At 63.7% G+C, this 48,392-nt stretch carries 45 protein-coding genes and 5 pseudogenes (1 of these 50 cut by a window edge); 15 read left to right on the top strand and 35 right to left on the bottom strand.

Going from position 1 to position 48,392, the window contains the following annotated elements:
* The first annotated feature begins 76 nt into the window (after nt 1-76).
* The gene (locus NJ75_RS14055) at nt 77-1,453 is read left to right on the top strand and encodes an IS1182 family transposase (protein WP_039335504.1); all 1,377 of its coding nucleotides are present in this window, start codon (nt 77-79) and stop codon (nt 1,451-1,453) included.
* A 190-nt stretch (nt 1,454-1,643) separates the two neighbouring features.
* On the opposite strand, the gene NJ75_RS23810 is transcribed toward NJ75_RS14055, so the two are convergent.
* Together NJ75_RS23810 and NJ75_RS14045 are read right to left on the bottom strand one after the other, a co-directional pair.
* Entirely contained in the window at nt 1,644-2,414 is a 771-nt protein-coding gene (locus tag NJ75_RS23810; protein WP_082013393.1) for a lytic transglycosylase domain-containing protein, read from the bottom strand.
* Between the two features lie 108 nt (nt 2,415-2,522).
* The gene (locus NJ75_RS14045) at nt 2,523-3,455 is read right to left on the bottom strand and encodes a nucleotidyltransferase and HEPN domain-containing protein (protein ID WP_039335502.1); all 933 of its coding nucleotides are present in this window, start codon (nt 3,453-3,455) and stop codon (nt 2,523-2,525) included.
* 361 nt (nt 3,456-3,816) lie between these two features.
* Between NJ75_RS14045 and NJ75_RS24390 the strand changes: the two genes are divergently transcribed.
* From NJ75_RS24390 to NJ75_RS14035, 3 genes are all read left to right on the top strand, one after another.
* Complete coding sequence (locus NJ75_RS24390; RefSeq protein ID WP_169745724.1) at nt 3,817-3,954, top strand: benenodin family lasso peptide; 138 nt, start codon at nt 3,817-3,819, stop codon at nt 3,952-3,954.
* Between the two features lie 55 nt (nt 3,955-4,009).
* The gene (locus tag NJ75_RS14040) at nt 4,010-4,648 is read left to right on the top strand and encodes a lasso peptide biosynthesis B2 protein (protein WP_169745723.1); all 639 of its coding nucleotides are present in this window, start codon (nt 4,010-4,012) and stop codon (nt 4,646-4,648) included.
* Nucleotides 4,649-4,809: 161 nt separating this feature from the next.
* Nucleotides 4,810-6,384, top strand: coding sequence for an asparagine synthase-related protein (locus tag NJ75_RS14035; RefSeq protein WP_156135806.1), 1,575 nt, complete (start codon nt 4,810-4,812; stop codon nt 6,382-6,384).
* A 31-nt stretch (nt 6,385-6,415) separates the two neighbouring features.
* On the opposite strand, the gene NJ75_RS14030 is transcribed toward NJ75_RS14035, so the two are convergent.
* The 8 genes from NJ75_RS14030 to NJ75_RS13995 form a co-directional block, all read right to left on the bottom strand.
* Complete coding sequence (locus NJ75_RS14030; RefSeq protein WP_169745722.1) at nt 6,416-8,521, bottom strand: Atxe2 family lasso peptide isopeptidase; 2,106 nt, start codon at nt 8,519-8,521, stop codon at nt 6,416-6,418.
* A gap of 38 nt (nt 8,522-8,559) precedes the next feature.
* A complete protein-coding gene (locus NJ75_RS14025) occupies nt 8,560-11,106 on the bottom strand; it encodes a TonB-dependent receptor (RefSeq protein WP_052242498.1) in 2,547 nt (848 codons plus the stop codon).
* Between the two features lie 107 nt (nt 11,107-11,213).
* A complete protein-coding gene (locus NJ75_RS14020) occupies nt 11,214-12,254 on the bottom strand; it encodes a FecR family protein (protein ID WP_156135805.1) in 1,041 nt (346 codons plus the stop codon).
* Entirely contained in the window at nt 12,226-12,756 is a 531-nt protein-coding gene (locus NJ75_RS14015) for an RNA polymerase sigma factor (RefSeq protein WP_039335492.1), read from the bottom strand. The genes NJ75_RS14020 and NJ75_RS14015 overlap by 29 nt, the downstream gene beginning before the upstream one ends.
* Before the next feature lie 234 nt (nt 12,757-12,990).
* On the bottom strand, nt 12,991-13,602 hold the full coding sequence (locus NJ75_RS14010; RefSeq protein ID WP_039335490.1) for a GntR family transcriptional regulator: 612 nt from the start codon (nt 13,600-13,602) through the stop codon (nt 12,991-12,993).
* Nucleotides 13,599-14,465, bottom strand: a complete 867-nt coding sequence (locus NJ75_RS14005; RefSeq protein ID WP_039335488.1) for a phytanoyl-CoA dioxygenase family protein — start codon at nt 14,463-14,465, stop codon at nt 13,599-13,601. Before NJ75_RS14005 ends, NJ75_RS14010 begins: the two co-directional genes overlap by 4 nt.
* Nucleotides 14,462-15,079, bottom strand: a complete 618-nt coding sequence (locus NJ75_RS14000) for an acyl-homoserine-lactone synthase (protein ID WP_039335486.1) — start codon at nt 15,077-15,079, stop codon at nt 14,462-14,464. The genes NJ75_RS14005 and NJ75_RS14000 overlap by 4 nt, the downstream gene beginning before the upstream one ends.
* 108 nt (nt 15,080-15,187) lie before the next feature.
* Complete coding sequence (locus NJ75_RS13995; RefSeq protein WP_039335484.1) at nt 15,188-15,946, bottom strand: LuxR family transcriptional regulator; 759 nt, start codon at nt 15,944-15,946, stop codon at nt 15,188-15,190.
* A 397-nt stretch (nt 15,947-16,343) separates the two neighbouring features.
* Here NJ75_RS13995 and NJ75_RS23805 point away from each other — a divergent pair.
* Nucleotides 16,344-17,152, top strand: a pseudogene (locus NJ75_RS23805) (IS3 family transposase); the annotation flags it as partial.
* Between the two features lie 209 nt (nt 17,153-17,361).
* On the opposite strand, the pseudogene NJ75_RS13980 reads toward NJ75_RS23805, so the two are convergent.
* Nucleotides 17,362-18,657 (bottom strand): annotated as a pseudogene (locus NJ75_RS13980) (IS110 family RNA-guided transposase).
* A gap of 153 nt (nt 18,658-18,810) precedes the next feature.
* Here NJ75_RS13980 and NJ75_RS13975 point away from each other — a divergent pair.
* Nucleotides 18,811-19,170: pseudogene (locus tag NJ75_RS13975) on the top strand (integrase core domain-containing protein); the annotation flags it as partial.
* Here NJ75_RS13975 and NJ75_RS25430 read toward each other — a convergent pair.
* The 4 genes from NJ75_RS25430 to tnpA all read right to left on the bottom strand — a co-directional run bounded on the left by NJ75_RS25430 (nt 19,157) and on the right by tnpA (nt 21,108).
* A complete protein-coding gene (locus tag NJ75_RS25430; RefSeq protein WP_082813155.1) occupies nt 19,157-19,396 on the bottom strand; it encodes a winged helix-turn-helix transcriptional regulator in 240 nt (79 codons plus the stop codon). The pseudogene NJ75_RS13975 and the gene NJ75_RS25430 overlap by 14 nt on opposite strands.
* 122 nt (nt 19,397-19,518) lie before the next feature.
* Nucleotides 19,519-20,238 (bottom strand): methyltransferase family protein, encoded by a 720-nt coding sequence (locus NJ75_RS13970; RefSeq protein ID WP_082013388.1) that lies wholly within the window; start codon nt 20,236-20,238, stop codon nt 19,519-19,521.
* A complete protein-coding gene (locus NJ75_RS13965; protein WP_039335480.1) occupies nt 20,235-20,498 on the bottom strand; it encodes a DUF2933 domain-containing protein in 264 nt (87 codons plus the stop codon). The genes NJ75_RS13970 and NJ75_RS13965 overlap by 4 nt, the downstream gene beginning before the upstream one ends.
* 190 nt (nt 20,499-20,688) lie before the next feature.
* The gene (tnpA, locus tag NJ75_RS13960) at nt 20,689-21,108 is read right to left on the bottom strand and encodes an IS200/IS605 family transposase (RefSeq protein ID WP_039335478.1); all 420 of its coding nucleotides are present in this window, start codon (nt 21,106-21,108) and stop codon (nt 20,689-20,691) included.
* 237 nt (nt 21,109-21,345) lie between these two features.
* On the opposite strand from tnpA, the gene NJ75_RS13955 reads away from it, so the two are divergent.
* From NJ75_RS13955 to NJ75_RS13940, 4 genes and pseudogenes are all read left to right on the top strand, one after another.
* A complete protein-coding gene (locus NJ75_RS13955) occupies nt 21,346-22,806 on the top strand; it encodes an MBL fold metallo-hydrolase RNA specificity domain-containing protein (RefSeq protein ID WP_052242496.1) in 1,461 nt (486 codons plus the stop codon).
* Nucleotides 22,807-22,907: 101 nt separating this feature from the next.
* A pseudogene (locus NJ75_RS13950) lies at nt 22,908-24,336 on the top strand (thymidine phosphorylase family protein).
* Complete coding sequence (locus NJ75_RS13945) at nt 24,333-25,217, top strand: ribose-phosphate pyrophosphokinase (protein ID WP_039335476.1); 885 nt, start codon at nt 24,333-24,335, stop codon at nt 25,215-25,217. Before NJ75_RS13950 ends, NJ75_RS13945 begins: the two are co-directional and overlap by 4 nt.
* A gap of 224 nt (nt 25,218-25,441) precedes the next feature.
* The gene (locus NJ75_RS13940) at nt 25,442-26,062 is read left to right on the top strand and encodes a response regulator transcription factor (protein ID WP_039335475.1); all 621 of its coding nucleotides are present in this window, start codon (nt 25,442-25,444) and stop codon (nt 26,060-26,062) included.
* 180 nt (nt 26,063-26,242) lie between these two features.
* Here the strand turns inward: NJ75_RS13940 and NJ75_RS13935 are convergent, their stop codons facing one another.
* The 10 genes from NJ75_RS13935 to atpD form a co-directional block, all read right to left on the bottom strand.
* Nucleotides 26,243-28,009, bottom strand: coding sequence for an oleate hydratase (locus tag NJ75_RS13935; RefSeq protein ID WP_039335473.1), 1,767 nt, complete (start codon nt 28,007-28,009; stop codon nt 26,243-26,245).
* A 79-nt stretch (nt 28,010-28,088) separates the two neighbouring features.
* The gene (locus NJ75_RS13930; protein WP_039335471.1) at nt 28,089-28,937 is read right to left on the bottom strand and encodes a F0F1 ATP synthase subunit gamma; all 849 of its coding nucleotides are present in this window, start codon (nt 28,935-28,937) and stop codon (nt 28,089-28,091) included.
* Nucleotides 28,934-30,466, bottom strand: a complete 1,533-nt coding sequence (locus NJ75_RS13925; protein WP_370631691.1) for a F0F1 ATP synthase subunit alpha — start codon at nt 30,464-30,466, stop codon at nt 28,934-28,936. Before NJ75_RS13925 ends, NJ75_RS13930 begins: the two co-directional genes overlap by 4 nt.
* The gene (locus tag NJ75_RS13920; RefSeq protein ID WP_039335467.1) at nt 30,438-31,187 is read right to left on the bottom strand and encodes a F0F1 ATP synthase subunit B family protein; all 750 of its coding nucleotides are present in this window, start codon (nt 31,185-31,187) and stop codon (nt 30,438-30,440) included. Before NJ75_RS13920 ends, NJ75_RS13925 begins: the two co-directional genes overlap by 29 nt.
* A 1-nt stretch (nt 31,188) precedes the next feature.
* Nucleotides 31,189-31,431: a F0F1 ATP synthase subunit C gene (locus tag NJ75_RS13915; RefSeq protein ID WP_017501321.1), complete on the bottom strand. Its 243-nt coding sequence runs from the start codon at nt 31,429-31,431 to the stop codon at nt 31,189-31,191.
* A complete protein-coding gene (locus tag NJ75_RS13910; RefSeq protein ID WP_039335466.1) occupies nt 31,428-32,129 on the bottom strand; it encodes a F0F1 ATP synthase subunit A in 702 nt (233 codons plus the stop codon). Before NJ75_RS13910 ends, NJ75_RS13915 begins: the two co-directional genes overlap by 4 nt.
* Complete coding sequence (locus NJ75_RS13905; RefSeq protein WP_039335465.1) at nt 32,126-32,392, bottom strand: ATP synthase subunit I; 267 nt, start codon at nt 32,390-32,392, stop codon at nt 32,126-32,128. The genes NJ75_RS13910 and NJ75_RS13905 overlap by 4 nt, the downstream gene beginning before the upstream one ends.
* A complete protein-coding gene (locus tag NJ75_RS13900; protein WP_039335464.1) occupies nt 32,389-32,664 on the bottom strand; it encodes an AtpZ/AtpI family protein in 276 nt (91 codons plus the stop codon). The genes NJ75_RS13905 and NJ75_RS13900 overlap by 4 nt, the downstream gene beginning before the upstream one ends.
* On the bottom strand, nt 32,661-33,071 hold the full coding sequence (locus NJ75_RS13895) for a F0F1 ATP synthase subunit epsilon (protein ID WP_039335462.1): 411 nt from the start codon (nt 33,069-33,071) through the stop codon (nt 32,661-32,663). Before NJ75_RS13895 ends, NJ75_RS13900 begins: the two co-directional genes overlap by 4 nt.
* Nucleotides 33,068-34,480, bottom strand: a complete 1,413-nt coding sequence (atpD, locus tag NJ75_RS13890; RefSeq protein WP_039335461.1) for a F0F1 ATP synthase subunit beta — start codon at nt 34,478-34,480, stop codon at nt 33,068-33,070. The genes NJ75_RS13895 and atpD overlap by 4 nt, the downstream gene beginning before the upstream one ends.
* Before the next feature lie 275 nt (nt 34,481-34,755).
* Here atpD and NJ75_RS13885 point away from each other — a divergent pair, with 275 nt between their 5' ends.
* A complete protein-coding gene (locus NJ75_RS13885; RefSeq protein ID WP_039335459.1) occupies nt 34,756-35,175 on the top strand; it encodes a hypothetical protein in 420 nt (139 codons plus the stop codon).
* Nucleotides 35,176-35,202: 27 nt separating this feature from the next.
* Here the strand turns inward: NJ75_RS13885 and fabI are convergent.
* The 10 genes and pseudogenes from fabI to copC form a co-directional block, all read right to left on the bottom strand.
* A pseudogene (gene fabI / locus NJ75_RS24385) lies at nt 35,203-35,976 on the bottom strand (enoyl-ACP reductase FabI).
* Nucleotides 35,973-37,163, bottom strand: a complete 1,191-nt coding sequence (locus NJ75_RS13875; protein WP_039335457.1) for an acetate/propionate family kinase — start codon at nt 37,161-37,163, stop codon at nt 35,973-35,975. Before NJ75_RS13875 ends, fabI begins: the two are co-directional and overlap by 4 nt.
* Nucleotides 37,156-38,583, bottom strand: a complete 1,428-nt coding sequence (locus NJ75_RS13870; RefSeq protein WP_039335455.1) for a bifunctional enoyl-CoA hydratase/phosphate acetyltransferase — start codon at nt 38,581-38,583, stop codon at nt 37,156-37,158. The genes NJ75_RS13875 and NJ75_RS13870 overlap by 8 nt, the downstream gene beginning before the upstream one ends.
* A 3-nt stretch (nt 38,584-38,586) precedes the next feature.
* Nucleotides 38,587-40,308, bottom strand: a complete 1,722-nt coding sequence (locus NJ75_RS13865; RefSeq protein ID WP_039335453.1) for a PHA/PHB synthase family protein — start codon at nt 40,306-40,308, stop codon at nt 38,587-38,589.
* A 188-nt stretch (nt 40,309-40,496) separates the two neighbouring features.
* Complete coding sequence (locus tag NJ75_RS13860) at nt 40,497-40,718, bottom strand: hypothetical protein (protein WP_017501310.1); 222 nt, start codon at nt 40,716-40,718, stop codon at nt 40,497-40,499.
* The gene (gene cueR / locus NJ75_RS13855; protein ID WP_039335451.1) at nt 40,712-41,110 is read right to left on the bottom strand and encodes a Cu(I)-responsive transcriptional regulator; all 399 of its coding nucleotides are present in this window, start codon (nt 41,108-41,110) and stop codon (nt 40,712-40,714) included. The genes NJ75_RS13860 and cueR overlap by 7 nt, the downstream gene beginning before the upstream one ends.
* Complete coding sequence (locus NJ75_RS13850; protein WP_039335449.1) at nt 41,107-43,464, bottom strand: heavy metal translocating P-type ATPase; 2,358 nt, start codon at nt 43,462-43,464, stop codon at nt 41,107-41,109. Before NJ75_RS13850 ends, cueR begins: the two co-directional genes overlap by 4 nt.
* A 107-nt stretch (nt 43,465-43,571) precedes the next feature.
* Nucleotides 43,572-44,246 (bottom strand): class I SAM-dependent methyltransferase, encoded by a 675-nt coding sequence (locus NJ75_RS13845; RefSeq protein ID WP_017501308.1) that lies wholly within the window; start codon nt 44,244-44,246, stop codon nt 43,572-43,574.
* Nucleotides 44,247-44,282: 36 nt separating this feature from the next.
* A complete protein-coding gene (gene copD / locus NJ75_RS13840) occupies nt 44,283-45,227 on the bottom strand; it encodes a copper homeostasis membrane protein CopD (protein ID WP_039335445.1) in 945 nt (314 codons plus the stop codon).
* 4 nt (nt 45,228-45,231) lie between these two features.
* Nucleotides 45,232-45,609, bottom strand: a complete 378-nt coding sequence (copC, locus tag NJ75_RS13835) for a copper homeostasis periplasmic binding protein CopC (RefSeq protein ID WP_039335443.1) — start codon at nt 45,607-45,609, stop codon at nt 45,232-45,234.
* 132 nt (nt 45,610-45,741) lie between these two features.
* Here copC and NJ75_RS13830 point away from each other — a divergent pair, with 132 nt between their 5' ends.
* The 4 genes from NJ75_RS13830 to NJ75_RS13815 all read left to right on the top strand — a co-directional run.
* Complete coding sequence (locus NJ75_RS13830) at nt 45,742-46,014, top strand: hypothetical protein (RefSeq protein ID WP_039335441.1); 273 nt, start codon at nt 45,742-45,744, stop codon at nt 46,012-46,014.
* Nucleotides 46,014-46,451 carry a periplasmic heavy metal sensor gene (locus tag NJ75_RS13825; protein WP_039335535.1) on the top strand — a complete coding sequence of 146 codons (438 nt, stop codon included), beginning with the start codon at nt 46,014-46,016 and terminating at the stop codon, nt 46,449-46,451. The genes NJ75_RS13830 and NJ75_RS13825 overlap by 1 nt, the downstream gene beginning before the upstream one ends.
* Nucleotides 46,448-47,014 carry an RNA polymerase sigma factor gene (locus NJ75_RS13820; RefSeq protein WP_039335440.1) on the top strand — a complete coding sequence of 189 codons (567 nt, stop codon included), beginning with the start codon at nt 46,448-46,450 and terminating at the stop codon, nt 47,012-47,014. The genes NJ75_RS13825 and NJ75_RS13820 overlap by 4 nt, the downstream gene beginning before the upstream one ends.
* Before the next feature lie 67 nt (nt 47,015-47,081).
* Nucleotides 47,082-48,392, top strand: partial view of a copper resistance system multicopper oxidase gene (locus NJ75_RS13815; RefSeq protein ID WP_039335437.1) — the 5' portion only. It continues 618 nt past the right edge of the window; only the first 1,311 of its 1,929 coding nucleotides appear in the window; its start codon is at nt 47,082-47,084; the stop codon falls past the right edge of the window.

Raw genomic sequence — 48,392 nt, 5'->3', positions numbered from 1 at the left:
GATAGTGTTGAAAAACTCAGCCTTGCAGTAATCGCGCAGTCCTGATTCACTGGCCCTGTCATGGGGAGACAGGCTGATGATGGGTGCTCGGACTGTGATGCAGGAGGCGCTGTTTTACAGCTTCAGCCTGGAGGACCATGTGCCGCAAAGCCATCTGCTGAGGGCGGTTGACCACTTTGTGGACCTGAGCGGCATTCGGGAGAAACTGCGGCCATTCTATAGCGAGACGGGCCGCCCTTCGATCGATCCTGAACTCATGATCCGGATGCTGCTCATCGGCTATTGCCTGGGCATCCGGTCAGAGAGGCGCCTGTGCGAGGAAGTGCATCTTAACCTGGCCTATCGCTGGTTCTGCCGCCTTGGCCTTGACGGGGCTGTGCCGGATCATTCGACCTTCTCCAAGAACCGGCACGGCCGGTTCCGTGACAGCGATCTGTTGCGGGAAGTGTTCGAGATGACCGTCACGCGCTGCATTGAGGAGGGATTGGTCGGTGGCGAGGGCTTTGCCGTCGACGCCAGCCTGATCAAGGCCGATGCGAACCGGCAGCGAGGCGTACCCGGCGAGGACGGCTTGCCCCCGAACATCGTCAATCATGCTGCCCGCGAGTATCTTGAGGTACTCGATGAAGCAGCGTTTGGCGCGGCATCGCCGGCTACTCCCAAATATCTGTCGCCCGCTGATCCTGCGGCGCGCTGGACAAGCGCCCATGGCGGGCAAGCCTTCTTCGCTTACAGCACCAACTATCTCATTGACTTGGAGAACGCCGTGATTGTCGATGTTGAAGCTACCACGGCCATCCGCCCTGCCGAGGTGACGGCGCAGCGAACGATGATCGACCGAACACAGGAACGTTTTGGCATCTGGCCCCAGCGTCTGGCCGCCGATACCGGTTATGGCGATGCCGCCAATATCGCCTGGCTTGTCCATGAGCGCGGCATCGAACCCCACATCCCTATTTTCGATCACGCGAGGCGCCGGACCGGAAGTTTCCAACGCGACGAATTCCGCTACGATCACCAACATGATCTCTACGTATGTCCCGGCAGCAAAGAGCTGCTCCCGCGCCGCAGGAACTTTGCGGCGCTGCGGGGCGATGTCGATCAAGACGGATTTATCCGCTACCGCGCCAGCAAACATGACTGCGAAGCCTGCGCTCTCAAGCCGCAATGCTGCCCCGGACAGCCCAACCGCATAGTGCCCCGGTCAATCCACGAGGGTGCACGGGATCTGGCAAGAGATCTGGCCAAAACCGACGCGTATCTTACATCCCGCCGCGAGCGGAAAAAAGTTGAGATGCTGTTTGCCCACCTCAAGCGCATTCTCAAGCTCGACCGCTTGCGCCTGCGAGGGCCGAACGGGGCAAAGGACGAGTTCCTCCTTGCCGCCACCGCTCAAAACCTCCGCAAGCTGGCAAAGCTGATCCCGATGCCCGCCGCACCGGCGCTCGCATAACCGGGGCAGGCCTTCCAGACCGTTGCCAAGTTGACACTACCCTCGATCCCAGCGGTGGGTTTTTCAACACTATCGGTCGGGAGCTTCCGTTGGTGCCGCCTCGCTTAAACGGCCGCTAACCCGGTTTCGCGGTCCGTAAGCTGCCCTTCCGGATCGTCCGCAATCATCGCCCTACACTGCGAAAGCTCTGCTATTTGAAGGTTGCCAGGACAGCCGCGCTCCCAGTCGATGGACCGCTCGCCCTCAGGGTTTGTCGCTGTAAGATTTCGCCGTGAAGGGCGTGCCTGGCGATCCTCTCCCAATTGTTAAGAACGGATCGAACATATGTCTCCGTCTCGCTGATGTTTGGAATGCGGCCTTCACTGAGCGCCCGACGCTCTGGACCTGCATTGTACGCTGCCAGCGCAAGGTCAATTCTGCGGAACCGAACCAGCTGGTTGCGCAGATAGCGGGCTCCGCCGCGCAGATTGCTCATCGGCTCAAATGGCCTTGCAACCCCCATCGCATCGGCTGTTCCGGGCATGATTTGGGTCAGCCCTTTGGCGCCTGCCCTGCTGATGGCCAGTGTTCTGTAACCGGACTCCTGGGCTACCACCGCCTCTAACAAGCTTGGCGAAATGCGGAATTCGCAGGCCGCTTTCGCTATAGCGGCAAAATGCATCTGCCGGCGTCGTTCGACCTTGGCAGAGAGCCAAGGAGCCGGAACATACGGCGCGGAAGGACAGGAGGAAGAGGCAGGTTGATACTGCGCTGGTGTCGTCCGCGGATCGGCTGTGGTGCGAAGAAAGAAGCGCAGTGACCCGTCTACAGGACTGCTGGAACTCGAGGCCGACCTTGATTTGCGCAGGTCGTCAACATTAGCAGATGTTGTTGGCGCAAAAACCATCAGCTCGACAGATTGCGCATGCGCAGACGGGGCAAATCCGAGAGCCGCCAGACCAAGTGCCAGATACCGCAACATTCACGCCTCCACAGGCGTGCCGGCTCGGCAGGGATTGCGCGAGGAACATCTGACGCGATCCGGCCAATCAAGTCAAACCCTGTCGCGACCAATCATCGAAATCACGGCTCAGGCCGTCTGCCTCGGGACCTGTGCCTCGAGTTCGGCTATGCGCTCCGAACAGATCGCATAGACCACGCGACCGAGTTCTTCGACCTGCTCTGCGAGCCAAGCCAATTCCTCGCCAGAAATACGGTAATGCTTGGAATAGCGCGCCTTCACATAGGCTTCCTTGAGCTTCTCGAACATTCCGCGCTGCTTGCGGTTGTCTGCCGGCCACACATGGACAAGCCGCCGATCGAGCCGCTCGGCCTGAGTGCGCAAGAAACCCAGATTGTGCACGTGCGGTGTGTAGAACGTCACCGTGAGCAAAACACAGTGGTACAGGCTCTCCGTGGTCTGATGCAAATCGAACGCAGCTTGCTTTTCATATCCCTTATCCAGCAGAAATTTCGCGCTTTCGAAACGCCTCAAGGAATTTGGAAACCACTCTTCAAAATACTCCCGTGCCATCGTCACCGCCTGCTGCGGTGTCTTGGGCTTGGGCTGATGCAGTTCCTCCTCGTCCGCCTGGTAGAGCGCGATGCCGTCCCTGGCGACGTCGATGAAGAAGTAGCGCCCGTGCGCCAGCCCATCGTTGACCTCGCCCAGGGTGTGGACGATGAAGTTGACCGGCGTTTTGAGCGTGCCCGTCACTCCGTACTCTCGCATCAGGCGCTCATCGAGCCGTGACCAGTACTTTACCCGGTCGGTCAGCCGCGCATCGTTGACGATGATCAGCAGGTCGTAGTCGGACTTGTAACCCTTGGCGGTGTGCGGCTCGTCTACCCACCCACCGCGCGCATAGGAGCCGTAAAGTACGACCTTGAGGATCCGGCCCTGTTTCTTCCATCCGCGGCGCGCGAGAGCAAAGCTGTCTTCAAACTCCTCGAAAACAAGCTGCACGACGCGCTCAAGCTCACGTCGCTTGTGTGCTGGAAGATGATCGAGAGCGGTCCGCATCGTGCCGCAAGCCTAGCAGCAATTGGCCCGCAATGCACCAATATGAATTCTGTTTAACACATTGTATTCTATCAATTTATCAAGAAGTGTGCTTCTTCTCCGGGCAGTTGCAGGGCTAGATGCAATTGAATTGCGTTGCGCTGCTGCTCCTGAGTGACCGGGTCGCCGCTGCGCATGTCCAGGCCGAAAGGCTAAAGGCTGCGGTGTGGGTCCCCAACGATCCGTTTCATGTCCCGGTCATTTCATATCCCTGCCCCAAGCTGCTCAAAATAAAGCCATTATAAAATGGCTGGCAGTGCCGGTCGGGATCATCCTTGGCCTGCGACAATGGAGTCGCGTTTAGCCAAGAAGGATGAAGATCATGACCCAAGACACGCCCCGCGAGGACACCCTGATCGATCTGGGTGAAGCCTCGACCACAACCAAGGGCCAGGCAATCGTCGAACTCGACGTCAGCGGTGGCAACCTCCGGTTCCTCCCGGGCATCGCTGCCGAGTGACCGGCTCGGGCGCATGTCCCAGTTTCAGGGCATGCGCCCTTCGGCGCAGGTTCCCATGACCACTCCCCTCCCCACATTGAGCTTCTGCGTCATCGAAGAGACCGCGCTGTTTCTCGATCTGGCTGGCGACCGCTACTTCCGGTTGCCGGAAGCTGCCAATGCCGCTTTTACCGCCAGTCTGTTCAATGGCGTTGCACTTGCCCCCGCATTGCAGTCTGCCGGACTTGACCAGTTCGTTTCACTCGCTCCACTTCGCCCACAAGGGAGTGGCATCGTCACCCGACAGGCAGCCGATCTGCGGGGATGCGGCTTCTCGCCTTCCCTGATGGCTCGCGCGCTCTGGGAGCAGCGTGCTATCGAGCGAAGGCTGGCCAAACGTGGCTTGCACATGGTTCTGTCAGAGTTGCGTTCAGTGCTGTGCTCGCGGCACGTGAGCAGACCTTTCGGTGCGGAACACACCGCACTGGTGAAGGCCTTCGAGGACGCTGGGCTTGTTCGAAGCGCAGTCAACCGATGCTTGCCCCGCTCGATCGCGCTTGCCCGCCTGATGGCGAGATCGGGCTGCGCTTGTCAGGTCATCATTGGCGTCAAGCTCCGGCCCTTTGCCGCCCATTGCTGGGTACAGGCCGGTCACTTCGTACTTAACGAAAGCGTGGAAGAGTCGGCGCGCTACACGCCGATCCTGATCCTGTGAAACCGATCCGCTTTCTGCTGACCTGGCCGGAAGCGAGTGCGGGCAACATCGAGCGCATCGCATTGTCGACCGGTTCCACGTTCCGTGTTTCAGGACTCGATGGTCCTCGCCTGTGGGCCGAGCACGAGGAGCACGTTCTGGACGCTGGCGAACGCGGCGTCGTGATCGGCTATCTGTTCGAGAGGACGACCGGCCGACGCGTCACCCGCCTGCCCCGAGAAATCCTGCAGTGTCCTGACGCATCAAGCTTCGCGACATGGCTTACGCGAGAATATTGGGGCGCATACGCAGCCCTTCTTATCGACGGGCCGCATTTGTGCGTTTACCCGGACCCGTCAGGACTGCTGCCGGTTTTCCGGTCGAAGACTGCGGAGGGCCAGGCCTGTACGAGCGACGCGACGCTGCTGCATATGCATTCCCTCACCAAAGCCCGCGTTTCCTGGTCTGACCTCTCCTCGCATCTCCAACGGCCGGATTGGCGCGGTCAGCGAACCTGTCTTACCGGCATCGAAGAAGTGCCCGCCGGGCACATGACGTCGTGGACCAAGGACGGCGCAACGTCGGTGGCCGTGTGGCATGCCACCCAATTCATGCCGGACAAAAAGACACGACCTTTTGACGAACTGGCCTTTGAATTGCGCGCGACCGCGCAAAGCGTCATGCGGGCGTGGGGAAGCGTATCTAGCCGCCTGCTGGTATCAGCCTCGGGCGGAGTTGATTCCTCGCTGATCGCCGCCGCGCTTGCGACGACCGGTAAGGACTTCGCCTGCCTGACGATTGCAACGGGCGATCCCAGCGGTGACGAGCGCGTGCCTGTGCGGATGCTTGCCAATGCGTTGGGCGTCGAAACCATCGAGGCCCGCTACGATCCCCGCATGGTCGATCTCACCGTTCCGGTTTCGCTTGGGTTTGCGCGCCCCTCGGGCAAGGCGTTCATGCAGGAAGTCCGGCGCCAAGCAATCGAAGCCGCTGGCCAGTTTGGGGCAAGCGCGGTTTTCGATGGCAATGGCGGCGACAATCTGTTCTGCTATCTGCATTCTCCGGCGCCGATCCTCGACCGTTGGCGCAGCGAAGGCCTGTCGCGCGGCACGGCGGCCACTTATCTCGACATATGTCGGATCGCGCAAACGACATTGCCAGCCATGGCACGGGCTTTGGCCTTGCGGGCGCGGCGCGGAGCTCGACCTGCAGCCTGGACGGCTGATCGGCGATTGCTGGCAAGCGATGTGCCCGCCTGTGACGCGCCGGCTGCAATTCAAGACATGGCACTGGCGGTTCCGTTCAAGCATCCGGGCAAAGTTGAGCATCTGGCGTTGATGCTGCGGACGCAGAACTTCATCCATTCCGCCGGCGGTCCTGCCGACCTGTTGCAGTTCTCACCCTTGATGAGCCAACCCCTCGTCGAGCTGTGCCTGTCGATCCCAACATGGATCTGGTGCCAGGGCGGAATCAATCGGGCACTGGCCCGTGCAGCGTTCTCACAAGAACTGCCCGCTGCCATCGTACGCCGTGTATCCAAGGCCGGTCCCGACAGCGTCATGCGCGTGATCTTCGCCCAGAATCGGGCGCTGATCCGGGACATGCTTCTCGGTGGCCTGTTGAGGGCCAACGGACTAATCGATGCAGTCGCAATTGAGCAGGCCATTGCCAGCGACCCACATGGAGAAGACCCGATAATCTACCGGCTGCTGGACTTTGTCGAAGCCGAAGCCTGGGCGCGCTCTTGGCAGCCTTGATCTCCAGCGTGGCTCACAATTCCCCATCTGATCATTTGCAGAGAAGAGCAGCGGGCGCAGGCGCGCCTGGCATGGCCTTCCAGCGCTCGTACTGATCGCGCTTGTCGGGTGAGCAATCCATCTCTTGCATCAACCAGAAGCGAAACCAGTCGACCGAGCGCTCGTAGATCGCAAGCCGATGCGCTGGCTGCCATTTGAAATGCGGCTCATTCTCCAACACGATCATCTCGATGGCCTTGCCCTGCTTGCGCAAGGCAGCAAAGACATCGAGAGCCGCCTCGTATTCGCTGTCGCCAGTCTGGATCAGAATCGGTGCCTCAATCCTGTCAGCGTTGAGCACCAACGACATCGGCTTCCAGAACTCTTGGCCGCCCCCCTCGAAAAAGCGATAGCCCATTTCACGCCCGAACCTCTCGAAATACGGCCCTGCCGCCAGAGGATAGGACACCATATCCTCGCAGCACGCGCCGAGGCTCGCGACCTTGAACAGCTTCGAATTGATCAGCGCCCATTGGGTGGTCGACGTCCCATCGCTGAACCCGCTGATCCCCATCCGGTCGGCATCGACAGCGCCTGTGGCGATGGCCCGTGCAATGGCCATCTCGAGCGAGGACTGCACACTTCGGCGATCGAGCCAGTCGGTACGATTGCGCGCGCGCAGTTCGCTCTCGTCCTTTGCTTCCATGACCCAGGCCGGAAAATCGGGCCGGGCAAAGCTCAGCACCGCAAATCCCTTCGCGGCGAGCACCTGGACAGGGACTTCATCACCGGTGCCGCCGCGAAGGAATCCGTCGCTGCCGTACTGGACGACAACGAGGGGGTGCTTCTGCCCTCGCCCGTGATCCGGCGGGAGCACGAGGTCGGCGAAACTTTCCACACCATAGGCATTGCGAAACCGCAACCGCTGGACCGTGCCAAGTCTGAACCGCGACCAGTCGGAGTTCGGATCGTGGAGAAGGCGCTCACGACCCGTCGCAGGATCAATCGCGACGAGGCGGCGCGGTCGCGCGGCACTCTCGCGCGCGCAGACAAGCTCCGGTCCAGGCATCGTGCAGCCGATCAACGCATCCTCGGTCACGAAAACACGCTTTGGGCGAGGCCAGGACACGTGCCAACGCAGCAAGCCCGTCTGGCCCTGCCCCCATCCGGTTTTCTGCAGCACATAAAGGTCACCACTATTGGCTGACCACCACAGGTGCCGCCCGCCGTCGCAGAGCGCCGTGTCACAAAGCCGGGTTGCACCGCCTGGCAGTCGCAGGACAAGGCGTGTCGGCGCGATCAATCGACCGGGTGCCTTGCTTTCTATCCAGGCTGCGCCGCCATCCGCTCTCCTCGTAAAACCCCGCGCGCCGACCGGGATTTCGTCGCCAAGACTGTCGCGCCGGTTCGCGAAGGCACTGATTTCGGCATCAGTGGCAGGGCGCACAAGACCAGCATCGTCTACCGCGGTATACGACGTGATCATCGGCCCCGTGGGCATGGGACGATCCGCAAACTGCGGCGAGAAGCGATCGTCGAACACAAAGCCCGTCCGCGCCTCGGCTGCAATCTGCGCGTTCATTTCACGCAAGGACGGCCGCGTTTGCGCAATGAGTGCCTTCCCGTCCGTGCTCCAGCGGAAATCCTCGACATCGTCGGGCAGTGCCGTTGCTTGCCTCGCCGGAGCGTTCCCGGCTGCCTCCACGGTCCAGACATGAGTCTGTTCCGACACGCGCTTGAGAAAGGCAATACGCTGGCCATCCGGAGACCAGCGCGGGGTGATGACCTGAGCGTACCCTGCGCCGACAACGGGGAAATTGCGCAAGGCGAATGTCGCGCGGATGAAAGCGCCGCCGCGGTCGATCTCTCGCGGCGGCGCTCCCTCCCTGGCCAGGCTCGCGACCATGAGCTTCTGGCAGAAGGCATTGGCTTGCGGATTGGCCCGGCGCACAACAAAGGCGATCTGCTTCCCGTCGGGCGATACGCCAAATGGGCTGGCAGATTCGTTGGGATCCGAACGCCCGATATCGGCTAGAGCCGCCAAATGGCCGGACGTGAGTTCGCTGCCCTTGTCCTTGCCTGGCCTCAAGGCTTCCGCTTCAAGCGACAGGCAAGGGTCGACTGCTGCAGACCTTTCGGGGACGGAAGGCCCGGGCATGACAGCCTGAACCAATATGAACACCGCACCGGCCAGCATCACCATCGCCTCGACAAGCCGAGGGCCACAAATCGGCCAATCGGAGAGAAGTTGGTCGAGTCATAGGGTGTGTCGGTCGGCCCCGTCGTTCGAATGATCTGCGGCTTCTTGTTGGCGATGTTGTTGACGACAAGCGACAGGGCCAGACCCGGTTCGCCACCGGCACCGGCAATCGCGGTATAACGGATCGCAAGATCGACTGTCGCTTGTGATGCAATGCGCACAGGCGTCGCGAAGCGGCGATCGGCAAGCGCACCGGTGTAATTGACATAGGCCGAAGCCAGAACCTCACGCGACTGGTAAGCGACGCTGCCGCGAACGCGGAACTTCGGCGGATTGAACAGGGTCCCCGCAAGATCGGCCTCGGGCAACGCCGCGTTGACCTGTTGGCCGCTGTCGAGCCACGAGCCGGAAAGATTCGCCGTGAGCGAACGACCCGATCCCAGGTCCTTGCGCCAGCTGAGAGACGCATCGACCCCTTTGATGTTCTGGATGGCGACATTGAGATTGCGATTGTCGACCAGCGCGACGACTGCGGCGGGATCATAGGGGCGGCCTGTAAAGTTCTGCAGACCGAGCTGTGCCCCTTCTATGAGCTGGCTCAGTCGACCTGCATCAAGGTCGCGATCAATCAGTGAAGCGTAAGCAGGATCGGTAAAGGCAGCTGCGATCGAACCGGCAATGGGCTGGACGACCCTGTCGCGATAACGGATGTCGAAATAGCTCGCTTCGAAGGTCAGGTTTGGCACAGCAGCAGGGCTGATCACAAATCCGGCCGTCCACGAACGCGCCCGCTCGGGCTTCAGGACAGGATTGCCGCCGCTGGTATAGAGAACCGCCTGAGCGCCTGTGCCGGCGCCGAAGGCTGCTGCAGGCAGAAGGTAGGCCTGGTACCCGACAAATTGTTGGTACAGCGTCGGCGCCTTGAACGACCGCGCCCACGAGGCCTTCAAGGTGACGTCGTGCACTGGAGCGTAGATCAGGCCCAGTCGTGGCGTCGCAACCTGTGCCATGCCCGGGTAGTCTTCGTAACGCATTGCGGCTGACAGGCTGAGCCGGTTGATCCCGGCGATGCCGTTTTCTGAGGCAACAAAGGGCAGGAACACTTCCCCGAATCCATAGACGCTGTGGCGCGACACATCGAAGGCCTGTGCCAGCGTCCCTCCGACAACCCGCGTGAAGCTCATGCCATTATCGCGATAGCCGCCGCCGATGGCGAGGCGAGCGGGACCACCGGCCAGTGCGAAGAGTGGGCCGGTAGCATTGACTTCTGCCGAAGTGGCATCGTTGCAGTAGCAACCCTGGGTTACCGTGGGCGTGCTACTCGAGGGGGTGGAGGTCGTATGGTAGCGAGTGCGGTCGCGCCCGAAGGCTCCCAGGAGCTTGATGCTCCAGTCACCTCCTGCTTCCAGTCGCAGCTCTGGCGCGATGGAAAACGTGGTGACCCGCGGCGCGAACAGATAGCGCGCAGATGTGGTACCGCCGATCGTACGCGATCTCCGCCTGGAATAGAGCACATCCATGCTGAAGGTGAGGCGCTCACCCAAATCCTGGTAAAGCGTCATCAGCGCGGCGTGCCGCCTTTGCTCCGGGTACAACGACGCCCGGGCGTCGAGCGAGGATGCGTAATTGCGCTGCTCGGCAGAAATGGCGGAATTGTGCGCATAGTCGTAAGCCAGCATGGCGCCGCCGGAGGACCACTGCGTGCCGCCCACGACATCGGCTTGCTGGCGAAAATAGCCGCCATCGGTTGCGGCGCCGATCTGCGCGGACGTTGCAAGGCCGCTATAGTTCCGCCGCAGGATCACATTGACGACACCGGCGACGGCATCCGAACCGTAGAGGGCCGAGGCACCGTCGGGCACAACTTCGATGCGCTCGAGCGCCGAAACCGGTATGGCGGAGATATCGACGCCACCAAAAGCCGAATCGTAGGGCAGTCTGTGGCTGTTGAGCAGCGTCAGTGTTGCGTCTGGACCGAGGCCGCGCAGATTCGCGCTGGCTGCCGAGTTGACGTTGGTGTTGATGAGGCCTGCACCTGTTCCGACCCCCGGGTTCTGGCCACCTGCAAAGTTCTGCGGAATCGCCCGCAAAGCCTCGCCGGTATCGGTCTGCCCGGCAGCGACGATGGTCTCTCGCGATAACCTGATCACCGGCGCTGCCACTTCGGCACCACGGATCAAGGACCCCGTGACGACAATCGACGCATCGGCATCAGCGGGGGATGCGGCCTTGTCGGGCATGGTAATGACGATCGTACGGTTCGAGAAACTTGCCTGTAGTCCAGTTCCCGACAGAAGCCTGGCCACGGCCTGTTCCACCGTCATCCTTGCGCGTAACGGTTCGACCCGACGACTGCTGACAGCCTCGGCCGGAGCATAAACCTGCCACCCCGCCTTGGCGGCAACAGCCATGAGTGCTGCACCGAGATCGGTCTCGGAGATCTCGAAATCATAGCGCGCTTCTTGCGCCTGAGCGGGCGTTGCGATCAGCACGGCGCATGCGCCGCCAAGCAAACTGGCAAGCAGTCGGGGTGAGCAGATCATCGATAGTTCCCTCATTCTCGTTGACCCGGTTGCGCGAGAGCAGCCGGGCGATGAGGGCAATGACGTCGGGATCTGCAGGGACCCTAGTTGCAGTTGCAAATATTTCTTCAGGGTCGATCGATGTAGAATCCCTCGGGACGTTCCGTGACTGTCAGGGCGAATACGCGCCCCAGGTTTAGGGCGACCGCGGATGGATCAACGATCCGGAAGCGACCGGAAATGCGAAGTCTACCAAGCGCAGGATCCGAAAGAATGATGGGCTTGGCGGCGTAGCGGTTTACGGTGTGCAAGAGGTCAGCCAAAGGGACACTGCGATACTGCACCCACCCTTGTGGCCAATCTCGCTCATCTGCAGCAAAGCGCGGCTGCAGCGGCTCGGCCCGGCCTCTCGCAAGACGCATGGACAGGCCTGTGGGAAGCCCACGCCCGCCGACGACATAGCCTGCGCTTTGCAGGACGGGCCGCGTCATGGCCTCTCCTGCATAGAGCTGCACATATGGCGCCTTGCCACCGCTCCAGCTCACATCGAAGATGCCGTTTCGGGAGATTATCTCGCTGTCGTCCACACGCACCACCCATTCAGTCCCACCGCCGGGAAGACGCAACTGGGCACGTCCCTTGACCACGGTGACAACTGGCTCGCCGTCTTGCTCTTCGAAGTGCACTTCAGTCGCAGAATCCAATGCAAGGCTTGCGCCTTGCTCGAGTTGCACGGTGCGCATCGTGCCATGCCTGGTAGCGAATGTGGTGGCACGCCCATCTGACGCAGTCTGTTGCAGCTTGAGCAGTGGTCCCCTGACAACACCTGTGGCAAGGGCGACAGCGACACTTGTCGCAAGAGCGCCCCCAATCCATGAACGGGTATCCAGACGGAGAAGCGGCGGCCGACGATGCCGCGGCGCGGCCGACCTCTTGAGCACCTCAGCTCCATCAAAGGTGGCAGCCACCTGCTCAAACGCCACGCGGTTCAGCTCGCTTGCGTCGCGCCATTTCACGAAATCCGGACGGTGTCGATCTGGATCAGGCCCCCTCAATATGACAAACCAGTGCGCGGCCTCGTCGGTGGCGACCGCGTTGCCTTCGCTGTCGGCTCCCCCCTCACCACTCATCGCTGAAGGCTCACCTGTGCACTGCGAGACGTTTGGCAAGATGTGCAAGCGCCTTTGACATGTGATATTCGACCCCCGCAGGGGTGAGGCCTGTGGCCAGAGCTATCTCCTGATAGGTCAGTTCATCCACCCGATGCATCAGGAATATGTCGCGCGTCCTCGTCGGCAGTGCCGCCAGTGCCGTCTCGTAGCGTAACTGCAACTGGGCAGCTTCAAGGAGCGCTGCCTGATCGGCAAGATCGGGCGAATGCTGCGCTTCGTCGAACTGGACTTGCGGCCCTCGCCGCTTTCGAACACGCAACGTGTCAATCAAGAGGTTCTGGGCAATCCGCCAGAGATAGCCTGCGGGGTTCTCCAGGCGCTCACCCTGACTTTTGCCCAAGGCCCTGACAAAGACATCCTGGACCAGGTCTGCGGATGCGTCTGGCCCTGCCTTCCAATCGAAGTAGCGCTTCAACCTGGCCTGCTCTTCGCGGTACGCCTGGTCGAGCGTGCTGTCGCGTGGCGACGTCAGCGCAGGCGAAAATCTGGTAGGAGACACATTGGCACCGAAGCCGGCATGATCCTGGCAGCCCGGCAAGGTCGTTGCCGACTGCGTTCGGAGTCAGGTCTGTGCCGGCCTCACGTGGCGATGACCGACCACCGGTCCATCAGGACAGGCGTGCTTGATGCCTGGCGGAATTGTAGTCCGGGCAGCTATGCCAGCTGTTCGTGCTGCCTAAACAGAAGATGGCGCGATTGCAGGGACTTGGCAATAGTCGATGACCAATCGGCGTCAGCTTCTGGTCGGATGAGCTTGCTGTAACATTGCAACGAGGCGTGGCGCCGCAGAAATCCGGCGCTGATGATAACGCCGCATCGCAACCGCAGTTTGCCGACTGGGTGAGTTTATCAACATGGCCTCGAGATCTGCGACTTCCTGTTCAGCGTCGCGCAAGACCTCGGCCTCGATCCGCCGGAAAGGATGAAGGCGATCATTGAGCGACTCTATTGCGTCCGCCAGGGCCTCGTTGCGCGCGGCTGCGGCGATGCCGCTAAACAAAGCACGCGAGCGCAGGGCGAGGTCGGGTTCGCCGGTCCCGATATCAGTGATCCCAGCTTGGCCCGTGCGCTTCACTGCGAGGCCCACCAGCGAAAGGTTGAGCTCCAGGAGGTCACGAAGGTCGAACGTGCAGAGCCGCGGCACATGGAAGCCGAAACCTGGCCTCAGGTCCACCATGCGCTCGCCAACAAGGCGATTGAGACTGTCGCGAACCGGGGTCATGCTGACGCCTACCAGATCGGCGATCCGCGCGCTCTCCAGGCGAGAGCCTGGCGGCCAGGCTCCATCCAGCAACTTTTGCTTGATGGCCGTGTATGTCGGTTCGAGGACATGCGCCGGGCTCATCGCTGTGCCCCCTGCCCCCGCGCAAATTCCGAGAGCATTGCAGCCTGGTCGGGTCGTAGTGCATCGACCGCACCGAGCTTGCCTCGCCTGCCGCGATTGAGCAGCACGGACGGGCATTGTCCTTCGTAGTTTCCAAGATTGGGGCGGTGCTGAGCATAGCCGACAAGCGCCGCAAGTTCAGGCGAGAATGACCTTGCGACCTCTGGCGGATAGGCCAACCACATATTCTCGTATGGTTTGAGCCAGCCCAGACTGTACCCGACAACGATCGCGCGGCGGACGCCCGAGGAGCGGTTTGGACCTGCGCCATGAAGCGTCGAGCCCAGAAAGCATATGGCAGAGCCAGGTTCGCACTCCGTGATGACGGGGTCTGGAAGCTCCGAGAAGTCAGTTGGCGGATTACGATGCGTGCCGGGGTATATCCGAGTGGCACCGTTTTCAGGCGTGAAGGGATCCAGAGGCCAGACCACGTTCAGGAGATATTCGTGCGCCCCCTTCACCCCGGCCCACATGTCGTGGTCGCAGTGAGGGAATTGCTCGAGTTCGCCCGGGTGGATTGCGATGGCCTGTGCCACGTTGAGCTGGATTCTGTCACAGGCGGCCCCCAGCACCGCCTGCGCCAGGGCGAGCACAGTGGGCTCCATGACGATTTCCGAAGCCCGCGTCGATCGGCGCAGCAGGCTGCCGAAGCGCTTGGTCCGATAGCCATAGAAATGACCTTGGCCGAATGGGGTCGTTCTGAACGGGACCTCCAAGTCTCTAGCCAGATCGGACAAGATTCTCGGCGAAAGAAGCTGCGGGATGACGCAGTAGCCTTGCGCCATCAGCTCATCGAGCCATGGCTCGATTGTGATGGGCGTCATGCCGCTCCTCCCCTCGCGGCGGGCATTTCGATAATCGGCTCGGCAAAGCAACCTGCCTGCTTGAGCCCTTCAAGGGTATTCCCGTCGATACTGATGTGCAGACCGACGAGCATTTGCCCATCATGTGTTACAGCATCGCCAAGCGCCCGGCATTGCCACCCGAATGTCCGGATTTGCCGATACCAGGCAAGGCCGGCGACACCGGTATAATCCGTGACACCGTTTCTCAGCGCGTACTGGACCAGCGCGGTCACGAGCTCGTTGCGCGCTACCTTGCGCTGTGCAGCCGTCAGCCGCGGATCAAGGCAGAAGCGGGTTATTTCCCGGGTCGCAGGTCCGGACGGAACTGGCCCGGGGCATAGCACCGGAAACATGTCGCGCAGGATGTGGGGGGTATCGGTGCGCAGCAGCCTGGTCGATGCCCGATGCTCACCGTTCTCATCGAGCAGGATCAGGTAATCGGCATGCTGGTTGTCGAATTGATCAACCTCGTACTTGCCGGCAAGGACTGGCAGATCCCAGCGCAGGAGGTCGATAAATACCCGCTTGCGGGCGGCAAACATGGTGCGAAAGGCGTGGGCTTCATTCGCTGCGGCGTCAGTGAGGTTGAGCATGGGGCCATCTCCAGGTTGGGATGGCGCATCCAAACAGCGAGCGGACGTTCGCGGTATTCCCAGATCTGGGAATGGCGGAACTTAAAAAAGCTCTTCCCGGCGATCCTCTTAATCGAGGAGGTTGTTCCACCAACGCAGGAGGTCCGGAAAGCTGATCAGACCGTCATAGAGGGCGCAGAGGATGAGCGTCTGGCCACAGTGGACGTTGTAACGTTCTCGGGCATCCTTGAGGTGCTTGCGAACGGTAAACTCGGTGACGCCCATGATGATTGCAGCCTCTGCTGCCGTCTTCCCTCTGGCGGACCACAAGACGCATTCGCGCTGCCTGTCCGAAAGTGCTGGCCTGCAATCGTAGTGGCCCAGCCCTGCCAGTCCACGTGCGGCCGCTATCGCGATGCCTCCAAGCAGCTCAGCCACTTCCAACCGCTCACGGGGGAGTTCAGTTCTTGGGCCGACCACGAAGGAGCATGAGCCGCTGCCTTCGCCGGGTATGTGGCGAGGCACCGTGTATCCGTCTGCGACGCCGACGTGGCGACCAACAGACAGCATGCGATGATCGCCACTCGTCATGGGGATCAGCCTCGCAACGTTGCGCCATTCGAAGCCCAGCAGTGCCCTATCGCAGGCACGGCGCACCGGGTCCTGTCCCGCGAGGTCAAAGCAAACATACACCTCGGCCCATTCTGCCGGATAGTTGTGCATCAAGACCGACTTTCGCTCCTCAAAACGAACCCGCGGCTCATAGGCTACTGCGAAATGATCGAACCCGAGTTCTCGCGTGATGTGCGCGAGGCAGTCCGACAAGGAAGCTGAAGTCTTCGCATCGATCAGGTAGGGTGCAAATTCGCGAACGAGCGACAAAGGCATGCCTGACAATCGGCACCCCTGACGTAACCCAACCCGTCAAGGATGAACCGCCCTGCAACGCCCAGACCCTGGTTCCATGCCAACGCCTGCGGCTGTTTAACCAACGCGCTAGGCCGATTAGTGCCGAGCGTGCGTCCAATATATCGCGCATACCAACCGTGATCAACCGAAATAGTTTAAAGGACCTTTAGTTCACGTTGGGTTTGAGATGTCAGCAAGCTTCTCCACTTAAAAAAGTATTACTGCAAAACTGCACGAACTTGTGTCAGTGGATTATATTTTGAAGTACCAAATTCGAAGAATCTCGAGGCATCGTCCCCCACTCAGAGGATCTGACCTGCCACGGGTAATTACCTCTAGTTGCGATTAGAGTCCGGCCTGCGGAAGGACGGACGAGATGAAGCGCAAGAGGTTTACAGAAGAGCAGATCATCGGGGTGCTGAAGGAAGCGGAGGCGGGAGTGAAGACCGCCGACCTTGCTCGACGGCACGGTATCTCCGAGGCAACGATCTACAACTGGAAGGCCAAGTATGGCGGCATGGAAGTGTCGGAGGCGAAGCGGCTGCGTTCGCTCGAGGACGAGAACGCCAAGCTCAAGCGCCTGCTGGCGGATATGATGCTGGACAACGCCGCGCTGAAGGATCTTCTATCAAAAAATTGGTAACGCCCGCTGCCAGGCGCAGAGCAGTCGCTCATCTCGCGGATCATCACGGGATGAGCGAGCGGCGGGCGTGCCGTGTCATTGAAGCTGATCGCAAAAGCGTTCGCTACCAGTCCCGGCGGCCGCCGGAGGCGGAGTTGCGCGCCCGTTTGCGCGAGCTTGCCAACGAGCGGCGCCGGTTCGGCTATCGCCGGCTGCACATCCTGCTGCGGCGGGAAGGAGAGCCTTCGGGCATCAACCGCGTCTACCGGCTCTATCGGGAGGAAGGCTTGGGCGTGCGCAAGCGTCGAGCCCGGCGCGGGGCGGTCGGCACACGGGCTCCGATCCTTGTGGAGGCCCGGCCCAATGCCCGCTGGAGCCTAGACTTCGTCCATGATCAGTTCGCCTGCGGCAGGCGGTTCCGCGTGCTCAACATCGTCGATGACGTAACCAGGGAATGCCTTGCTGCCATCCCCGACACGTCGATCTCCGGGCGCCGAGTAGCGCGCGAACTGACCGACATCATCGCCTGGCGTGGCAAGCCGGGCATGATCGTCAGCGACAACGTCCTAGGTCGGGAAGCAGCGGCGAAAAACGGCCAGCAGGTCTCGTTGCGCCGATGGTGATCGGCGCTGGTTGCGTTCTGATCCAGATGGCTTCCATCGTCAAGGAATGCGCTCTCGGCCATAGCAAACACAGGATCCAGCGGCCGCTCGGGTCGTGGTCCTCACCGTCCTTAAAATGAGATGCGGATGCCAGATGGAAGGCCCGAACATTATCTACAGGGTCGCCGTAGCGCCCTCACGGCACGACAGAGAGGGGTCCTTCCATCTGGTGTCCGCCCGTTCGTCGAACGGACGGTACTCGGCTCCCGTCTTGATGACAGCGTGCGCGACGCGCGCCATCTTGGCGGTGAGTGCGGTCATGGCCTTGCGGCGGCGATCAGGGTCGTTTCCATGGCTGGCAACATAGCGACCAAGCTTGTCGCGGAAGCTGTTGTCACGCTGACGGATGGCGACTTGAGTTGCCATCCAGAAGGTGCGGCGTAGCCGGGCGTTGCCGTACTTCGAGAGCTTGGTTCGCCCACGGAAAGTGCCCGACTGGCAGGTCGCGAGGTCAAGCCCACAGAACTTGAGGAACTGGCGGTGGTGCGCAAACCGGCGAAGGTCGCCAGCCTCGGCAAGGATGGTCAGCGCGTTGATCGGTCCGATCCCGGGGATCATGCGCAGGAGCTGATAATCGCGGTTCTCGCTGAGCAAGGCGTGAGCGGTGCGCTCAATCTCATCGCGCTGCCGGATGAGGCTACGTGCTTGTGCGATGACCATGCGGAACATGGCGATCGCTACGGAATCCTTGTCGACCGGCAGTGCCACCGAGGCGCAGGCGGTCTCATAAATATCGTTGATTAAGCGGGCCTTGGAGACCTTGCGACCGACGAGAGACCAAGCCTCGCGCGTGAAGTCTTCTTGGCCGAGCGCTGTCATGCTGGCCGGAGTTGGGAAGCGTTCGAGCAGGGCAGAAACCAGTCAGACCGGCTGTTGCCGGCGAAGCGCTCGATCTCAGGAAAATACAGCGGCAGATAGTGTGTCAGGATCCGATGCCAGGTCTGGGTCTTGGCTTTGGAAATGGCTTCATGGGTCTTCGACATCTCCTGCAGGTCGTTGATCCCGGCGGCCAGCGGATCGACGTAACGCTGGGTGGCACCGATCCGCAGCATATGCAGGATCACCTGCGCATCCTTGGAATCGTTCTTGTCCCAACCATTGTGCAACGCCTCGCGGGTGCGAGCCAAGGCAACCGACGAAATCAGTCGCAGCTCGAAACCTGCCGAGAGCAGCCGATGCGCCAACGTGCGATGGTAGTTGCCGGTCGCCTCGAAGCCGACGACGATCGGGCGCCCTATGCTGCTGAGCTCGTCGGCGAGGCGATCGTAGTCAGCCTTGGTGGCCATGATCGTCATGCGCCGGCGGCGGCCGCCTTCGGGGCGTTCAATCAATACCTCCTGCCGGTGCTTCGACATATCGATGGCTACCAGCACGGCGTCGGCGGGGGTAGAACTGCGCTTGGTCATGGTCGGTCCGTCTCCAAAGGGTTGAGTCGACAACTTCACTTTAGAGACCTGCTGGCCGGTCATGGCCGCCTTGATGAAGCCGGCGGGCGCTACGCGCTCTTGTCTTCATCAAGGCATCGCGGCCCTCAAAGGAGCCGCTTCCCAATGTGCTACGGCACCGAGTTCACCGCCAATGCGATCCTGGCCTGGTGCAAGGACCACGAGATCGAGTGGCACTACATCGCGCCGGGCAAGCCAATGCAGAACGGTTACGTGGAATCCTTCAACGGGCGGATGCGGGACGAGCTGCTCAACGAGACGCTGTTCCACGGCCTCGATCATGCCCGTGCCGTGATCCGGGAGTGGGCGGAGGATTACAATACCTGCCGCCCCCACTCCTCGATCGGATACCAGACCCCAGCCGGCTACGCAGAAACGATCTTTGCAATGGGGTCAGGCATGCCTGACCCCATTGCAAACAAGGCGCCGAAAGGCATAACCGCAACCGCCGCGGCTCTAATCAGGGCTGGATGAAAATCCCGTGGCAGGCCAATACGGCTTCCAGTTCCCTTAGACGCGTCGTAAGCACATTGGCACTAACCTTGGGGATCTCCCGGCGAAGCGACGTGAAGCGTAATTCCCTACTACTGAGCGCGACAAGGATTTGCAGCACCCAACGGCCTGTAAGAGTTTGAAATATGACATCGGCTGTCGCAGGGCTTATTGCTTTATCGGGCGCGCGTTCTGACTCGATACACATCAAATTACTCTCACATTGTTCGGGCAAGTCCCGCAGGAATTCGTCAGCGCCTTCGCACGAGGCTGAGTAGCGACAGAACCTACCGCCCTAGAAACAGCAAGATTTCTCGATTTTCCGTGGCGTTAGCGCTTTGGAGCGTCGAGCTCGCTGACGCCTCGGACTGGTTTGTCGGCCGCGCTTACCTGCAGACTGGCTGGTCCCGCCGGAGCCCGCTTGCACCGCGGAATGAACGCGGGGACGCGGCGCATATAATCGCGGTAGCTTTCACCAAATTCCGCAAGCGCAGTCTTTTCTTCGGTCCACGCCAGCCTGAAATACATCACCACGAGCACCGGGAACATGGCGAGCGTCAGCAGAGTCGGCCATTGCAGCAGGAAGCCAAGCATGACGAGGATGAACCCGACATATTGCGGGTGGCGTACCTTGGCATAGATTCCTGTGGTCGCCAGCTTGTGAGCGCGTTGGGCAGCGTGAAGTGGCGCCCAGCCGGCCGAGATCAGCCAGAAGCCCGCGCCGATCAACACAAAGCTGGCAATGTGGAACGGCCCGAAATGCGGGTTGACGCGCCAACCGAACATCATCTCGAGCAGGTGGCCGGCGTCGTGGCTCCACCAGTCGATGCCAGGGAAATGCGATTGCAGCCATCCTGAGAGCACGAAGATCGTCAGCGGGAAACCATACATCTCGGCAAAGAGGGCGATGATGAACGCGCTGAACGCTCCGAAACTGCGCCAGTCGCGCTTGGTCGCCGGCTTGAAGAAGCTGAATGCGAACAGGATGAACACGGCCGCGTTGACCAGAGCGAGGCCCCACAGGCCATAGCCGTAATCGGTATGCGTCATCGCGACTCCCCCTCGGCACGCTCATTGGAATTGGCCGGCAGGCCGGTCGGGAGCTGATTGGGCTCGTGGCCATGTTGATGGCCGCCATGACCATGGTGCATGAACAGGTGCATGAGCGGACAGGCGAGAAGGATCAGATAGGGCAGCACGCCGAAAAAGTGCGCGGTGTGCTCGGTGATTAGGAAGAAGCCCGCTACCAGCAGGAACCCGATCAGGACGATCGTCCCGCGTTTGCGCATTCGATGGTCTTGATCGTCCATATGCCACTCTCTTCTAGCCGATGCGCCGCCAGGTTAGGCCTAAGTCCCGGGAGCAAGGTATAAGTAGAGACCGAAGTTCGGAAGAGGCGGCCAGCGGTGGGCGTCGAGATGCGTCGATTGGACCCGTCCACCGTTATCAGCGCGGCACCGGCACTGAGGCTGAATCACTGACCGGCTGACGCCGGTAGGATCAAGCGGTGGGGCTGAAGCCGTCCTTGTGGGTATGTTGGTCCAGGTAACGCATGATGATGTCATCGGTGATGTTGCCGGATGTGGTCGAGAAGTAGCCGCGCTGCCAGAAGCGTTGGCCCCAATATCGTTTGCGGATGTGCTCGAATTCCTGTTGGATCTTGCGGGATGAGCGCCCCTTGGCCCGGCGCACGAAGTCGCTGACCGAGACGTGCGGCGGGATTTCGACGAACATGTGTACGTGGTCCTTCGACAGCGCGCCGTTGATGATCTTCACGCCCATCTCGGCACAGACCTGACGGATGATCTCGCGCACCCGTAGCCGAACATCGCCGATCAGCACCTTGTACCGATATTTCGGCGCCCAAACGAGATGGTAGCGATGATGGAATGTGGTGTGACAACCGGACCGATACGGCATAGCCTGTAACCTCGGGAAAAGCGGAAGCTTCACGCCTTCGGCGGCTTCCGCTTTTCCCGAGGTTACAGGCTAGCACGCGAGTCTGTGGCTGAAGCCAGTATCCGACTGAAGTCGGAGGGGTTCCTCCTTGCTAGAGGACTCTAAACAGGCTTGCTGCGGCTTTTGCGTATAGGCTCGAGGTACGAGCCCACCAATGCTGCGCTCACGAATATAAACGTGAGAGGCAGGCAAGGATTCATGCACAAGAGGAAACAGAAGCATCGCCCCCGCAGCCATTTCGGCACGGCTATCCTCGAACAAGAAGCGCGTATCGATCTCGCGGAGCGCTCAGCAGACGGCCTCGGCATCGCCTTTCTCGGCGCATCGGGGACCGTAACGGGCTCTCGGTACCTAGTGGATGATGGCGAGACGCAGGTGGTCATCGATTCCGGCCTGTTCCAGGGTCCGAAGGATCTGCGCCGCCTCAATTGGGCGCCGATTCCGCCCGAGGTTGCCGATGTCGACCTGGTGCTGCTCACCCATGCGCATCTCGATCATTCCGGCGCGCTGCCCCGGATGGCACGATTCGGGTGGGGAGGAACCGTTCTCAGTACACGGGCCACCGAAGCTCTGTGCGAGCTTCTACTGCCGGACAGCGGTCATCTTCAGGAGAAGGACGCGGAGTTCGCCAACCGTCACGGTTTTTCGAAGCACCAACCGGCACTGCCGCTCTACACTCAGGCCGACGCGCGCTTGGCGCTGCAACTGTTCCGAACGATCGAGTTCGGGGCATGGCACGTGATCGCGGATGGCATCAAGGCACGCTATCATCGCGCCGGACATATCCTCGGGGCCGCGTCGATCGAGATCAACTGGAAAGGTCGCACGATCCTCTTCTCCGGCGACATCGGGCGTTACGGCGACGCGGTCATGAAGGATCCCGAGCCGCCCGCGCGCGCCGACTATGTCCTCGTGGAGTCCACCTATGGCGATCGCCGCCACGAGCAGATCGACCCGACAAGAGCGCTGGGGGACCATATCGAGCGGTGCGTCAGGCGCGGCGGCACGGTCGTGATCCCGGCTTTCGCCGTGGGACGCGCGCAGTCGCTCCTCTATCACCTTTCACGTCTGCGTGCCGACGGCCGTCTGCGGGACATCCCTATCTATCTCGACAGCCCCATGGCGATCAACGCGAGCGGGCTGATGTGCGACTTCATGGGGGAGCACCGGCTGAGTCGCGCGGAGTGCGAGGCGGCCTGCGGAGTCGCGCACTATGTGCGCGAAGTCGAGGAGTCCAAGGAGCTGACCGCGAATCCCGCCCCCAAGGTCATCATCTCGGCAAGCGGCATGGCGACTGGTGGCCGTGTCCTGCATCATCTCAAGCGCTTCGCACCGGACGGAAAGAATCTCGTCCTCTTTTCGGGCTTCCAGGCGGCGGGGACGCGCGGCGCGGCGATGATCAGCGGTGCCCGGACGATCAAGATCCACGGCGAGTATATTCCGGTCGAGGCCGAGGTCGCAAACCTTACCATGCTGTCTGCGCACGCCGACAGCGATGAGCTCATGCGATGGCTCGGCTCGCTGCACGAGGCGCCAAAACATGTGTTCGTCACCCACGGAGAGCCCACCGGCGCACATGTGCTGGCGAAGCGCATCTCGGAAGAACTGAGCTGGTCCTCCAGCGTCCCGGCGCTGGGAAGCTGGGGCATGCTGGCGTGAGCGCCCCCGCAATCGAAGAAACCGATGCGGAGCCCATCGCGACGACGCTACGGGCGCGACGCCTCGGCCTTACCGCAGCCGGCAACGATCCGATTGCAGTCATGCGTCACGACTGCCCGGTCTGTCGATCCGAAGGGCTCGCGTCCCGCGCTCAAATCAGACTCCGCGCCGGCGGCCATGAAGTGGTGGTCTCCCTGCTGCACAGTTCGGCCGATATTCCGGCACCCGGCGAGATTGGCCTGTCCGAGGCGGCTCCGGCTCGGCGTCAGTGACGGCGACCTGGTGGAGATCGCGCATTCCCAGCCGCTTGCCTCGCTCAGTGACGTGCGGCGTCGTATCTACGGGAACCGACTCGGCCAAGCGGCCTTCTCGGCGATCATCACTGACATTGCCGAGCGCCGGTACAGCGATGTCCATCTCTCGGCCTTCGTGACGGCCTGTTCGGCGGTCCCGCTTGATCAGGATGAAACCGTCGGGCTCACGAGGGCCATGGTCGATGTCGGAGAGCGGCTGAGCTGGGCCGGTGCCGTCATCGTCGACAAGCACAGCGTCGGCGGATTGCCGGGCAATCGCACGACGCCGATCATCGTATCGATCATGGCCGCTGAAGGCCTGATCATGCCCAAGACGTCCTCACGCGCGATCACCTCGCCGGCCGGCACTGCCGACACGATGGAAGTGCTGGCGCCCGTCGACCTCGACGTGCCCGCGATCCGCCGGGTGGTCGAGCGCGAGGGTGGATGTATCGCCTGGGGCGGCGCCGTAAAGCTCAGCCCGGCCGACGATGTGATCATCGGGGTCGAACGGGTGCTCGACATCGACGCGGTCGGACAGATGGTGGCCTCGGTACTTTCCAAGAAAATTGCCGCCGGCGCGACCCATCTCGTGATCGACATCCCGGTCGGCCCGACCGCCAAGGTGCGCAGCGCCGAGGCAGCCGAAACGCTCTCGACGGCGCTGACCTCGGTCGCCGAGGCCTTTGGCCTGCGCACCCGCGTGATGTGCGGCCCGGGCGTCGAGCCGATTGGCCGTGGCATCGGCCCGGCGCTCGAAGCCCAGGAGATACTGGCCGTGCTCCAGGGCGAACCCGGCGCAGAGGATCTCGCGCACCGGGCATGCGAACTCGCCGGAGGCCTCCTCGAGCTGGCGGGAGCGACACCGACCGGCGGAGGATTCGCGCGCGCGCTGGAAAGCCTCGAAAGCGGCCGGGCCTGGGCGAAATTTCAACGCATCTGCGAAGCCCAGGGCGGCATGCGAGAACCGCCGGTTGCCAAGTTTCAGCAGGATATGATCGCACCTTATAGCGGCAGGATCGTCAGCATCGACAATCGCAAGCTCGCAATCGTCGCCAAGCTCGCCGGCGCGCCCACAGCCAAAGCCGCCGGGGTCGCGCTGCACAGCCGCCTGCACCAGACGGTGGAGGCAGGCGCCCCACTATGCACCATCCATGCCGAGAGTCCCGGTGAGCTTGACTATGCCGCGGCATTCGCGGTGAGTGACGGGGCGATCTTCGGGATTACCGCTGAATGAACCGGCCGATCGTCTTCGCGCTTCCCGGCAGCGAGGCGCTGCTGCAGGCCCTGTGCACTGCCCTCGACGCGGAGCCGGGAGCACTGGAACATCGCCAGTTTCCTGACGGGGAGACTTATCTCAGGATCGAAAGCGATGTCGCCGATCGGCACGTTGTCCTTCTGTCGAGCCTCGATCGTCCGGACGCGAAGCTGCTACCGCTTCTGTTCGCCGCTGACACGCTTCGCGAGCTTGGTGCCCTCAAGCTTGGTCTCGTCGCCCCTTATCTCGCCTATATGCGCCAGGACGTGCGCTTCCATCCCGGCGAGGCGGTCACGTCGCGAACCTTTGCCGCCCTCCTGTCTCGCCATCTCGACTGGATGGTGACGGTCGATCCGCATCTCCACCGCTACCATGCGCTGGCAGAGATCTATCGAATTCCGACCCAGGTCGTTCATGCGGCCCCGCTCCTGGCAGCATGGATCAAACGGAACGTCGCCCGGCCGCTGATCATCGGCCCCGACATGGAAAGCGAGCAATGGGTCGCGCAGGTCGCGGCCGACGCCGATGCGCCGTTCCTCGTCTGCGAGAAAGTGCGGTCCGGCGACCGTGAGGTGACGATTTCGATCCCCAACGCCTCGGCATTTCTCGATCGCCAGGCAGTGCTGGTCGACGATATCGCCTCGTCAGGGCGAACGCTCGCGGTCGCGGCACGCCAGCTCGCCAGCATGGGTTTCGCACCACCCGATTGTGTGGTGGTTCATCCCCTCTTCGCGGGCGACGCGGCGCAGGTTCTGGGCGGGTATGTGGGGCGCATCGTCAGCACGAACACAATCGTTCACACCTCCAACGACATCGACATGATGCCGGTGATCGCGGAGGCTGTCCGCAACGCCCCGTAAGCAGGACTGCGGGGCACGCAGGCGCCCCTCCCTAAAATAGCTTCTGAACCTGCCGACAGCATGTCGTCCACGCTTTGGCTCGCCAGATGCCGGCGTGATCGCCGAGTTCGTGAGGCACAAAATCCCCCTTGACCTTGGACTATGGTCCAACCCGCACAAGGCGCGCGCGAAGCGGCGGCGTGACCGACGCTGCAGCATGGTAGGTTTGAATTGCCAGGGGGACCATGGCAGAAAAGCGCGTCGTTCATATCGTCGATGACGAGGAGACAATCAGGAAAGCGGTGGCGTTCACGTTACGAACAGCGGGTTTCATCATTGAGACTTATGCATCGGGACCGGAATTTCTGAAGATTGCGGGTGAAGCCGAGATCGGCTGTGTCATTCTCGACATGCATATGCCGGATATGGACGGTCTCGAGGTTCAGGCAGTTCTGACACAGAGAAACATCGACATGCCGATCGTCGTGCTGACCGGAAATGGCGACGTCGCGCTGGCGGTCCAGGCGATGAAGGCAGGCGCCGTCGATTTTCTCGCCAAGCCGATCGAAAGGGCCGTACTGCTCACTGCAGTCGACCGAGCATTCGCGCGCATCGACCGGGCAGAGAGCCGTGCCCTCGAAGAAGCTGAAGCGAGGATGCAGATAGATCTTCTGACGCCGCGTGAACGGGACGTCCTAGAAGGTCTCGCTCAGGGGCACCCAAACAAGACCATCGCCTACGACCTCGGCATCTCTTCCCGAACGGTCGAAGTCCATCGTGCGAGCCTTATGGCCAAACTCGGCGCCCATACGCTTTCCGAGACCTTGAGGATCGCCTTTTCGGCGGGAATGGGAAAGCGGTCGTAAGCCTGCAGACACAACTCTGTCACTGCGCATCTTTTGGCTTCGCCGACCCGGAGCAGAGCGAGGCGTTGGCGGAATAATACATCGGCATCCATCGAACCCGTGACGAAGGCATGGCGACGCAGGCTCCGGCGGCTCGGGCGCGGGCTCGCCCCATCCAAACGGCCAGATGGCCTTCGATCACTATTCCGAAATAACGTGAAACTCTTCCAGCAACTGGGCGATCTCTGTGCCTTCGAGCTTCTTCATCAGCAGCTTGCGCAGGAAGGACGGGCCGGGAATGTCGATCCCCTTGCCATCCCTGAGCGGCCCGATCGCAGCCAGGAGCGTGCGAATATCATAGGTTGAGCTAAACACTTCAGGCACGCCGCGTTCGACCTGCATGAGCGTGTAGACGGCCTCCATCGGCGTGCGCACCGAATATTCCGTCGTGAAGATACAATCATGCTGCTTCGACTCGGCAAACTGGCCGATGAAGGCGAAATTGACCGCGCCCTGAGGCACCACCTCCGGCCGGTCGCCGGCCTGGCGCGGCATGAAGAAGGCGGTGATGTAGGGCATCATCACCGGCACGGTCTTTGCTCCCGTCGCCGCGAGCCCGGGGATATCCGCGACCGGCACGCCGAGGTGATAGAGCCATTCCTGCGTGATTTCCTCGCCCGTGCAGTCCTGCATCGGCTTCTTCACATAGTCACCCGGCCGGTCGACGAACAAGGCATAGAACCAGGCGACGATCTGGTCCTTCGGCTGCTTCTTGAAGTGGGGTTGCCGGCTGACCGTCCAGCTCAGTAGCCAGCTCGAGTCCTTGACCGTGACGATGCCGCCGGTCACCACCCGGCCGCTGAACGGATCGCGCCTGGCGATCTTGCGAATGTACGCCGGGATGCGCGCGTCTAGCGTGGTGATGGTTGCCGATGCCCATTTGGTTTCCGGGATATTGGATCCGAACACATCGGGACGACCAAAGGCGGAATCCTTGGCCGCGATCCGGCGCCACAGATCCCAAGCCGGCGCGGGCCCCTCGTTGAGCCTGGCCGGAGTATGGTGATCGCCATTGTCGGAATTCTCGGTCAGCGATCCGATGGTGATGAAGACGAGATCATCGGCGCCAAGATCGACGCCGCCTTCGACGCCATTTTCGATCCAGGCAATCCGGGTCGCCTGCTTGCGGCCGGGTTGGATGTCGAAATCGACGTCGGTGACCTCGACGCCGTAGCGAAACCTGACGCCGCGATCCTGCAGCCATTTGACCAGCGGCAGGACCATCGATTCATATTGATTGTAGCGGTTGAACTTGAGTGAGGAGAAATCCGCCAGACTGCCGATATGGTGGATGAAGCGATGGAGATAGAGCTTCATCTCGAGCGCGGAATGCCATTCCTCGAAGGCGAACATGGTGCGCCAGTAGAGCCAGAAGTTGCTCCTGAGGAAATCATCGCCGAAGACTTCGTTGATCCGCTTGTTCTCCATCTCCTCCCGCGTCGCGAGGAAGACGGAGATCAGATCTTTTTGCGCGCGATCGCCGAGTGTCAGCAAAGCCTTGTCAGGCACATCCAGGCCCTGGTTCTGCGTGACGCGCTGCAGCGAAAAATTCGGATCGTCCTTGTTGAGCCGGTAGAATTCGTCGAGCACACTCGCATCCTCGATCTCCAGCGACGGGATCGAGCGATAGAGATCCCAGAGGCATTCGAAATGCTCCTCCATCTCGCGCCCTCCGCGGATGACGAACCCTTTTTCGGGGACGTCGAGGCCGTCGAGCGCGCCGCCGGGAACATGCAGCTCCTCAAGGATGGTAATATGCTCGCCGGCGACGCCGCCGTCGCGGATCAGGAACGCCGCGCCCGCTAGTCCCGCAAGACCCGAGCCGACGAACCAGGCCGTCTTCCTGTCAGCGCCCTCAGGTTTGCGGGGGCGCACGAAAGCTTCATAGTTTCCGCTACTATAGTGCATGACGAACTCCCTCTTCGATCCCGACGACAATGGCGGTTCTGCGGTTTCTTGCTGAACAGCAGAAATGCCTGCCCTGCATTCATTCTCGCCGATGTCGCCCGCCGCTCAGTTCGACGACTTCACTGGTGATCTGATCCTGACGCGTGAGCCGCTCCTCGAGGCGCAGGGCCTCGCCCTTGCGATCGATGTGGCTGCGGGCGGTCGCCATGGTGCGCAGCCGTGCCTCATTCTCGGCGACGAACGTCTCGACCGCCGCCGCGCAGATCTGGGCGAAGACATATTCCACTGTCAGGTTGCCGATGAGGTCCGCCGCCTTGATATTGACGAGCGGCGGCAAATCCGCCGTGGACGCCGGGAAAGTGTCGAGGTCGAGCGGCAGGAGGCTCGCACGCACGATCGAGATGCCCTTGCCGCTGCTCCAGACCGGATAAGCCATGGTAATGGGCACCGCGCCGGCCTCCTCCAGAAAGTCGTAAACCGCGTCGATGATGCTCGTCGCCAGCGCGGGAAGCGCGTCGGCCTTGCTCGGCATGCTCGCGCTCCATGCGATGCGCAGACCGCGCTCGGCCGCAAGGGCCGCCGTGCGTGCCCCAATCAGAAGAATATGCCTGTCCTGCATGTCGGCCGCGGCGCCGTCGAGCAGCTGCTCCGGAAAGGCCCCGGCAAAGCCTTGCTCCGCACCGAACAGGATAAGGCCGCCTCTCGCACCACCGACCGCCCGCGCCGGAAAACGCGCCAGTGGCTCGTCAAGGCGGCGCGCCTGGCCAATGGCGGTGCGGGCGGTCTCCGCATAGCGTCGCACCGCGGGCAGCAGCGCGCGCGCCTGCTGCGCCCGCTGCGCGGCGATGCCCTGCATGGCGTTGACCACCGCACCGAGCTGGCGGACGGTCTCGATCCGGTGGCCGATCTCGGCGAGACGATCGCTCATGGCATACCGCCCATCCGCGGGCTTTCGAGCAGCGCTTTCACCGCCGCGACCAGAGCGGCCCGCTGCGCAGTGTCGATCTGTCCGGTCCGCTCGATCTGCGCGCAAAGCTCGGGGACGTGATCGTCGATCCAGGCGGGCAGCCGTGTGCGGAGCGACGGTATCTCCGCTACTGCCATGTCGTCGAGCAACCCTTCGCTGAGCGCAAGGGCCAGCGCCACCTGGTCGACGGCCCGCAGGGGGCTGAGCAATGGCTGCACGAGCAGGGCGCGCAAGCGTTTGCCACGTTCGATCTGGGCCCGGACGCGCGGCTCAGGCTGCTCGCCGAAGCGGGTGAACATCTCGAGTTCCAGGAACTGCGCATAGTCGAGGCGCATGGTTCCGCTCGCGTCGCGCAGGACACGCAGCTGCGTCTTGCCGCCGACCCGGCTCACGCTCGTGCCGACGTCGATGGCGGGCTTGTGCCCTTGCGCGAACAGCTTCGCGTCGAGAATGATCTGACCATCGGTCATCGAGATCAGATTGGTTGGGATATAGGCGCTGACATTCCCGGCATCGGTCTCCGCGATCGGCAGGGCGGTGAGCGAACCGCCCCCTCGTTTGGCCGAGAGACGCGCCGCGCGTTCGAGCAGGCGGGAATGGAGGAAGAAGACGTCGCCGGGATAGGCCTCGCGCCCGGGCGGCTGCCCGGTCAGCAGAGCGATCTCGCGATGGGTCGCGGCATGCTTGGTGAGATCGTCGAGCACCACCAGCGCGTGGCCGCCCGCGTCCCGAAAATATTCGGCCATCGTGAAGCCCGCGAAGGGCGCGATCCATTGAAGCCCAGGCGCCGCGGCGGGGCTCGCCACGACAAAGACGGTGCGGTCCGGTGCGCCATGCCGCCGCACCTGATCGATCACGCGTGCGACCGCCGAGCTTTTCTGACCGATTGCGACATAGACGCAGATCATGTCGCTCGTGCGCTGGTTGATGATCGTGTCGACCGTGAGCGTCGTCTTGCCGGTGGCGCGGTCTCCGAGAATGAGTTCCCGCTGCCCCCGGCCGATGGCGAACATCGCATCGATCGCGAGCGTGCCGGTTTGGACCGGCTGGACGACGAGGTCGCGCTCGATGATCGATGGCGCCGGCCGTTCGACAGGGTCGAAACGCCTGGCCCTTATCGGTGGGCCGCCATCGAGCGGACGGCCGAGCGGATCGACGACGCGGCCAAGCAATGCCTCGCCAACCGGCACGCGCACCACCTCGCCCGAGCCGGTTACGGTGTCTCCTGCCTCCACCTGGGCGGCATCGTCGAGCAGCACGCAGCCGATCCGGTCCCGGTCGAGCGTGTGGACGAATCCGGTCTGGCCCCGGGCGAAATAGAGCAATTCGTCGAGGCGCGCGTCCGGAAGGCCCGAGACCATAGCAACGCCGTCGCCGATCGATTCCACCCGGCCAATTGCATCGACACGCGGCCCGAGATTGGCGCGCGCGATACAGCTCTGGGCCTGCGTCAGCCAGTCTTCAGGCGATCCGGGCATGATCGTCCTCATTGAGGCTCTCCACCATGGCGTCGAGATCGGCGCGCCAGCTGTTGCGCACGACGGCGTGGGGCGTGCGAAGCTCCGCGCCGGCGATGAGATCTGGATCGACCGCGAAGATCGGGGTCGCGGTATCCGGCAGGATTTCGCCAAGCGCGCGCGCTACCTGCGTCTGCAGATCGGCCGTCAACGGCGCGGGCGTCGCGACGGTGACGGTCCCGGCGACCGCCAGGCTGCGGCGATCCGCCTCGGAAAGGTCCCCGAGCCGCGCGTTGAGCGCGTCGACCATGGCCTGCACCGTCTGCTCGGGCGGGAGACGAGCGAGCAATGTGCCCGCCATCGAGGCGGCGAGGCTCGCTGCCTTTTCCCGCCACTGTGCCGCCACCCGCCCGCGTTCGGCATCGATCGCCGCATGGCCTTGCTCGACCACGGCGTCCGCCTCGAGCCTGGCCTGCGCGAGGAGGCGCTGGCGCTCTGCTTCGGCCTCGGTCCGGATCTCGGCGTGCCGCGCAGCCGCATCCGCGACGAAGCCGTCATTCTGCGTCTTGAGCGCCTGCGCTTCGGCCTGTGCCCGGTCCTTTGCCTCCTGCGCTTCGTCGAGCAGCGCCTGGGCCGATGCCTGGCGGGCAGCGATGGCATCCATCACCGGACGGAACAGGAAGCGTCCGAGCAGCCACACGAGGATGAGGACATTGACCGCCTGCAGCGCGAGCGTCCACCAGTCGATCCGCATGTCAGGCGAACGGGTTGGCGAAGAGCAGCAGCAGCGCGATCACGAGGCAGTAGATCGCCATCGTCTCGATCATCGCGAGGCCCACGAACAGCGTGCGCGAGACGGTGTTGGCGGCTTCGGGCTGGCGCGCGATCGCGTCCATCGCGGCGGCGACGGCCCTGCCCTGCCCGAGCGCCGGGGCGATTGCGCCGATCGAGATCGCGAAAGCGGCGCCGAGGATGCTGGCGAGATGGATCCAGTTCATGCGGGGGACTCCTGTTTGGATGCCGGGCGGGCGCCGTTCTCGCTGATAGCGCTCCCGATAAAGACCATGGCGAGCGCGCCGAAAATGTAGGCCTGGACCGCGCCGGTGAGCATTTCGAGCGCCATCAGCGGGATCGGGACGAGCAGCCCGGCGATGCTCAGCACGACGCCGATCATGAAGACGCCGCTCATGACGTTGCCGAACAGGCGCACCATCAGCGAGAAGCTGCGGGTGAAGAGCTCGACGATATTGAGCGGGGCGAGCAGGATCGAGGGGCGCGCGAAGGTCGCGAGATAGGCCCTGGGCCCGAGCGCGCGGACGCCGAACCAGAGCGTTGCGCCGAAGACGATCAGCGCCAGCGCCGCGTCGGTTTCGAGGGTCGCGGTCGGCGGCTCGACGCCGGGGATCAGCGACGACCAGTTGGCGACCAGCAGGAACAGGAACAGCGTGCCGATCAGCGGCAGATAACGCCGCGGTTCCGCCTCCATCGTCTCGCGGATCTGGCCGGCGACGGTCTCGACGACCAGCTCGATCGCAGCCTGCGCACGCGATGGGCGGAGAGTAAGGCGGCGGGTCAGCAGCCAGCTTCCGATGGTGAGCACGACCATGATGCCCCAGGTCGTGACCACGGGCTGGCTGATCGGTACCGGGCCGACGGTGAAAAGTACATGGCCTTCGAGCGGCGAGGCGAATTTCATCGGGCACCTCCGAACCGGTGGAGCATGATCTGGCGACCGCCCATGAAGCCGGCTGTTGCGGCAAGAAGCGCCGGCCACCCTTGGCGGCTGGCGATGACGAGGACCAGAATAGTGACGGCGAGACGCCCGAGCCTCAGCAGGATCGCGCGCGATGCCGAGCCGCCATGTGTGACGAGGTCGGCTTCTCTCGCGATGGCCGCGAAATGGGCGAGGCCGACCGCAAATCCGAGGGCCAGGAACAGGATGGGGGAGAGCTGGCTCATTGCCGGTGCATCCAGCGCCAGCCCGACCAGCAGCCGAGGGCGAGCCCGACGAGCAGGAGCGGCGCGGTCCAGAAGATGCCGCTATCCAGCCGGTGGTCGAGCCAGCGGCCGATCGCGAGACCGACCAGCGCGGGCAGGACGATCTGCCAACCGAGCACGCCGATCTGGCCGAGATTGCGGGCGACGGAAGGAAGCCGCTGCGCAAGCCGCCGCCGTTCCGCGCGGGTCCGGATGGCTTCGACGATCGGCTGCTCGGGCTTGTCCGCGTTCACAGACCAAGCTCCCGGCCACCACCCTGCAGGGCCTCGACCATATGGCGGATCGCCTGCATCCTGAGCTTCGCCGACGCGGTCCGTTCGGATCGTTCGCCCTCGTCGCGCTCGCGGTAGCGCGCGAGCACGTCATGCTCGAGCGTTCCAAGGTCATCGCCGACATGGCCTTCGCGCGTCGCGACCGCGACCTCCGTGCCGTGGCTCACGGTCAGAATGCCGTTGCGCACCGCGCAATAGCCGGGAGCGCCATCGGAGCCCCGCCAGGAGACGATCGAGACGCCAAGCGCGGTCAAGAAATCGGCATGGCCCGACAGGATGCCGAAACTGCCGCTGGCGTCCTCGGCGCGAACCGACGCGACATCGGCGTCGACGAGGATCGCGGTCGGATCGGTGATGCGCAGCTTCATGCGCCCTGCCCCACGCGAGAGCGTGCCTCTTCAATATCGCCCACCATGTAGAAGGCGCTTTCGGGCCAGTCGTCGGTCTCGCCCGACAGGATGGCCGCGACGCCCTTCAGGGTATCAGCCAGCGCCACCGAGCGGCCGGCTTGCCCGGTGAAGGCCCGCGTCACCATGAAGGGCTGGGTCAGGAAGCGCTGAAGTCGCCGCGCCCTGCCGACGATCAGCCGGTCTTCGCGGCCCAGCTCCTCGATGCCGAGCAGCGAGATGATGTCCTGCAGCTCGCGATAATGCGCGATCGTCTCTCGGACCTGCTGGGCGAGCGCGTAATGATGATCACCCACGACCTGCGGATCGAGCAGGATCGACGAGGACCCCAGGGGATCGACCGCGGGATAGATGCCTTCGGCCGCCATGGCGCGCGAGAGCAGAATGGAACTGTCAAGATGGGCGGAGATGGCGGTGACCGCAGGGTCGGTGAAATCGTCGGCGGGCACATAGACCGCCTCGATCGCGGTCACCGCAGCCCCATGCACAGAGGCGATGCGCTCCTGCAGCGCGGCCACCTCGCTGGCCAGCGTCGGCTGATAGCCGACGCGCGAGGGCATGCGTCCAAGCAGGCCCGACACCTCGCTGCCGGCCTGGACGAAGCGGAACACATTATCCATGAGCAGCAGGACGTTGCGCTTCTGCTCGTCGCGGAAATGTTCGGCGATGGTGAGCGCGGTCAGCCCGACCCGCCAGCGCGCGCCCGGCGGCTCGTTCATCTGCCCGAAAACGAGCACGGTCTTGTCGATCACACCCGAGCCGCGCATGTCGGTGAGCAGCTCATGGCCCTCGCGCGATCGCTCGCCGATGCCCGCGAACACTGAGACACCCTCGTAGCGGGCGACCATCGCGTTGATGAGTTCCATCACCAGCACGGTCTTGCCCACCCCCGCGCCCCCGAACATGGCGGCCTTGCCGCCCTGGGCAAGCGGTGCGAGCAGATCGATGACCTTGATGCCGGTCTCGAACATCGCCGTCGCCGCGCTCTGCTCGTCGAGCGGTGGGGGTGCGCGATGGATCGGCCTCAATGGCACATCCGGTCCGAGCGGCGCGCCGCCGTCCCCCACCTGCCCGGTCGGCGTAAGGAGCCGCCCAAGAACCTTGTCTCCGACCGGAACCGCGATGGGTGCGCCCAAGGCCACCACGCCGACATTGCGCGCCAGACCGGAGGTCGGCTGAAGCGCGACGGCGCGGACGGTCCGATCATCAATATGGCTCTGCACTTCCGCGACCAGCGGGCCTGACGCCGCATCGATGCGCAGTGCTTCATTGACTGCGGGCAGCGGCCCTTCGTCGAACTCGACATCGAGGACGGGACCGCGGAGCGCCGCAATCCGGCCGAGCCTGGCTATGGATGGTATCACGCCCATGCCGGTTGCCGGGTCAGACCATAATCATGCCCGACCGTGCCGCGATCATGACGGGACGGGTAGAAGTCGCTGCCCGCGGGCACGACATGGACGACAAGCCAAAAGTGCATTGGCTGAGCGTCGCAGGCAAGCCGCAGATTCGGCATACGTAGAGTTACCGATTCTCTCTGATTCAGCCTCGCCGAATATCGGCGGCGCGACGCGATGAGCCTCAGGCCAGGGCTGCATGCCCGATACGCTGGAGCTTAGACGCGAAGAGAAAGGTTCATCGTCCCATGCCCTATCCGGTCGATCAACTTGCCGCGCTCGCCAAAGCGAATGTCGGCCTGATGCTGAAGCTCGCCGAAGTCGCCCGGAAAGTTGGCGAAGAGTCGCTCGAGGTCGGCAACCGCGCCGCCGGCCGCTTCGCCGAAGAGGCGCGTGCCTCGATTGCGGGCGCGACGGACAAGACGTCGGACGCCGGCGCGGTCAGCCCGGCCGGACCGCGGGCACTGTTCGAGGACATGGCCACGGTCCGCGAGCATATGATTGCCGGCACAAGATCGGCGTTCGAGGAATGGCAGCAGGCCTGGCAGGCCGTCGCGAGCGCTCCGACGGCTCCCGGGGCGCTGGATGCCTTTGCTGCCATTGTCGGACCATGGTTCGGGCAGAAAAGCCCGGGCGACGGCGAGAAGCAGGCCACCAGCGACAAATAGGATAGCCCCCGATCGCGGCGAGCCGCCCTAGCCGAGCAGGTGCTGACCGCCATCGACCGGAATGATCGTGCCGGTGATATGGCGGCCGGCATCGCTCACCAGGAAGGCGGCGAGCCCTCCGACATCCTCGATGGTCACGAGCTGGTGCTGCGGGACCGTCGCCGCGGCCCGTTCGAGCAGCTCGTCGAAGCGGTCGATGCCGCTGGCAGCGCGGGTCGCGATCGGGCCTGGCGAGATCGCATGGGCGCGAATGCCCTTGGGGCCAAGCTCAGCCGCGACATAGCGGGTCGCGCTTTCGAGGGCCGCTTTGACCGGCCCCATCAGGTTGTAGTGCTCGACCACCCGCTCCGACCCGTAGAAGGTGACGCACAGCAGGCAGCCGCCATCCGACATCAGCGGCTCGGCGAGACGCGCCATGCGCAGGAAGCTGTGGCACGAGACGTCCATCGCCAGCGCGAGGCCTTCGGCCGAGCTGTCGACGACGCGGCCGTGCAAATCCTCGTTCGGCGCGAAAGCGATCGAATGAAGCAGGAAATCGAGGCCGCCTTATTCGGACTTCACCCGCTCGAACAGGGCCTCCAGTTCGCCCGGCACCCGGACATCGCACGCGGCGAGCCATTCGACTCCCAGGGTCTCCGCGACGGGCGCCACGAGCGGCTCGGCCTTTCCGTTGAGATAGGTCGCCGCCAGTCTCGCGCCACAGTCGTGGAAGGCCTGGGCGCAGCCCGCCGCGATGCTCTGCGCGTTGGCGATGCCGATCACCAGGCCGCGCTTGCCAGTAAGATCGACGAGAGGTTTCATGGTTTCGGCTCCTCACGCAGAAGATCGGCGGTGTGGATGGCGATCATCCACTCCTCGTCGGTCGGGATGATGCGCACCGTGACACGGCTGAACGGCGCGCTGATGACCGACGCTCCGCGGAGATTCGCGTCCGTGTCGAGCGCCACGCCGAGCCAGCGGAGCCGATCGGCGACGCGGGCGCGGATTTCAGGCGCATTCTCGCCGATCCCGGCGGTAAACACGAAGCTATCGAGCCCCCCGAGCGAGGATGCGAGGGCGCCAGCCTGGCGCGCGATCTGCCAGACGAAGAGGTCGATCGCTTCCCCAGCGGCGGGCGTTTCGCTGCCGAGAAGCGCGCGCATGTCGCTCGATGTGCCGGACACGCCCAAAAGGCCGGACTCACTGTAGAGGAGACGCTCGACTTCGCGCGCCGTCATGCCCCTCTGCTGGAGAAGATAGAGCACCGCGCCCGGGTCGAGCGCTCCGCACCGCGTGCCCATCACCAATCCGTCGAGTGCGGTGAACCCCATCGTCGTGTCGATGCTGCGCCCCCCGTCCATCGCACAGAGGCTGGCCCCGTTGCCGAGATGCGCGGCGATCGTGCGGCCACCGCCTGTATCGGGATCGATCAAACGCAGCTGCCGCGCGATATATTCGTAGGAGATGCCGTGAAAGCCGTAGCGCCGCATGCCCTCTTCGCCGAGCGCGCGCGGCAGCGCGAGGCGCGTCGCAACCGGGGGCTGGCCATGATGGAAGCCGGTGTCGAAGCAGGCGACTTGCAGCAGAGCGGGGCGCAGCCTGGAGACGGCGCGGACCGCGGCGAGATTATGGGGCTGATGCAATGGCGCCAGTGGGCAAAGCGCCTCGAGTGCGGCGAGGAGTGGCGCGTCGACCCGCGCCGGCGCTGAATGGTCAGCGCCCCCATGAACGATCCGATGTCCTACCGCGATCAGATCCTCGCCGACCGAAGCTTCGATCTCCCGCAGCAAATCCTTGAGCAGCGTCTCATGCGTGATCGTGACGTCTTTCGTCCAGCGCCGGTCGGCAAGGACATCCCCCTTCGCATCGCGCGCGATCAGGTGCGGCTCAAGGCCGATATTCTCGATCTTGCCGCTCGCCAGCAAAGAGGGCTCATCAGTGCCCGGCTCGGCGTAGAGCGCGAACTTAAGGCTCGACGAACCGGCGTTGAGGCACAGGATTTCAGCCATCGCGGCGCTGTCCCGCAACGCCGGGAGCCGCCTTGGTCGCAGCCCGCGCCAGCAGCACCGCGAGCGCGCAGGAGGCGAGGCGCGTGCGCACGCTGTCTGCCCGGCTGGTGAGGATGATCGGAACGCGCCCGCCGAGCACCACGCCTGCGGCATCGGCGCCGCCCAGGAAGGTCAGCTGCTTTGCGAGCATGTTGCCGGCCTCCAGATCGGGCACCAGCAGGATGTCCGCCTGGCCGGCGACCGGCGAGACGATACTTTTCTCGCGCACGGCCGCCTCGCTGATCGCATTATCGAGGGCGAGCGGGCCATCGAGCAGCGCGCCTTCGATCTGGCCCCGGTCCGCCATCTTGCAGAGCGCCGCGGCATCCAATGTGGTGCGCATTTTCGGATTGACCGTTTCGACGGCGGCGAGGATCGCGACCCTGGGTTGTTCGATCCCGATCACATGGGCAAGGTCGATCGCGTTGCGCGCGATGTCGGCCTTGTCCTCAAGCGTCGGCTCGATGTTGATCGCGGCGTCGGTGATGATGAGCGGGCGCGGATAGCCGGGCACGTCCATCACATAGGCGTGGCTAATCCTGCGTTCGGTCCGAAGGCCCGTGTCGGACGATACGACCGCGCCCATGAGCTCGTCAGTATGAAGCGAGCCCTTCATCAGCAGCGCGGCTTCGCCGGCCCGCACGCGCGCGACGGCTTCGGCGGCGGCGGCGTGGCTGTGCGGGACGTCGATCACCCGGAAGGCCGCAATATCGACACCGGCGTCCTTCGCCGCATTCGTCATACGCGCCGCAGGGCCGATGAGAATCGGAACGACGATGCCGGCGTCGGCGGCCTCAGCCACTGCGCGCATGGCGTCGGCGCTGCACGGATGGACCACGGCCGTGACGCACGCAGATCCGTCCTTGGCGCGCGCCATCAACTGGCGGAAGCGGTCATGGCTGGCGATCCGCACGTCGGGAAGCGGCATGCGGGGCCGGCTGACTTTCTCGGTGGGCGCCTTGACCTCGGCCTGGCCGCTGATGACGGTCTCGCCCTTCTGGTTCACGCAGGTGCAGTCGAGAACGATGACATGATGCTCGGCGCGCTTCTGCGCGACGGTGACGCAGGCCGTGATGGTGTCGCCGACGCCCACCGGGCGGGTGAAGCGAAGCGATTGGCCGAGATAGATCGCACCGGGCCCTGGCAGCTCGGTTCCCAGGATCGCCGAGATGAGCCCCGCGCCCCACATGCCATGAGCGATGACCCTGTGGAACATGTCCGTTTCGGCATAGACAGGGTCGAGATGCGCCGGATTCACGTCGCCTGACACCGCCGCGAAGAGCTGGATGTCGTCGGCGGTCAGCGTGCGGGTGAGGCTGGCCGTGTCGCCGACGGCGATCTCGTCGAACGTGCGGTTCTCGATGAGGTTGGCGGTGGCCATGGCTCAGCGCTCCAGCACGTAGCGCCCGGGGGCATCACCGAGCGGCGGATAGTTCCGTTCGGGCGCGCCCATCGACGGTGGGGCGGCCGCCTTGCCCGAGTGCGATCCAAGCCATGAACTCCATTCCGGCCACCACGACCCTTCGCGCAGCTCGGCCCGCTCCAGCCAGGTATCGGGACCTGGCGCCGGGCCATCCTGCATCCGTGTCGCGACGCGAAAGTGGCGATGAGGATGCCCGGGCTCGGAGACGATCCCGGCATTGTGGCCACCGCTCGTCAGCACGAAGCGGATCTCCGCGCCCGTCAGCATGTGGAGCTTGTGGGTCGAGCGCCACGGCGCGACATGGTCGGTTTCCGTGCCCACCATGAAGATCGGCATGCGCAGCCCCGAGAGCGAGACCGGGTGGCCGCCGGCCTCGTAGCGCCCTTCGGACAGGTCATTGTCGAGGAACAGGCGCCGAAGATATTGCGCGTGCATGGCATAGGGCAGGCGGGTGCCGTCGGCGTTCCATGCCATGAGGTCGGTCATCGGCTCGCGCTCGCCCATGAGATAGGTCGAGAGGATGCGCGACCAGAGCAGATCGTTGGACCGCAGCATCTGGAAGGCGCCGCCCATATGGCTGCTGTCGAGAAAGCCGCGCGCCCACATCATCGCATCGATCAGGTTGATCTCCGCCTCGTCGATGAACAGACCAAGTTCGCCCGGCTCGCTGAACTCGGTCTGGGCGGCGAACAGCGTGACGCTCGCCAGACGCTCATCTTCATCGCGCGCCATCGCGGCCGCGGTGATGGCGAGCAGCGTGCCGCCGATACAATAGCCGGCCGCGTGGATCTTCTCGGTGCCGGTAATCGCCTGGATGACATCCACGGCGGCCATCGGCCCAAGCAGGCGATAATCCTCCATGTCGAGATCGCGGTCGGCGCTGTCGGGATTGTGCCAGGAGATGCAGAACACGGTGTAGCCCTGCCCTACCAGCCAGCGGATGAGCGAATTTTCCGGCGACAGGTCGAGGATGTAATATTTCATGATCCATGCCGGCACGATCAGTATCGGCTCCGGACGCACCGTCTCGGTTGCGGGCGCATATTGGATCAGTTCCATGACCCTGTTGCGAAACACGACCTTGCCAGCCGTGGCTGCGACCTTCTCGCCGACCCGATAGGCCTCCGTGCCCGCTGCGGGCTCCCCGCGTACCAGGCGTTCCAGGTCGTCGCAAAAAAATCGCGCACCCTCGACAAGGCATTGTCCTCCGGTTTCGAGGATGCGCTGCTGGAGCACGGGGTTGGTCGGGATGAAATTGGTCGGGGACACCATGTCGAGCATCTGGCGGGTCGCGAACTCGACGATCGCTTCGTGGTGCCCGGTGACGCCGCTCACGCCGGTCGTCGCGGCATGCCACCATTGCTGCTGGAGCAGGAAGGCCTGCTCGATCAGGTCGAACGGATGGCGCTTCCAGGCTGCGTCGGCGAAGCGCCGATCCTGGGGCAGCGGATCGATCGCCGGCTCGGGATCGCTGCCGGATGCGCTGCGCATGGCATAGTCGGCGAGCCGCATCAGCTTGCGCCCGCCCTTGGCGGCGAGCTGCAGCTGCCTGCCTGGCGAGCAGAGAATGTGCGTCCACCAGTCGGAAAAAGACTGCGCCAAAGTGGCGGGCGACTGGCCTGAAGTCAGCTGCGCGATGGCGGCGAAGCTCGACCGATCCAGCGTCGTGGCCAGACCGTCCAACGGGTCAGGGATATTGCTTCGACTCTGCACATTTTCGCTCCTGCTGCGGTGCAACAAGCCCTGAAGCGCAGGAAGCCTCTGCGCACTCCGTAGTCCTACGGAGGGATTGCCTCGCATATGCCAGCCCCAGAAGTCAGAGCTCAGCACGACATTGCTGTATGAAAAGCGGCCAAATACGATCAGGAGGCTCAGTGCGGTCGCACGGGCGAGCCAGCTATCCCGCCGAACCAGTCCCGCAATACCGGCGAAAGGGTCTGCGGGTTGCCGCCGATATGGCGAAGATCCTCCGCCAGCAGTGGCGGGCGGACTGCGAGGAAATATATCGCGAGGCCCGTCGTGAGAATGCCAAGTGCGATCAGCACCCCGGCCGCCAGAGCGGGTCTGGTCCGAGAGGCGGCCGGCGCTAACATTTTCTGTCGAGACTCAGTTCGGCGATGATGGGACAATCTGGCCGCTCGTCGCCATGACAGCGCTCGGCGAGATCGACGAGGGTCTCGCGCAGGGTCGTCAGCGCTTCGGCCTTGCGCTGCAATTCCTCCGCCCGCGCCAACGCGACCCGCTTTACATCGGCGCTGCTGCGGCCCGTGTCGGCCCACAGGCCGAGCAGGGTCCGGATCTCCTCGATCGGAAACCCCAGATCGCGCGCATTGGCGATGAACCGCAGGCGATGAAGATCGCGCTCGTCATAGTCGCGATAACCCGCTCCCCGGCGCGGCGGCGCCGGGATGAGGCCGATCTTCTCATAATGGCGGATCATCCGCTCCGAGACCCCGCTTTGCTTCGACGCCTCCCCGATGTTCACAGCGCTTTCCGGTTGAGGCGCAGCGCGTTGGTGACCACGCTGACCGAGGAGAGCGCCATGGCGGCGGCCGCGATGATCGGCGAGAGCAGGATGCCGAACAGCGGATAGAGCGCGCCCGCCGCCACCGGCACCCCGGCGACATTGTAGATGAAGGCGAAGACCAGGTTCTGGCGGATGTTGGACATGGTCGCCTGGCTCAGCCGCCGTGCCCGCACGATGCCCATGAGATCGCCCTTGAGCAGCGTCACGCCCGCGCTCTCGATCGCGACGTCGGTGCCCGAGCCCATGGCAATACCGACATCGGCGGCAGCCAGTGCGGGGGCGTCGTTGACCCCGTCGCCGGCCATCGCCACCACGCGCCCCTCGCTTTTCAACCGCGCGACGACGGCACTCTTCTGGTCGGGCAGTACCTCGGCTTCGACATCGTCAATGCCGAGCCGCCTTGCCACCGCCTCTGCTGTGGTGCGGTTGTCGCCAGTCAACATCACCACGCGAATGCCTTCGGCCTTGAGTGCGGCCAGGGCCTCCGGCGTCGTCTGCTTCACGGGATCGGCGATTGCAAAGGCGCCGCCGACGGTGCCGTCGACGCCGATGAAGATCGCGGTGGCGCCATCCCGGCGCAGGGCGTCGGCCTGCTCCGCCAGCGCGTCGGTTGCTATGCCCTCTTCCGAGAGGAACCGCGCATTACCGAGCACGATCCGGCGGCCGTCGACGGTGCCGAGCGCGCCGCGTCCGGTGGGGGAATCGAAGTCGGTGACGTCGCTCGTGGGGATGCCGCGATCCTTGGCGGCCTCGACGATCGCCAGCGCGAGCGGATGCTCGGAGGCCCGCTCGACCGAGGCGGCAAGCCGCAGCAGTTCGGCTTCGTCGAAGCCGGGCGCCGGCACGATCTGGGTGACGGCAGGCCGGCCTTCGGTCAGCGTGCCGGTCTTGTCGACGACGAGCGTGTCGACTTTTTCCATATGCTCGAGCGCTTCGGCATTCTTGATGAGGACGCCGAGCCCGGCGCCGCGGCCAACCCCGACCATGATCGACATCGGCGTGGCGAGACCCAGTGCGCAGGGACAGGCGATGATCAGCACGGCGACCGCCGCAACCAGCCCGTAGGCGAAGCGCGGCTCGGGGCCCCAGATGCCCCAGGCGATGAATGCGACCACCGCGACCGCGATGACCACGGGCACGAACCAGCCCGACACCTGATCGGCCATGCGCTGGATCGGCGCGCGCGAGCGCTGCGCCTCGGCGACCATCTGGACGATGCGCGCGAGCATGGTGTCCCGGCCAACCTTGTCGGCGACGATAACGAGCGCGCCGGTCTGGTTGAGCGTGCCGCCGATCACCGTGTCGGCCTTGGCCTTGGTGACGGGCATGGACTCACCGGTGACCATCGACTCGTCAAGCGAGGAACGGCCGTCCTCGACCACGCCATCGACCGGCACCTTCTCGCCGGGACGCACACGCAGGCGGTCGCCGACCGCAACGAGATCGAGGCTGATTTCCTCTTCACTGCCATCGGAACCGATCCGGCGCGCGGTCTTTGGCGCAAGGTTAAGCAGCGCCTTGATCGCGCCCGAGGTCCGCTCGCGCGCGCGCAGTTCGAGCATCTGGCCGAGCAGCACGAGGACAGTGATCACCGCGGCCGCCTCGAAATAGACGGCAACCATGCCGTCCTCTCCGCGGAAGGCGGGCGGGAACAGCTGGGGCGCGAGCGTCGCGACGACGCTGTAGATCCAGGCGACCCCGGTCCCCATCGCGATCAGGGTGAACATGTTGAGGTTGCGGGTCTTGAGCGAGGTCCAGCCACGCTCGAAGAAGGGCCAGCCCGCCCAGAGCACGACGGGTGTCGCCAGCACGAACTGGATCCATACCGAGATCGACATCGGCACGAGGCGATGGATCGCGGGAAAGAGATGCGCGCCCATCTCGAGGATCAGCACCGGGAGGGCCAGCATCAGGCCGACCCGGAAGCGCCGTGTGAAATCGACCAGTTCGTGGCTGGGGCCGCTGTCGGCGGTTACTGTCGCGGGTTCGAGCGCCATGCCGCAGATCGGACAGGACCCGGGATGGTCCTGCCGGATCTCGGGATGCATAGGGCAGGTCCAGATCGTGCCTTCTGGCACCGCGACCGGCGGTGCCGGCGGGCCGAGATAGCGCTCGGGATCGGCGATGAATTTTGCCCGGCAGCCCGCGCTGCAGAAATGATAGCGTTCACCGCCATGCTCGGCTTGATGCGCCGTGGTCGCCGGGTCGACGGTCATGCCGCAGACCGGGTCCTTGACGCCGGTCGCCGCTTTCGCGGCGCTGTGGCCGCCGCAGCAACCGCCGCCATGCGCCGCTCCATGTGTCTCGTTCATCGCCTTGCTCCTTTCGACGCCTGACGATCTAGGGTCTGACACCGTGTCAGGGTCAATACGTAATCGCCTAAGCGGACAAATCGGCGGGCCCGTTCGCCTGGCCGCCATCAGCCAAGGTCATTGGCAACCGTAAGGCCGTGGTCCTGCGCCGGTCGATGCGCCGTAAACAAGTCGATCGCGCCGGTGATGGTCAAAAGCCGAAACGTCTCGGCCACATGCCTGAAGCCGGCCGCCGCGATCAGGCCGGGGAGCACGCCGTCGGCATTGGGCCGGGTATCATCGATGCCATCGAGCCGCTGCACGGTCAGGCGGAAGGCAAGCCGCATGAAACCCTGCTGGCGGCCATAATCGGCGATCACCAGGCGCCCACCCGGGCGCAGCATGGCGAACATGGCGCGCAGGGTTGCCGCCTTCTCCCTGACCGGCATCTGATGCAGCACGAGACTCGACACGACAGCGTCGGCGGTACCCGGGGCCACGTCCCTGGCAAATCCCTGACGCCAGTCGATATCGGCCCGCCGCACAGCGGCCTTGTGCCGCGCGATGTCGAGCGCCTCGGCATCGGGATCGAGACCGATCACCTGCGTCCTGGGCTCGGCTTGCTTGAGCATCAGCGCGAAGCTGCCGGTGCCACAGCCGACGTCGACGACCGTCTCACCGGCTTTGGGCGCCAGGGCGGCGAGCATGGCGGCACGCCACCGCTTCTCCCGCGTCCACAGGCGGATCGCGCGATCATAGTCTTTCGTCGATCCGGTCCCGAGCGGCGGGGTGTAGGATTGCATTGGCTTCTCCCAACGCGAGGCGTCCGAAACGATAAGCTACATCGACATGGGCGGCGATAGTGTCCCCAGCCAGGCGACGAGCCCGAGAATGACGATCGCAAGACCGCCTTCGACGACGAGGCTCGCGCGCAGCAGCGCCTGCGCCCGTGGCGCGTCCTCTTCCTCGATCGCCTGCGCAAGTGCCGGGGTCAGGCGATAACGGTTGAGCGCGGCCAGGCCCAGCATGCCGGCGAACAGCAGCAGCTTGGCGATGAGCAGCAGGCCGTAGGTCGACTGCCCGAGCGAGGCGATGTTGCCCGGACCGACGAGGAACCAGCCGTTCACCGTCCCGGTCAGGATCAGCAGGGCGACGATGATCGTGCCGACGAGGGAGAAGCCCCGCAACGCTTCCTCGGCGAGCGTGACCCGGTCCATGTCTTGAGCGGCGAGATCGTCGGTTGCGAGCCTGGGAAGTACCAGCGCGAGGAATGCGGCAAGCGCGCCGACCCAGGCGCCGGCGGCGAGCAGATGGATGAGATCGGCCCCCAGTTGCAGCCAGCCCGCCTCGCCTTCGCCAGCCGCGCCATGCCCACTCCAGGCGAGGGTCGCGAGTGCGACCGCGCCTGCCAGAGTGGAGGCGATGAAGGCAGGACCGGATTGCCGGCGATAGAAGGGGATGGAGAGCAGAAGAACGAGGAGCGCGACGAGGCGCGCCTTCAGCGCCGTTCCCATGGACGTGCCGTTGAACAGCTCTGCGACCATGGAAAGATCAGGCTGGGTGAGCGGCAGCCCGGTCATGGCCGCTGCCTGCAACGCGAACCCCAGCGCCGACAGCAGGAGGGCGAGACAGGCGAGACCGGCCACCATTGCTACCATCGGCAGATGCCGCTGTACCATCCGGCCGCCGCCGGGCGCATAGAGCGCGAACAGCGGCAGGCCGAACAACAGGCCGAGATCGACGTAGAGCGCCCAGCGGACGGCGACGAGTGCCACGTCGTTCATGGCGTCACTTGACGGTAAAGGCGAGATTGCCCTGGATGCGGTGCGTGTCGGTCGAGACGACGTGCCAGGCGACCTGATAGCTGCCCGCCATGAGCGGCTTGGCGAGCGTCAGCACGAGCGTCTTGTCGCCTTCGACGGACGTCTTGAAGCCGGTTACCGCCATGCGATGGTTGGGCATGCCGGGCATACCGGTCATCACGATCTCGGCACCCGACAGCCTGGGCATCAGACCTTCGCTGAACGTAAGCGTAATGCGCGAGGGCGCCGAGACGCTGGCATTGGCGGCCGGAGCCGAGGATACAAGCTTGGGATGGGCATAGGCCGGAGCCGAAACACTTAGGCCTACGATGGCGATAGCTGCGAGAGGCGAAAAGAAACGCATTGGAACATTCTCCTGTGGATCCCATGAGACAATACGCAGCCGCGACCTGCACCCCTCGCAATTTTCTTTTTGTTCCCGGACAAGGGTTGCCGGACCATCCTGCGTATTGAGAAGTGAAGACGGAGAAACATCATGGACCACCTCGACGACATGCTCAGCCGGTTGCGGGAAGCGCCGCTCGATCCCCGGCTTGCCGGGCTGGACAGCCGCGTCATGGCCGAGATCGCCCGGCTCCAGGCCATGCCCCGCCTGAGCGCCACGACATTCGGTATCGCCGCGACAGCAGCCTTGTTCCTGGGAATTGCCGGCTCGGCCGTGCCTGTGCGGTCGACCGAAGCCGGGCCGATATCGCCCTTTGACGCGCGGCTCGCGCTCGCTCCTTCGACGCTGCTGAGTTCACAATGATGCGCGACCGCCGGCTCCTGCTCCTCGTCCTGCTGACCTTTGCCGCGGCGATCGCTGGCGTTGTCATCGGCCGCGTCTATGTGGTTCCAGTACGCCCGGTCGAAAATGAGCTGCACGAGCTGCTCCATCGCGATCTGAAGCTGGATTCCGCGCAACACAGCCGGCTCGAGACAATCGAGAAGAACTACGCCTTACGGCGTCAAGCGCTGGAGGCCGAACTGCGCGCCGACAATGCGCGCCTCGCGGAGGCGATCGAAGCGGAGCATGGCTATGGCCCGCAAGTCGCAGCGGCGGTGGATCGCTCGCACCAGGCCATGGGGGCCCTGCAGAAGGAAACGCTCGAGCACATCTTCGCAATGCGGGCCGTGCTGCGTCCCGATCAGACCGAGAAGTTCGACGACGCCGTCGTGAAAGCGCTGACGGCCAAGTCCAAATGACCGCGAGCCTCCCCGACTGCTCGGACGGGGAGCTCGCGGCTTTGGCGCTTGGCGGGCGGCAAGCGGCTTATGGCGAACTGGTCCGGCGGCATCAAGGTTGGGTTCACCGGCTCGTGCGCAGCCATGTCGGATCTATGGATGAGGCCTTAGATGTCACCCAGGCGAGCTTCGTCGCGGCCTTTGCCGCACTCAACCGCTATGACGCTGCGCGACCTTTTCCGGTCTGGATGTCCCGGATCGTCATCAACAAATGCCATGACTGGCGGCGCCGGCGCGCGGTCCGGAACTTCTTCTCCATGGCCCTGCCGCTGGGCGAGGCGGATGACGTCGCCGATGAGGCGCCGCTACCCGACCAGGCAATCGGCGCCGAGCAGCAACTGGCAGAGGCGATGAAAGCGATCGCCGCCCTGCCCGCCTCTCTCAAGGACACGCTCATCCTGCGGACGATCGACGAGAAGTCGGAAGCCGAAACCGCCGAGATTCTCGGCATCAGCCAGAAGGCAGTCGAGACCCGCCTCTACCGCGCCCGGGCGCGCCTCGCGGAAATATTGAAGAAAGTTTGAGGGGGATGAGGCCACGCTGCGTATTTCCAATAGGTCCGCCCTCTTTCTTAAAGCTGAGACAAACCGAATGATTTCTGCTCTCGACCGCCGCCAGTTCCTCCGCGGCGCGGCCCTCGCCGGCGGCGGCGCAGCATTGTCAGCCTGGCTGCCGGCCTGGGCGCAGACGATCTCGCCGGGGATGCGACCGACGCTGCCGACCGTGTCGGGCGAAGACATCACGCTCACCATCGCCCGGCAGTCGATGACCATCGACGGGCGCAAGTTCCGGGCAATCGGCCTCAACGGCACGGTCCCCGCCCCGCTGATCCGGCTGCGCGAGGGCCAGCGCGTGCGGCTCAACGTCATCAATCAGCTCGAGGAAGACAGCTCAATCCACTGGCACGGGCTGTTGGTTCCGGCGAAACACGACGGCGTGCCGGGCGTCTCCTTCCCCGGCATCAAGCCCGGCAGCAGCTATCTGTATGATTTTCCGGTGATGCAGAACGGTACCTACTGGTATCACAGCCATTCGGGCCTGCAGGAGCAAGAAGGCCATTACGGGCCGATCATCATCGACCCGGCGGGCACCGATCCGGTCGCCTATGACCGCGAACATGTCATCGTATTGGCCGATCACAGCGCGCTGTCACCGCAGGCGATCTTCCGTCGCCTCAAGGTCAATCCCGGCCATTTCAACTTCCAGCGCCAGACGCTGGCCGGACTTCTGTCTGGCAAGGACCAGCCGCTCAAGGATCGGCTCGACTGGGGCCAGATGCGCATGGACCCGACCGACATCTCCGATGTGACCGGATCGACCTACACCTATCTCGTCAACGGCCACGGTCCCATGGACAACTGGACTGCGCTCTTCACCCCGGGCGAGCGGGTGCGGCTGCGCGTCATCAATGCCTCGGCGATGACCACCTTCAATGTCCGCATTCCCGGCCTGCCCCTGAGCATCGTTCAGGCCGACGGGCAGAATGTGATGCCGGTCAGCGTCGACGAATTCCAGATCGGCGTCGCCGAGACCTACGATGTCATCGTAACGCCTAGCGAAGATAAGGCCTACACGCTCGTCGGCGAGGCAATCGATCGTTCCGGCATGGCGCGCGCGACGCTGGCGCCGCGGGCCGGCATGGCCGGCGAGGTGCCGCCGCTGCGCAAACGGCCGCTCGCCGACATGAAGGACATGGGCATGGACATGTCCTCGATGTCCGGCATGGAGGGCATGGACATGTCGGGCGGCACGACGCGGGGCGTCGATCCGACTGCCGAAAAGAACGCATCTGCCCGCCTCGCAACCGGTGCGGGGGCCGCGATGGCGTCCGGCATGGAGCAAGGCGCCATGGGAGACATGGACCACTTGGGGATGGATCACTCGTCGATGGCGGGCATGGAC

It is taken from the genome of Novosphingobium subterraneum (assembly GCF_000807925.1).
Classification (GTDB): domain Bacteria; phylum Pseudomonadota; class Alphaproteobacteria; order Sphingomonadales; family Sphingomonadaceae; genus Novosphingobium; species Novosphingobium subterraneum.
This window is presented reverse-complemented; position numbering and strand designations above follow the sequence as displayed.

Bases quoted from the DNA above. Each gene is read 5' to 3' on its own strand.
- copD (WP_039335445.1), bottom strand. From the start codon at position 45,227: ATGAACGACGTGGCACTCGTCGCCGTCCGCTGGGCGCTCTACGTCGAT.
- NJ75_RS13910 (WP_039335466.1), bottom strand. From the start codon at position 32,129: ATGAAATTCGCCTCGCCGCTCGAAGGCCATGTACTTTTCACCGTCGGC.
- NJ75_RS24390 (WP_169745724.1), top strand. From the start codon at position 3,817: ATGACCCAAGACACGCCCCGCGAGGACACCCTGATCGATCTGGGTGAA.
- NJ75_RS13885 (WP_039335459.1), top strand. From the start codon at position 34,756: ATGCCCTATCCGGTCGATCAACTTGCCGCGCTCGCCAAAGCGAATGTC.
- NJ75_RS13925 (WP_370631691.1), bottom strand. From the start codon at position 30,466: ATGAGGACGATCATGCCCGGATCGCCTGAAGACTGGCTGACGCAGGCC.
- NJ75_RS13875 (WP_039335457.1), bottom strand. From the start codon at position 37,163: ATGGCTGAAATCCTGTGCCTCAACGCCGGTTCGTCGAGCCTTAAGTTC.
- NJ75_RS13820 (WP_039335440.1), top strand. From the start codon at position 46,448: ATGACCGCGAGCCTCCCCGACTGCTCGGACGGGGAGCTCGCGGCTTTG.
- NJ75_RS13935 (WP_039335473.1), bottom strand. From the start codon at position 28,009: ATGCACTATAGTAGCGGAAACTATGAAGCTTTCGTGCGCCCCCGCAAA.
- NJ75_RS13970 (WP_082013388.1), bottom strand. From the start codon at position 20,238: ATGACGCATACCGATTACGGCTATGGCCTGTGGGGCCTCGCTCTGGTC.
- NJ75_RS14005 (WP_039335488.1), bottom strand. From the start codon at position 14,465: ATGACGCCCATCACAATCGAGCCATGGCTCGATGAGCTGATGGCGCAA.
- NJ75_RS13825 (WP_039335535.1), top strand. From the start codon at position 46,014: ATGCGCGACCGCCGGCTCCTGCTCCTCGTCCTGCTGACCTTTGCCGCG.
- NJ75_RS14025 (WP_052242498.1), bottom strand. From the start codon at position 11,106: ATGATCTGCTCACCCCGACTGCTTGCCAGTTTGCTTGGCGGCGCATGC.
- NJ75_RS14010 (WP_039335490.1), bottom strand. From the start codon at position 13,602: ATGAGCCCGGCGCATGTCCTCGAACCGACATACACGGCCATCAAGCAA.
- NJ75_RS13905 (WP_039335465.1), bottom strand. From the start codon at position 32,392: ATGAGCCAGCTCTCCCCCATCCTGTTCCTGGCCCTCGGATTTGCGGTC.
- NJ75_RS13955 (WP_052242496.1), top strand. From the start codon at position 21,346: ATGCACAAGAGGAAACAGAAGCATCGCCCCCGCAGCCATTTCGGCACG.
- NJ75_RS14045 (WP_039335502.1), bottom strand. From the start codon at position 3,455: ATGCGGACCGCTCTCGATCATCTTCCAGCACACAAGCGACGTGAGCTT.
- tnpA (WP_039335478.1), bottom strand. From the start codon at position 21,108: ATGCCGTATCGGTCCGGTTGTCACACCACATTCCATCATCGCTACCAT.
- NJ75_RS13965 (WP_039335480.1), bottom strand. From the start codon at position 20,498: ATGGACGATCAAGACCATCGAATGCGCAAACGCGGGACGATCGTCCTG.
- NJ75_RS13830 (WP_039335441.1), top strand. From the start codon at position 45,742: ATGGACCACCTCGACGACATGCTCAGCCGGTTGCGGGAAGCGCCGCTC.
- NJ75_RS14030 (WP_169745722.1), bottom strand. From the start codon at position 8,521: ATGCCCGGGCCTTCCGTCCCCGAAAGGTCTGCAGCAGTCGACCCTTGC.
- atpD (WP_039335461.1), bottom strand. From the start codon at position 34,480: ATGGGCGTGATACCATCCATAGCCAGGCTCGGCCGGATTGCGGCGCTC.
- NJ75_RS14040 (WP_169745723.1), top strand. From the start codon at position 4,010: ATGACCACTCCCCTCCCCACATTGAGCTTCTGCGTCATCGAAGAGACC.
- NJ75_RS13920 (WP_039335467.1), bottom strand. From the start codon at position 31,187: ATGCGGATCGACTGGTGGACGCTCGCGCTGCAGGCGGTCAATGTCCTC.
- NJ75_RS23810 (WP_082013393.1), bottom strand. From the start codon at position 2,414: ATGTTGCGGTATCTGGCACTTGGTCTGGCGGCTCTCGGATTTGCCCCG.
- NJ75_RS13915 (WP_017501321.1), bottom strand. From the start codon at position 31,431: ATGAACTGGATCCATCTCGCCAGCATCCTCGGCGCCGCTTTCGCGATC.
- NJ75_RS25430 (WP_082813155.1), bottom strand. From the start codon at position 19,396: ATGTGTATCGAGTCAGAACGCGCGCCCGATAAAGCAATAAGCCCTGCG.
- copC (WP_039335443.1), bottom strand. From the start codon at position 45,609: ATGCGTTTCTTTTCGCCTCTCGCAGCTATCGCCATCGTAGGCCTAAGT.
- NJ75_RS13995 (WP_039335484.1), bottom strand. From the start codon at position 15,946: ATGCCTTTGTCGCTCGTTCGCGAATTTGCACCCTACCTGATCGATGCG.
- NJ75_RS13850 (WP_039335449.1), bottom strand. From the start codon at position 43,464: ATGAACGAGACACATGGAGCGGCGCATGGCGGCGGTTGCTGCGGCGGC.
- NJ75_RS13945 (WP_039335476.1), top strand. From the start codon at position 24,333: ATGAACCGGCCGATCGTCTTCGCGCTTCCCGGCAGCGAGGCGCTGCTG.
- NJ75_RS14000 (WP_039335486.1), bottom strand. From the start codon at position 15,079: ATGCTCAACCTCACTGACGCCGCAGCGAATGAAGCCCACGCCTTTCGC.
- NJ75_RS13845 (WP_017501308.1), bottom strand. From the start codon at position 44,246: ATGCAATCCTACACCCCGCCGCTCGGGACCGGATCGACGAAAGACTAT.
- NJ75_RS13895 (WP_039335462.1), bottom strand. From the start codon at position 33,071: ATGAAGCTGCGCATCACCGATCCGACCGCGATCCTCGTCGACGCCGAT.
- NJ75_RS13860 (WP_017501310.1), bottom strand. From the start codon at position 40,718: ATGTTAGCGCCGGCCGCCTCTCGGACCAGACCCGCTCTGGCGGCCGGG.
- NJ75_RS13930 (WP_039335471.1), bottom strand. From the start codon at position 28,937: ATGAGCGATCGTCTCGCCGAGATCGGCCACCGGATCGAGACCGTCCGC.
- NJ75_RS13940 (WP_039335475.1), top strand. From the start codon at position 25,442: ATGGCAGAAAAGCGCGTCGTTCATATCGTCGATGACGAGGAGACAATC.
- NJ75_RS14055 (WP_039335504.1), top strand. From the start codon at position 77: ATGATGGGTGCTCGGACTGTGATGCAGGAGGCGCTGTTTTACAGCTTC.
- NJ75_RS13870 (WP_039335455.1), bottom strand. From the start codon at position 38,583: ATGGCCACCGCCAACCTCATCGAGAACCGCACGTTCGACGAGATCGCC.